This window comes from Mucilaginibacter pedocola, from assembly GCF_002013915.1.
GTDB lineage: Bacteria > Bacteroidota > Bacteroidia > Sphingobacteriales > Sphingobacteriaceae > Mucilaginibacter > Mucilaginibacter pedocola.
Window position 1 is genome coordinate 57,672 of sequence record NZ_MBTF01000011.1, and the last position, 48,412, is coordinate 106,083.

General features: G+C 47.8%; 32 protein-coding genes (1 of these 32 running past the window's edge). 10 read left to right on the top strand and 22 right to left on the bottom strand.

Translation table 11 applies throughout. The features are described from left to right. A protein-coding gene (locus BC343_RS12335; protein ID WP_078348094.1) for a GAF domain-containing protein crosses the window boundary here: on the top strand, nucleotides 1-2,132 show its 3' portion. It extends 289 nt beyond the left edge of the window; the window shows 2,132 of its 2,421 coding nt (coding positions 290-2,421); the start codon falls outside the window, past its left edge; its stop codon occupies nucleotides 2,130-2,132. On the opposite strand, the gene BC343_RS12340 is transcribed toward BC343_RS12335, so the two are convergent. The 5 genes from BC343_RS12340 to BC343_RS12360 all read right to left on the bottom strand — a co-directional run bounded on the left by BC343_RS12340 (nucleotide 2,096) and on the right by BC343_RS12360 (nucleotide 7,585). Further along, the gene (locus BC343_RS12340) at nucleotides 2,096-2,950 is read right to left on the bottom strand and encodes a pirin family protein (RefSeq protein ID WP_078348095.1); all 855 of its coding nucleotides are present in this window, start codon (nucleotides 2,948-2,950) and stop codon (nucleotides 2,096-2,098) included. The two genes, BC343_RS12335 and BC343_RS12340, sit on opposite strands and share 37 nt — an antisense overlap. Before the next feature lie 304 nt (nucleotides 2,951-3,254). Continuing rightward, nucleotides 3,255-3,842, bottom strand: coding sequence for a Crp/Fnr family transcriptional regulator (locus BC343_RS12345; protein WP_078348096.1), 588 nt, complete (start codon nucleotides 3,840-3,842; stop codon nucleotides 3,255-3,257). A gap of 349 nt (nucleotides 3,843-4,191) precedes the next feature. Next, on the bottom strand, nucleotides 4,192-4,665 hold the full coding sequence (locus tag BC343_RS12350) for a MarR family winged helix-turn-helix transcriptional regulator (protein ID WP_078348097.1): 474 nt from the start codon (nucleotides 4,663-4,665) through the stop codon (nucleotides 4,192-4,194). A gap of 44 nt (nucleotides 4,666-4,709) precedes the next feature. Then, nucleotides 4,710-7,217 carry a DUF5686 and carboxypeptidase-like regulatory domain-containing protein gene (locus BC343_RS12355; RefSeq protein ID WP_317043642.1) on the bottom strand — a complete coding sequence of 836 codons (2,508 nt, stop codon included), beginning with the start codon at nucleotides 7,215-7,217 and terminating at the stop codon, nucleotides 4,710-4,712. A 68-nt stretch (nucleotides 7,218-7,285) separates the two neighbouring features. Continuing rightward, nucleotides 7,286-7,585, bottom strand: coding sequence for a hypothetical protein (locus tag BC343_RS12360; RefSeq protein ID WP_078348099.1), 300 nt, complete (start codon nucleotides 7,583-7,585; stop codon nucleotides 7,286-7,288). 275 nt (nucleotides 7,586-7,860) lie between these two features. Here BC343_RS12360 and BC343_RS12370 point away from each other — a divergent pair, with 275 nt between their 5' ends. Further along, nucleotides 7,861-8,055 (top strand): hypothetical protein, encoded by a 195-nt coding sequence (locus BC343_RS12370; RefSeq protein ID WP_078348101.1) that lies wholly within the window; start codon nucleotides 7,861-7,863, stop codon nucleotides 8,053-8,055. Nucleotides 8,056-8,069: 14 nt separating this feature from the next. On the opposite strand, the gene BC343_RS12375 is transcribed toward BC343_RS12370, so the two are convergent. The 12 genes from BC343_RS12375 to BC343_RS12430 all read right to left on the bottom strand — a co-directional run bounded on the left by BC343_RS12375 (nucleotide 8,070) and on the right by BC343_RS12430 (nucleotide 32,606). Continuing rightward, nucleotides 8,070-8,621, bottom strand: a complete 552-nt coding sequence (locus tag BC343_RS12375; protein WP_078348102.1) for a phage tail protein — start codon at nucleotides 8,619-8,621, stop codon at nucleotides 8,070-8,072. Between the two features lie 20 nt (nucleotides 8,622-8,641). Continuing rightward, complete coding sequence (locus tag BC343_RS12380; protein WP_078348103.1) at nucleotides 8,642-9,187, bottom strand: phage tail protein; 546 nt, start codon at nucleotides 9,185-9,187, stop codon at nucleotides 8,642-8,644. 17 nt (nucleotides 9,188-9,204) lie between these two features. Next, nucleotides 9,205-9,768 (bottom strand): phage tail protein, encoded by a 564-nt coding sequence (locus BC343_RS12385; protein WP_078348104.1) that lies wholly within the window; start codon nucleotides 9,766-9,768, stop codon nucleotides 9,205-9,207. An 11-nt stretch (nucleotides 9,769-9,779) separates the two neighbouring features. Next, nucleotides 9,780-11,006 carry a hypothetical protein gene (locus BC343_RS12390; RefSeq protein WP_078348105.1) on the bottom strand — a complete coding sequence of 409 codons (1,227 nt, stop codon included), beginning with the start codon at nucleotides 11,004-11,006 and terminating at the stop codon, nucleotides 9,780-9,782. Between the two features lie 23 nt (nucleotides 11,007-11,029). Continuing rightward, the gene (locus BC343_RS12395) at nucleotides 11,030-15,034 is read right to left on the bottom strand and encodes a hypothetical protein (protein ID WP_078348106.1); all 4,005 of its coding nucleotides are present in this window, start codon (nucleotides 15,032-15,034) and stop codon (nucleotides 11,030-11,032) included. Between the two features lie 8 nt (nucleotides 15,035-15,042). Further along, nucleotides 15,043-15,945 (bottom strand): hypothetical protein, encoded by a 903-nt coding sequence (locus tag BC343_RS12400; protein ID WP_143822165.1) that lies wholly within the window; start codon nucleotides 15,943-15,945, stop codon nucleotides 15,043-15,045. A gap of 35 nt (nucleotides 15,946-15,980) precedes the next feature. Then, nucleotides 15,981-17,621, bottom strand: a complete 1,641-nt coding sequence (locus tag BC343_RS12405; protein WP_078348108.1) for a hypothetical protein — start codon at nucleotides 17,619-17,621, stop codon at nucleotides 15,981-15,983. A 4-nt stretch (nucleotides 17,622-17,625) separates the two neighbouring features. Then, on the bottom strand, nucleotides 17,626-22,410 hold the full coding sequence (locus tag BC343_RS12410) for a DUF6603 domain-containing protein (protein ID WP_078348109.1): 4,785 nt from the start codon (nucleotides 22,408-22,410) through the stop codon (nucleotides 17,626-17,628). Between the two features lie 75 nt (nucleotides 22,411-22,485). After that, nucleotides 22,486-23,433, bottom strand: coding sequence for a PorP/SprF family type IX secretion system membrane protein (locus BC343_RS12415; RefSeq protein ID WP_078348110.1), 948 nt, complete (start codon nucleotides 23,431-23,433; stop codon nucleotides 22,486-22,488). A gap of 65 nt (nucleotides 23,434-23,498) precedes the next feature. Then, nucleotides 23,499-31,145 carry a cadherin-like beta sandwich domain-containing protein gene (locus tag BC343_RS12420; RefSeq protein ID WP_078348111.1) on the bottom strand — a complete coding sequence of 2,549 codons (7,647 nt, stop codon included), beginning with the start codon at nucleotides 31,143-31,145 and terminating at the stop codon, nucleotides 23,499-23,501. 330 nt (nucleotides 31,146-31,475) lie between these two features. After that, nucleotides 31,476-32,024 (bottom strand): phage tail protein, encoded by a 549-nt coding sequence (locus BC343_RS12425; RefSeq protein WP_078348112.1) that lies wholly within the window; start codon nucleotides 32,022-32,024, stop codon nucleotides 31,476-31,478. A 36-nt stretch (nucleotides 32,025-32,060) separates the two neighbouring features. Then, complete coding sequence (locus BC343_RS12430) at nucleotides 32,061-32,606, bottom strand: phage tail protein (RefSeq protein WP_078348113.1); 546 nt, start codon at nucleotides 32,604-32,606, stop codon at nucleotides 32,061-32,063. Between the two features lie 469 nt (nucleotides 32,607-33,075). On the opposite strand from BC343_RS12430, the gene BC343_RS12435 reads away from it, so the two are divergent. The 4 genes from BC343_RS12435 to BC343_RS12450 are packed head-to-tail and all read left to right on the top strand — an operon-like array spanning nucleotide 33,076 to nucleotide 35,758. Further along, nucleotides 33,076-33,654: a hypothetical protein gene (locus BC343_RS12435; RefSeq protein ID WP_078348114.1), complete on the top strand. Its 579-nt coding sequence runs from the start codon at nucleotides 33,076-33,078 to the stop codon at nucleotides 33,652-33,654. 22 nt (nucleotides 33,655-33,676) lie between these two features. Continuing rightward, complete coding sequence (locus BC343_RS12440) at nucleotides 33,677-34,339, top strand: hypothetical protein (RefSeq protein WP_078348115.1); 663 nt, start codon at nucleotides 33,677-33,679, stop codon at nucleotides 34,337-34,339. Continuing rightward, complete coding sequence (locus BC343_RS12445) at nucleotides 34,303-35,091, top strand: sensor histidine kinase (RefSeq protein WP_078348116.1); 789 nt, start codon at nucleotides 34,303-34,305, stop codon at nucleotides 35,089-35,091. Before BC343_RS12440 ends, BC343_RS12445 begins: the two co-directional genes overlap by 37 nt. Before the next feature lie 13 nt (nucleotides 35,092-35,104). Then, nucleotides 35,105-35,758, top strand: coding sequence for a response regulator transcription factor (locus BC343_RS12450; RefSeq protein ID WP_078348117.1), 654 nt, complete (start codon nucleotides 35,105-35,107; stop codon nucleotides 35,756-35,758). Nucleotides 35,759-35,929: 171 nt separating this feature from the next. Here the strand turns inward: BC343_RS12450 and BC343_RS12455 are convergent, their stop codons facing one another. After that, nucleotides 35,930-37,243, bottom strand: coding sequence for a hypothetical protein (locus BC343_RS12455; protein WP_143822166.1), 1,314 nt, complete (start codon nucleotides 37,241-37,243; stop codon nucleotides 35,930-35,932). 173 nt (nucleotides 37,244-37,416) lie between these two features. Between BC343_RS12455 and BC343_RS12460 the strand changes: the two genes are divergently transcribed. After that, nucleotides 37,417-38,157: a DoxX family protein gene (locus BC343_RS12460; protein ID WP_078348119.1), complete on the top strand. Its 741-nt coding sequence runs from the start codon at nucleotides 37,417-37,419 to the stop codon at nucleotides 38,155-38,157. Nucleotides 38,158-38,201: 44 nt separating this feature from the next. After that, the gene (locus tag BC343_RS12465; protein WP_078348120.1) at nucleotides 38,202-39,425 is read left to right on the top strand and encodes an aspartyl protease family protein; all 1,224 of its coding nucleotides are present in this window, start codon (nucleotides 38,202-38,204) and stop codon (nucleotides 39,423-39,425) included. 282 nt (nucleotides 39,426-39,707) lie between these two features. Here BC343_RS12465 and BC343_RS12470 read toward each other — a convergent pair whose 3' ends face one another. The 3 genes from BC343_RS12470 to BC343_RS12480 are packed head-to-tail and all read right to left on the bottom strand — an operon-like array spanning nucleotide 39,708 to nucleotide 44,234. Beyond that, nucleotides 39,708-41,435: an OmpA family protein gene (locus BC343_RS12470; RefSeq protein ID WP_162276862.1), complete on the bottom strand. Its 1,728-nt coding sequence runs from the start codon at nucleotides 41,433-41,435 to the stop codon at nucleotides 39,708-39,710. 8 nt (nucleotides 41,436-41,443) lie between these two features. Next, nucleotides 41,444-42,418: a PorP/SprF family type IX secretion system membrane protein gene (locus BC343_RS12475; protein WP_078348122.1), complete on the bottom strand. Its 975-nt coding sequence runs from the start codon at nucleotides 42,416-42,418 to the stop codon at nucleotides 41,444-41,446. A gap of 1 nt (nucleotide 42,419) precedes the next feature. Beyond that, on the bottom strand, nucleotides 42,420-44,234 hold the full coding sequence (locus BC343_RS12480; protein WP_078348123.1) for a gliding motility-associated C-terminal domain-containing protein: 1,815 nt from the start codon (nucleotides 44,232-44,234) through the stop codon (nucleotides 42,420-42,422). A 229-nt stretch (nucleotides 44,235-44,463) separates the two neighbouring features. Here BC343_RS12480 and BC343_RS12485 point away from each other — a divergent pair, with 229 nt between their 5' ends. Further along, nucleotides 44,464-45,792: a cytochrome ubiquinol oxidase subunit I gene (locus tag BC343_RS12485; RefSeq protein WP_078348124.1), complete on the top strand. Its 1,329-nt coding sequence runs from the start codon at nucleotides 44,464-44,466 to the stop codon at nucleotides 45,790-45,792. Between the two features lie 16 nt (nucleotides 45,793-45,808). Next, entirely contained in the window at nucleotides 45,809-46,831 is a 1,023-nt protein-coding gene (locus BC343_RS12490; protein WP_078348125.1) for a cytochrome d ubiquinol oxidase subunit II, read from the top strand. Nucleotides 46,832-47,206: 375 nt separating this feature from the next. On the opposite strand, the gene BC343_RS12495 is transcribed toward BC343_RS12490, so the two are convergent. Beyond that, complete coding sequence (locus BC343_RS12495; RefSeq protein WP_078347262.1) at nucleotides 47,207-48,172, bottom strand: IS110 family RNA-guided transposase; 966 nt, start codon at nucleotides 48,170-48,172, stop codon at nucleotides 47,207-47,209. Nucleotides 48,173-48,412: the final 240 nt, after the last annotated feature.

Here is a 48,412-nt window from a genome sequence, read left to right on the forward strand (position 1 = left end):
TTTTTAATCAAACAAAACGCTTCCAAAGCATTCTTTCATCAGCCGGCGATGCCTTCAATATTGCCTTCAGGGATTACAACGAGCACCAATTTTACATCATGGCCTGCTGTATCATCCTCGATAGCGAATATGGCACCCATCTTAATTTATCAAAACCGCTGTACTACGATATACCAACAGCTGATGGTATACTGAAACACTACCGCATTTTATACAATGCTGACTTTTTGGACCTAAGCCCTACCGATAAAGCGGTAAAGATAACGCCCGAGGATATCGAACTGCTGCGCGATAATTTCGACAACATAGAGCTTTGGAAAGAGAAATTCCCGGTAGGCAGCTGGAACCTGCGTGGTTTCGGGCTGATATCGCTGTTCGATGCAACAGTAGAAAGCGCCGTATCATCGCTGAAGGGCACCCTGATAGGCCACAGCGAAATGAACAAGGAAACGCACGATGATATCGAATCGGTATTCCGTTCGATATACAAAATACCCGACCTTAAAGTGGGCTTCCTGTCGTTCGATGCGGATGAACAAACGTTCTCGTTACCGCCATTTAAGGATAAGATGCGCAGCTTTCTGCTACCCGAGGATGTGGAGGCCGAACTTTGCTCGGATACGCTGTGCAATAACTCGCTGAACTCGGTAGTGAATGAGGAAGTTTATTACGCTATATCCGATATCGACAAATACATTGCCGAAAACCCGACCAGCGTGATGGGCCCGCGTTTTAAAGAGCAGGGTATTAAAAGCCTTATTCTTTCGCCCGTTGTTAAAAACGGGCAGTTGCTGGGTATAATGGAACTGGTATCGGGCGTAAAAGGCGAACTGAACAGCATTAACGCCAACCAGTTGGAAGTGGTGATGCCTTTCATTACGGATACCATAGACCGTAAAATGACCGATATGCAGAACCGCATACAGGCCGTTATACAGGACGAGTATACCAGCATACACCCAAGCGTTTACTGGAAGTTTAAAAAAGAGGTAAAGAAATACCTGCACCTGAAAGGGCAGCGCCAACGCTACAACCTTAAAGAGATCACCTTTAACAACGTTTACCCGCTATATGGGCAAGTGGATATTAAAGGCTCATCGGAAACGCGCAACCGCAGCCTGCAAACCGATCTGGAGAACCAGTTAGAAGGCGCCATTTCGCTGCTGGAAAAACTGGGGGAATCATCGGGCATCGAATCGATAGAGATGGTGGTGCAAAGGCTTCGCGCTTACGAGATAGAACTTAAAACTGCGCTGAAAGCAGATACCGAGCAACAGATACAGCAGTATCTGGATAACCGCGTGCATCCTATATTGAAGCAAGCGCTTGTTTTAGAAATTAATAATTGCCCCGCCATTGAACGCTACTTTGAGGATGCCGACAAAATGGGCGATTACCACCTGCAGCGCCGCAAGTATGAAACTACGGTGGCCATTATAAACGAGCGGATGGCCGTAATGCTGGATAAATGGCAGGAAGTTGCACAGGCTGCCTACCCGCACTATTATGAGCGTTTTAAAACTGATGGCGTTGAGCATAACCTGTACATTGGCCAGCAGATAGCGCCAACGCAGGAGTTTGATATGGACCATGTGCGCAACCTGCGTTTATGGCAAATACAGGCCTTGTGCGAAATGGAACTGGAGCACCACTTTAACCGCGATATACTCCCCTATCCGCTGGAAGTAACTTCGCTGATACTGGCATTCAGTGCGCCGCTATCTATACGTTTCAGGATGGACGAGAAACGCTTTGATGTAGATGGTACGTATAACGCCAGGTTCGAGATCGTAAAAAAACGTATAGATAAAGCCTGCATAAAAGGTACTACAGAACGCATAACTGCCATTGGTAAGCTTACCATAGTGTATACTAACCACGATGAGGAGTTGGAGTATTTAGCCTACATCCATTACCTGCAAATGAAAGGCTTGCTGGAGCAGGATATAGAGATGCTTGAGGTAGAAGACCTGCAGGGCATATCGGGCCTAAAAGCCATACGCGTAAAGATATTGTACGACAGCAGCCTGCCATCGGGCCAATCTTACACGTACAAAGAACTTTTAGAAGAATTAGACCCGGAAGAATTGCAATATCAAAACGCTAACGAACCGAACGCGCCGTTGGCATAGTCGGCCATGGCCTGGTTTATTTCTTCGGCGGTGTTCATCACAAAGTTGTCTTTAGCCGCAACAGGTTCTTCAATCGGCTCTGCAGATAAAAATAATATTTGAGTATCATCCTCCGCAGTGAGGATGATCTCTTCGTTATCCTTCTCGAAAACGATGAGATTATATTGCGGTATAGTTTCCTGGTTGATGGAGATGCTGCCTTTGGCAATGTAAAGTAAAGTCCAATAACCTGCTGTGGCATTGAACTGTACGGTTTTGCCCATCCCAATTTCACCAACTACGGATATCACCGGGGTAATGCTTTTTATCGGTCCGGTTTTACCATCGAACTCGCCGCTTACCAACCTTAGGTTTACCCCTTCCTGCTCCAAAACCAACGGCTGCTCCGCCTTACGTGCCGATTGATACGTCGGCTCGCCGAACTTATTTACCGCCGGTACATTTACCCAAAGCTGCAATAATTCCTGCGTACCACCATCGCGCAAAAGGCGTTCGCTCGGGCCTTCACTGTGCAACAACCCCTTGCCGGCGAACATCCATTGCGCATCCCCAGCCTGTACGATCTCGTTATGCCCGGCACTGTCTTTATGGTAACCTTCGCCCTGCAACATAAAAGTAACCGGCGCAAAACCACGGTGCGGATGCGGATGTATACGCAATGTTTGCCCCGGCGCAATTGCTTTAGGCGGCATGTGGTGCAACACAATAAAAGGATTAGCGAACCTGAAATCCATATGCGGCAAAGGCTGTTTAACGGTTTCTTCCTTAATTATCTGCTTATCGCGGCCTAACAGGATGTGTTGGATCTTCTTCTTCATGGTTGGAATTGTTTGGTTGGTTATTTCGCGCGGTTATTTTTAACCGCAAAGGACGCAAAGAAAGAAACGCAAAGAGCGCAAAGATTTGAAAGCCCTTTATCATCATATCAAATGTAGCAGGTAATGCATTATGAAAACATAATGTAGATTAAGAAAATCGGCATCTTAATGCGTTCTTCCTCAAATGCGATAATGTTAAATAGCTTATTTCTCTTTGCGGCTTAGCATCTTTGCGTGAAAAATCTTTGTGCTCTTTGCGTTAATGACGCTGCTAATCTCTGCGCACTTTGCGGTTAAATCACCATTACGGCTTATCCAACACCACGGTATTCAACATCTTACTCAAAAACTCGGGCGTTACGCCTATGTATGATGCTACTTGCTTTTGGGGTAGCGAAAGGATGAGCGACGGGTACAGCGTACAGAAATTAAGGTAACGCTCTTTGGCGCTGAGTATCATGTTATCTATCTGCCGGTGCTGGTAGGTGGCCATGGCGTTTTCGGCAAGCATACGGCTAAAGCGTTCGAACTTGGGGTATTTTTGTTGCAGGGCATCCATATCCGGTTTCAGGATGTAGAAGAGTTCGGTTTCTTCAATGGCATCAATGTTCAGACGGGCGGGTTCGCGGGTGAGCATGCTGCGCATGTCTACTATCCACCAGCCCACGGGAGCGAACTGCAGCACGTGTTCGGTGCCGTTCTTGTCCACCGCATAGCTGCGCAGGCAGCCGTTGAATACAAAGGATATTTTAGTGTTAATATCGCCGGCCTCCAGCAAGTATTGTTTGCGTTTTACTTTTTTATAGTGCAGGAAGGAGGTGAAGTATATCTCTTCCTCCTCGGTAAGGGTAACGTATTTGGCGATGTTGTTGAGGATGGGCGTGTATTCCATAGATTGGGCAAAAATAAATACTCTGGAGGTAAAAGTGGTTACCTATGTGGCTATTTAACCGCGGAGGCCGCAGAGGTTACGCGGAGGTTCGCAGAGAGCCTTGCATAATGGCTAAAGAGTTTTTGAGAGTGGCAATAATTTTATGTTTGATCCCTGATCTTCTCTCTTAGCGGCTTGCGCCTTTGCGTGATAAAACTAACCATAATATAAGCTCCGCGAACCTCCGCGTAAACTCCGTGTTCTCTGTGGTTAAATTAACCGCCATACAAAGCCCTCGCAAAAACACAAAAGCCATGAGAAATATCCCACGGCCTTTGTGCTCTTATAATCACTCCTAATTATAATGTTCTTACACGGGCTGCCCGGCGCAGTTATATTCCTCGTGGAATTTTACCAGTTTCAGCATTACATCAATGGCAGCTTCGTAGTTTTTTACGCCTACTACCTTTTTGTACTCGTTCTCCAGGTTCTCTACCTGGTTTTTGAGATGCTGGTAAAATTTTTCGCCCTGCGGGGTGAGGTACAACATTGATGCGCGGGCATCATCGGGGCTTTTCTCGCTGCGCACCATATTGGTGGCTTCCAGTTCTTTCACAATTTTGCTTGCTGCCTGCTTGCTTACGTTCATTTTGGCGGCCAATGCGTTGTTGGTAATGCCCGATGTGCCAATGCTCATAAAAAATGGGATATGTGCATTATTAAAATCGGGGTTATCCATGCGGCAGAGCTTTTTCATGCTCCACTCGTCTATCGAGCGCTTTAGCAAATAAACCAGTTTACAGGTTATCCTCTTCGAATCTTCAATTGTGCTGACCTCTGACATGATATATTAACGATTAAGCTTGTAACTGGTTTAACGAATTTACATTAAAAATCGAACTTAACAAATGCGCGCACGCCGTATTTAGATACACCCGGGTTATCCAAATAAGTAAAACGTTTAACTAAATCTATACGTAACAACTTGAATATGTTGCCCACGGCAACGCTACCCTCAATGTACGGGGTAGAACCCAAAGCGTAAGTACCACCGTTAGCACCCGAAGGGAAACGCAGCAGGTTGGCATTGTTAAGCGGGTTATTCTCGTCGCGCACGCCACCCCAAAGGGCCTTAAAGTCGATTATCTCGCGCAGCTTCAACCTCTTCAACAAAGGCACACGGTTGAACAGGAAGCCGTTGAAGTTATGATCGATAGTGATGCTGGCGTAGTGGTCGCTCACAAACTCCTGGAAGTTCATTAAGTTATAAGAGTACAACTGGAACGCATAAGTTTGGTTAGCGTGGTGAATATCCAGCAACGGGAACGGCACCTGGCCAAACAGGTAACCACCTTCAGTACTTACATCCGTAAAGCCAAATTGCGACAGGTAGAAACGTTTGCTGATACCTGCTGTTAAGTTTTGATAGTTATAATCGCCACCTGCCAGGCCTTTAATACCCTGTGCATAGCTTAAAGTAAATATAGGGTACCTATCAGGTATAGGTGTGCGGTAAAGCTTACCCTGGTAAAATTTCTCATGCGGAGCCCAACGGATAGATGCCGAAAGCTCTGTAGTGTGGATAGTACCTACATCGTTCAGGGTGCCATTTGGCAGCAATTGCTCAAATTTTAAAGCGCCGGCAGCATTTTGGTTCCATTTTTTGAAACCGATGGTATACGACAAGTGGTTTTCAAATTCGTGTACATAATCGAAACGGAAGATATCGTTATACAACCAAATATCGTTAGCGCCACGTTTGAACGATAACAGGAAGTTACTTTCCTGAACGAACTGCAGCTCCTGGCCCGGCACCTTAGTATCATGCTGGAAGCTGGCGCGGATATAGTTCTGCGGGAACGAGTAGATAGATTTATTGTTGAGCGAGTAAGTACTGCTTAAAAAGTATTTCCACTCTTTATCCTTGGTACCGTAAGCGCCATAAGTTTCAAAGTAATAGCGTTTGCTCAGTTGCGGGGTGCTGCGGCCACCTAAGCGCAGGCGCAGGCCTTCAACCGGGTTAAAGCTGTAAAAGGTATTTGCAGGGCCAACTTCAAAGGTGCCGTAGTTTTTGTAACCGGCAAGCACCAGTGTAGCAATATCCATTGTTTTTTTGAACGATGGGATAGTTTGCAGGCTATCGATGTTTTTGTAGATAGCGGCAGATGATGCATCCAGTGTATCGGGGCGGCTCATCAGCCAATATTGGTCGTCTTTATCGCCGGCGTTAGCAACTACTACCTGCTCGGGGCCTTTGTAAGTAGCATCGGTACGGGGCGAATTCACTACAAAGTTATTGATGGTAACCAAACGCTCGCCGTATACACCGCCTCCTTTATTTTTGTTGATACCAAAATCTATCTTCAGGTCGCTTTGGCTCAAGTGGTATTTACCATCGGCATTTTTCTCGAAAGCCAGTTTAGCCTGCATCTGCCTTACAAAGTTAAGGTTGATGTTTTTGTTAACGGTAAGATCCGCAGCTTGCACGGCGTAGTTGCCGTCCATAGTAATGTAAATGCGGCCCTCGAACAGCATCCCGTTGGTATTGCGCGGCGTAAAGCTCAACTCTATCAGGTTAGGCTGCTGATCCTTCAGCGTATCGGTGATGAAGAATTTGTAGAAATCGGGCGAGTGATCCGCGATAGGGCTAAGCAATTGGTTGCTCAGTAAAGATACGTTATTATCATAGATATTAATATCCTGGTACATACGGTTAAAGTATGTAGTTAAGCCCTGGTTATCTACAAAGCTTTCATCGTACTTCACCTGCTTGTTGGCAGATATGATCTGCTTTTTAGCATAAGGCGATTTACGGAAATAGTTATCAGATAATTTTTCTTCCTGGTAAAGCGGCAATAAAGTTTTACCACCTATCAGCGTCGAATCCTGCTCTTTAAATAAGAACTGGTAGTTTTTGAAGATACGTTTGTTTTTGAATTTCTCGCTCAGGTTACTCAGCGAAAAGCTCATGCGCTCGTATTGTTTATACTCGGCAAAGTTGTAGTTCTCTAACTGGTTTTCCTTTTTATGAGCAATAACCTTGCGGATAAGCTCCACAGCGGGGTTATCTTTATTGGTATATTTCTTTTTCTTGCCGGCCCTTACGGTTACTTCGCCAAGCGAGTGGTTATCTTCTACAAGGGCAATGTTCACTTCGTTCTCTTTACCGGCCTCAATAGTGCGGGTAGCGGTTTTGAAGCCAACAAAGGTTACCTGTATTTTGGTGTAGTTGCCGGTGGTGCTAATGCTGTATTTACCCTGCATGTTGGTGCCGCCGCCAATAGTGCTATTGGCAAAAGTTACGGTAACATAAGGCATGGGCTGGTGTGTTTTGGCATCGGTAACGGTACCGCGTACCACCGTGGTTTGAGCCTTGGCGGTAAATACTGCAAACACAAGCAGTAATGTTATGAAGCTTTTAAATAAAAGCGAGGAGTGAGCGCGTTTCATTTTTGTTGAGTGATTTAAGAATGAGATAAGGTAGCTGTACTATTATAATGGAAGCGCTTTTGGGCCATTTGCTTACCCGCAGCACTGTATTTGCTAATTAATTTTTTCATGCCGTTGCCAGATGTTTGTACCAGGCTGCGGGCAGTAAGGGTTAAAAACTCTACGTTGATATCCATACCATTCAGGCTCTGCTTTATACCCTCGCCCAGTGCCTCCACCATGTATTTGGCAGATGCTTTAAACAGCGCGTTGTTGTTGCCCCTGTTGTTGGCAGTGGCGGTGTTATTTTGTGGGTATGTAGATGCAGTTTCCATGACTTGATAAATGATGATACAAAGGTAAACTTAGTTGACCATATTAGTCAACTAAGTTTACGATTATTTTGGCTTTTGGTGTGTTTGTGACACTGTTATGAATTTTGTATGCATTCTGAATATGTAGATGTATAGGGTGTGAGACGACCGAGCCCAAAAAACATTTCATAAATAGTGTGCAAATGACACTAAGATTACACTTAGCGCCTGCGAAATGCACTTTCACAACGAGGAGTTTTTTATAGTTCGATGCTTTCACACTACTGTATATACTCATGATGCCATACAAAACACCAAATGCGCGCCATTACATCAGCATGCTGAAATACAGGCAATTAAATAATAACCAGCAGATCCACCGAAACGATATTTCGTTATTTACCGAAAAAGCTTCGTTAATGCCATTCTTGTGCAGCGCATCAATAAAAACAAAAGCCCCGCTGCGCAAGCACAACGGGGCGGGTAATTAGGGGGAGAGGGGATATTATTGCGGCAGGCCGGCAAATATGATATAGTATGTAGAGATATTTCTTGGCCGTGTCTCGGTACTGTCGCCGGCTTCAGACGATGCTACCGATTTTCTTTCATTTGGCGGATTCCAGTTATCATCGTGGTGGGTTATCCTGAACGATGAGGTATTCCATTCATTGGTATTATGCGTATGTTTTTTGAACGCATCGGCCTGGTAGCTGCCTACAGCATTTCCGGTGTACCCGCCATGGTTTGCGGCGCTGCGGCTTCCCGAATCAGGGTCGCGCGGGTTATGCTGCCTGTCAACGCCTCTCAGAAAAACACCCTGCAGATCCGGCACGTTAAAGTGCGTGTCATTTCCACCATGCGCTTTTTTGATAATGTTGAATAGGGCGGCTTTTTCGGTCTGGCTATACGATTTCCCGTCGCAAAGCAGCCAGCCCTGTGCAGCTAAGCCGGCTATAGTTTCTGATACGCCCATGTATGGCATTACTGTGCCTATAGGTAAATTATTGATCATGGCAGTTGCAGTTGCCTCGTTGGCCTTTAGTTCTTCAGTTTTCATATAGAATATTTTAGGTTTTACTATCGGGGTAGCCCCGCGAAAATAATGTAGTAAGCGCTCACGTTTTTAGGCCGCGTTTCGCTGCCGCCTACATCATTCGAATCAACGGTGCGTTCCTCATTGGCCGGGGTAATGTTCGAGCCATCATCCCTGATAACTTTATTATGGTTTACCCACACTTTGGTGCTATGGTGATGGCTTTTAAATTCGTCGCCCTGCCAGCTTGTGGGCACATCTCCAACAGTATCATTGGTACCCTGCTTACGGCGCGAACCTGCGTCAGTATCCCTTCCCGAACCAGCGCTTACACCGCGGACGAACATGCCGCGCAGATCGGGCAGGTTGAAATTCACACCGCTGCCGCCACAGCTATACTCTATCATATCGAACAGGGCGGCATACTGGTCTTTATTTACCTGGTCGCCATTGCAATGCAGCCATCCGCTGGCTGCCAAACCCGCCATTTTTGTTGAGTTACCCATAAAAGGCATTATAGTACCTACCGGTACGTTGTAAATATTGGCAGTTACCGAAGCCTCGGCGGCATTCATTTCTTCATTCTTCATGGTTGAAATTTATAAGGTTATGAAACGGGCAGGCCCGCAAATATGATGTAGTTTACCGATACGTTTTTAGGGCGTGTTTCATTCCCTCCCTTTTCATCTGAGGTGCCGGCTTTTGGCTCTATGGCGTTAAAATGATAACCACCATCGCCGGGGCTTCTAAAAACGGCATACGCATGTGCGCGCTCAGGAAATCCATGGGTATGTTTTTTAAAATCCTCATCCTGGTAAGTAAGCCTTCCGTTAGGCACGCTTACATCTGTCCCCTGGCGTTTTCGTGAGGCATTATCCGGGTCGCGGCTGGCTGCCCCCTCGCCATCTACGCCGCGTAGAAACACTCCACGCAGGTCGGGCAGGCAAAATTCAGGGTCGGCGCCTCCGCAGGTATTTCCAATAACATCAAAAAGTAAGGGATATTGGGCCTTGTTCAATTTAGCCCCGTTACAGAGCATCCAGCCCTGGCCTTGCATGGTACTAATGCGTTCTGCCGTACCGCCGTAAGGCAAAATGGTGCCCACGGGCAACAGGTTTATTACGGCGGTAACTTCCCTAAGGGGTTCGTTGGTTTGTAATGTAGTTTCCATCTTCTGATAATTTAGGTGGTTATAGGTTGTTCTTCTTTGTCTTTAGCCAGGGCGAATACCGTAATTTTATAATCAGTACGTTCGTGCGAAGGCGTTACGTTGAACGTAGTAGCACCGGTTGGCACAGGCAGTACCGTTACCTGCTGTTGTCCTGCATAATGCTCGGTTATTTCGAAGCGCGCAGCATTTTTGATCACCCAATCTAACTTAAAGGTGCACTTTTGGTTGGGCTGTAAAGGCAGGGCCGTAATATTAAATGAATCTACCCGCGGCGGGTTCATTTTTATTCTGAAAGTATTTTTCTCGCCTTTTACCCCGTTCATCACCGGCCAAATATCTATCTCGCCTGCTGCATCAAAAGGGCCAATACCTACTTTATCACCCGTGGTAGGGTAAGGCGGCTCTATCACTTTCCCATTCAATTCTGCAATAACCGAATCAGCATCTTCGGTGGTCCAGCTTAGCAGAGCATTGGCACCTTTATCTACAGTGAATGAATCAACCGTAAGCATTTTAAATTTAGGTGGGAGTACCGATACCGTTAACTGTGTTTGCAGCCTTATGTCCGCTGTTTTACCTTCCAGTGTATATATGGTGGTTACTGCCGGGTTTTTGATGATTTCGCCATCTTTGGTATCGGTATGTTTCTCTTTTGAAGTGGATTCCGACAGCGTGAAAGTATTTACACCTTTACCTTTGTACTCCAACTTCACCGCCTGTTTTGCAGTAACCACGGTTGTGATAGATGTTAACGCAATTTCGGCTTTAACATCCAATATCTTGGTGATCCTGCCTTTAGCATCCAGTATAGGGGTGTTGCCATCGGGCGGGAAGACCTTCACCCCTACTTCAGCGTCCCCCTGTAAATGGCTCAATGTTATTTGCGAAAAGGTGAAGCCAACGCTCCTACCATTTCCTAAACTAAAAGCGCCATCATTGGGTATTGCCTTAAATTTCCCCGGCACGCCATCAGGCGAGGGCTCTATCTTCCAATCGGGCAACCCCTCTTTTGCAATGATGTTGCCCTCGGTATTAGGCACCACCAGGTCGGCTTGTGTATCGCCGCAGGGCAGCGTGATGTATATACTTCCAATGTCGATGGCTTCGCCGTTGTTGGTAACCGAAACATCCACGTTGCCGATCATTACCTGGCCGGGCTTATCGGTTATCTTTATCTCGGGCGGCAATACGGTGGCGATCAGTTGGCCTTCTGTTAGCCGAGTTTGTTCTGTTTTCATTTTATTAGGGTTAGGTTGGAGGTTTAATAAGCTTTTATGCTGATGGTTTGCTCGCGCGTACCGAGTTTCCCATCGCTGATGGTTAGGGTGATATCGGCAGTTTTGGTGACCTTAAAGTCCACTGAAGCCTGGGTGGCCGGTACATCTGTTGCAGCATCTGCACCAACTTTTAAGGTGGCTGTTGCAGCACCTTGCGATTGCCAGCTTAACTTCACTGTAGTACCGGCTTTGATGTTGTAAGGCGTCTTTTCGTTCAGTACCTCGAATGATAAGATCAGCAGGTCGCCGCCCAATACGCCCGTCAGCCGCAGCCTGCCTTCTACCAGCGTATGCGGGTTACCCGTAAAACGAGGCACGGCATTAGCGGGAACTATCTGTTTTATCTCCGTCCAGTCGGCTTCGTTATCTTGCAGTCCCGGCTCCAGCCAGCTCCAGCTTTGGCCAACGCCTGCGGGTAGCGGCAGCCACCATTCTTTTTTATCTACCAGCAGCGGCCCTGTTTTAAATTCAACCAGCATATCATCCAATACTTTGCCTACGTACAATTCCGGCAGTTCTGTCTTCAATACGGGGAGTATACCGCTGCTGCAATGTATAGCGCCGCGAGGGTCGAGCAGCAGGGTAATGTACGTTGATTCTCCATTAGGTTTAAGGTTGCTGAACGTATTGGTTACGTAAGGCGGCTGCGCCACATCATCTACCACACCATTGTGTACCGAATTGAATTTGCTGTAATCGTTATTGGCGAAGTAGCCCATCACGCCATCCTGCACAAGTTTTATACTCCCTACCTGTACCGGGAACGAGTAGTTCTTGATGCCACCATCGTCGTTCTGCCCTGTTTTTTTCCAGGCGAGGTTGGTACCGGGTTTACCATACATTTCTAAACCTATTGATGCCCGCACTACAGCTATTGGCCTGCCTACCAAAACCGAGAGGCTTTGGTTATTGCGCTCGCCCATAGGATCAACCGCCCAAAGGGTTTCGTCTATCGCCTGCAGCAAGTTTTTCAAAGCTTTGGCGCTTTCGGCAGTACCCCTATCGCCGCTGCGCACGCCCAACAGGCCCATTACAAAGCCCTGCAAATGTCCATTGCTGATGCCCTCGGTGTGTACGCCACCAAGTGGAGCAGGCACCCATTGGGCATGCTGGTTTCCCGTAGCGCCCATAGGCATCAGTTCGCCAAGTAGTTTGCCTGCATTATCATACACCATAGCGCTATGGTTAAGGTGATTGGGCAGCACCCAACCGCATACCGGCGTAGTACCGGACGACTGGTTACTCAGCACCGCATCGTTAGCGGCCGAGAGGAAGTTAAAATTAAGCCTTGCCCCCTGCACCAGCCTTGGCGGCAGTTGAAAGCTTGGCGGCAGATTTGCCTCTATCTCGTATTTGCCCGGCCTAACGCCTATGCCCGGTATAGGGTTTATGCCATGCGTTGTTTTTTCACTGCCGGGGGTAAGGTCGCACACCTGGCCAAAATCGTCAACTATCCAAAGTTTTTTAAGGCTCACAAAGCCCGCCCTTACGGGGAAGAAGTTTTCGGGGTAGCCACCCAACAGCATGCCGTGCGCTTCGTTACCAACGGCTTTTGCATATTCATCCTGAGGCTGGCGGCCAAACTGCTCAATATCCCACTGCATCATTTGCATACTGAAACCCGTAAGCGTTTGCGATAGCACATCCCAGTTGCGCGCATCTTTCAGCACATCGCTCAAGGGCACAAAACTGGCGGGCACATTACCTTCAAACTCGCTCAAAAACTCGCGCAGGCGACTTTGCAGGGTAATAGCCTCTTTTGGCGTTAATAGCGACCGCCCCTGGAATTGCTTATCGTTCACCTGCGGCACGGGCACATCGCCGCTTTTCCAGCTATAATCATCTCCATCAAATTGCCATTTGCTTAAGCTTTCATCAACCGCCGGGGTAAAGCCAACCCTCCATTCCAAATAAATTGGTGTCCAGGGTTGGCGCCATGCCCAAACGCCAATTTTCGACGGGATTCGGAACAGGTCGTCGCCGGGGTTAAAGCCTGCCAGCTCTTCCAGAGTGCGTTGGTCTATGGGGGTATGCGGGCCCTTGTTCCAAACAAGGGTTTGCTGGGTTTTAATGCGGTTTACAAAAGTTTCATCGGGGTCTTTCCCGCCCAAGGCCAATTTTGCAATAGTTGCAGCAAAGCCGGGGTTAAGCAGGTAGGCCTCATCCATCAGGTAATAAACCTCTGATGGCACCAGCGCATTCGCCGGTAATTTCGGGAACATATCTTTAGCATACATTACCACATCACCCGAGCCGGGGTTTACCTTGATGCAGGTGATGAATTGCCCGCTGTAGCGTGTGAACAGAAAATCGTCGTACTCGCTATAGATAATGTCCTCGCCACGTTTAAAGCTGCGTTTGGCGTTGTTGATGAGCACCACAGGGTCGTTTGGGCGGTAAAAATCATTAGCAGGTTTTTCCTTCAGCGTGAAAGCTGTGCCCAGTTTTTCGGCAAGCACCTTTTGGGCGGTATCAATAGCAGCTTCGGCAGCAGGTAAACCATCCATTACTGCCTTCACGGCAGCGGCCGATGCCAGCAACACCTGTTCTACAGTCACACCCGGAGGCAAAGGCGGTTTATCCTGCGCGTTGCGGTAAATATTCGCCTTTAGCCAATCGGCATAAAGCTGGCGTTGCAGGGTGGCCAGTTCGCGGGCCTTGCTGTCGAACTCCGTCCTGAGCTTATTTAAGGCAGCAAGCTCGGTTGCCCTATCGGCCGGGAGTTGTGCCAGGCTGTCTTTATTGCCATCGGCCGGTGTAAGTTCGCCTGCTTTGGGCGGCGCTTCGGCAACCCAAATATACCCTCCCGGCATTTTGCCGAACCATGTTTCGCGGATGGCGTTATCCAGTTCAGGAGTATCATATATACCGCCGGGCTGTACCAGCATTTTGTGGCTAAAGGCCTCCAGCATTTTTTCTACCTGTATATCGTTGGCATTGCGGCCACCCTTCAGCGAGCGTTTGTTGTAATTTATCTGCCATTGCATAAAGGCCGATATACAATCGGTAGCCGAGTTGCCCGCCGCCACATAAGGCACCACGCCCGTTTCGGTATCAAACTTGGGCACGTTGCTTTTCACCATGGTGCCAATACCCGGCCATTTTATATTGAATACCAAACCATGGCAAAGCGACTGCCCCGCATATTTACCCGCGCTGCCTTCAAACGGGGTAATACCTTGTTCTTTCAGGTACTTCTCCCCGGCTTCGGTAGCTTTTGTGAGGTCGTAATCGCCATCGGTTTCCTGCGTACCGGCTGCCCATTGCAAGCGGTTCATGGTGGCTATCCATTCTATGCGGTTGGCCCAGGGCTTGCCTGTTTTTGGGGTTGGGTGCAGTATATCGTAGGTACTGTTGGAGAACCAGCCCGCCACCATATAGCTCAGGTTGCAGGCATTGGTATCAATAAACTTATCGGTAAAGCTGAATATGAAAGTATTGTTACCCGCGTAAACCGTAAACAAAGGGTCCGAGTTGCCAATAGCGGTGAGTATCAGGTCCTCGTTCTCGCTGTCCCCGGTATAGCTGTCCAAATCAATGGCCTTACCAATATACTTGATCTCCGGCGAGCCATTATTATTTTTAATGAACTGCGGGTTTACCTTTTGCCCCTGGGTTTTAGTATCGTAAAGCTCATCGCTTTTCACTATCCAGCTCTTGGTGGCCACGCCCGGGTCAGGGCTAAAGCGGGTTATCATCCAGCGGTTGGGTAGGTATGGGTATTCGGCACGGCCCTGGGCGTTCACCATCCCTTTGGTCATGCCATCGGGCAGTGCCCAGTTCACGTATATGCCAGGGTCGGGTTCGTCCTGCTCCCGCAGCGGTTTAAACAGCGGCGGACTAAGCGGCTCAAAGTTTTTGTACTTCTGCTTCAGGTCGATGGAATATATCGAATAAGGGATAGCATCTTTTTTGCGGGTAATTACCAGCGCATCTATTGTAATGGGGACCAACAGCTTTGGCCCTGCCCATGGTGCTTTATTGCTCATATTACCTTTTATAATTGGGGGTTAGTAAAATTGGCTTCATCGGGTGTGCTCACTATCTGCATGGCAAACTGCGCAGGCGTAATTGGCGTTGCCGGTGTAGGGTAAGCGCCTGCGTTAACTAAACTCTGTTGCACGGCGGCTTTCAGGGTTTCTACATTCAGCACGTATTTTTTGTCGGCACTTGCGTCCGTGCGGAAAAGTTGCGTTGCGGTTATGTTGCCTTCTACAGGTTTACCATCGCGCACAACCTGCCCGCCTGTGTCATCGCCTGTAATGTTGCGCAGCTTTATTTTATACGAACCGCCGGCATCGCTAAAACCAAAGCGCAAGCCCTGTGGCGGCTGTTGTATTTTGATAGACACCGGTATGGCGGGGAATATCACCAGCAGCAAACCATCGCCAATGGTTTCGTAACGCAGGGGCACTTGCTGTTGGCCAGCGGCGTAAGTTGGGATGATCTTTAACCCGGGAAAACCGCTCACCAATTGCGACCGTAGTAACATACCGGCTACCAGTGTGAATGGTGCGGGGTCGGCGGCGTTCATGGCATGCGCTATGCCCAATGCGTTGGCACGGAGTTTATTAGCGCCGATCATTGCCTTATCGCGCACACTGTGGGCTAAAATGCTATTCACTTTCTCTTCCAGCGTTGTATTGGTGCCGATGCTGAGGGCACCATCCAGCAGGGCGCATATCCAGCTTGGGTCGATATAAAAAAAGCGGAGGGCGTTTTGAGGCAGCAGGCGTTCATCGGCCACCAGGTTTTGAAAAGGCACATCGCCCAGCAGGCTTAAACGGCTAAGCCAATTTGTTATGGTTGGGTCAGGAGCGGCGGCATTCTGCAACAGGTTTTGCACTGCACTATGCTCCAGTATGTTTTTCATTTGTAATAACCCTGTTTCCGTATTCATGATGATATGGTGTGTATAGAGGTTAATAGATAGGTTTATTGTTTATCGGCGTAAAGTTTCAGCGCCTCATCCAATTTATTGGCAATGAGCACATGCGGGTCTACCCCGTTTTGCAGGGCTTCCAGTATTTCGGCATTGCTGAGCACGCCCGGCAGATCGTCCAAATGTTCCTGTAAGCCCGTTGGGTCGAGCACACTGATAACAGGCTCTTTCTCTATGCCGAGGATATGCTTACCCAACTCGTTACCCAGGTATTCCATAAATATGTACTTACCGGCCTGGTTGTCCATCAGGTCATCGCTCACCTGCCGCCAGTCGAGGCCATCGAGCAGGGCCGTTAAACCTAATTTTACTTCGGTGCTTTGCAGGTAATGTATCTTCTTTTGCCTGTCGGCCAATATGCGCCACAGGGTTTGCAGCTTTTGCAGGCTGGCCTTTTTCCATTGCCATATTGCTATAGCGGCGGGGCGGTTGCCGAGGGTGAGCATACGGCCAAGCTCCCAGGCCACGGCATAGCTGTGGTTGAAAATACCTGTATCAGCATCGTATATCATGGCCTTATCTGCCGTGCTGATGTATGTTTTATACAGCCCGTCCTCCTCTTTGGGCACCAGCCTGCTTATTACCGAAGGAACAACCGGCACAAAGGGGCCACGGTACCAGGCAAAGCTTTTTTCGCCGGTGCGGGCATCGTAGTTCAGCGCAACATAGCCCTCTTTGTATTTCTTGGTGGTTTCCTTTTGCGCGGGCGTGTACTTACTTTCATCGGCGCCCCAGGCAGCAGGCGGGTTAAAGGGCATCTTCAGGGTGTCAACACTCATGGTATTAATGAGCTGGCCAAAATTCACCCCCGCTTTTTTGTTATTGAACTTCCAACTTAACAGGCTCACCAAGCGCAGTTTGGTAGTATCGGCAACAGGCTGCGGTGGTGTGCCACCGGGCAGGTAATTTGCCCAGCCTTCTAAGGATACGAGGTGCGCTATGTACAGTTCCTCGGTAGCCGGGTTGGCCAAACGGTTGGCCAGTATGGTGGCATAGCTGCGCATATTGGTTTCGCCGTCGGGAGCGTTGGCACCGTTATCGGTGGAACGTACATGGGCAAGGAAAGGTAACTCGGCAGCTTTTGGCGCCAATTGTTTAAAGGTGCCGTAAGTAACATCAATGGTATTGGCCTGTAAGGATAGCAGGCTTTGCTCAATAGCATCCAGCTCGATATCCGGGCCGATGGTATTGTTGGCATTGTACTTAACCACCTCGGTTTTTACCGGTCGGATGGTGGATAGCGTCGGACTGGCATCGGCATTGGCGGGTTTGGTATAGGCTATTTCGTTAACACGGAAAACCATCAGCGCCATCCATGGGGTATCGGCCGGAATGCCGCCTATCTTCCTGCTCCAGGGTAAAAACTCGTTTCGTAATACCACAAATGGCAAGCTGGCATGGAAATCGGTACCGCTCCCCGGCGTAGGGAACTGTGCCTGTACGCTATTTGGCGGCAGTGCAAAACGCGGCCCCTGAACGATGAATTGCTGACCGAGCGCGTAATTGCCTTTAATATCGTGCGATACATCTAAAATATTATGTTCAACCTCTATCTGGTAAGTACCGGCAGCCAGTTGGGGGATACGGTCATCCAAAAACTGCATCTGCGGAACGGTTTCGTTTAATGTGCTCATGGCTTTAAAAGTTTAATGGATGAGATATGCTTATTGATGAAGTAAGTTTTGCGGACGAAGGGCTTAGCCCGGCCGTGTTGGTTTTCAGTTGCGTGCTTAACTCGGCCGTCCAACCTTCCAAAGGTGTTTGGCTGCCTGCCACGCCGGCCAGTTCCAGCCCGCTTGCCGATCTTGCTTCTACCCAAATGCTGAAGTGACTACCCTTTGTAACCTGCGGCACGGTGTAAGCAGCCCATAGCTCGCCACTATTTATGCCACTCATTTCGGGCAATAGCAATTGTGCGGCTTTGTTGCCTTCTTCATCCGTGTATATCAGTTTCACAACGTTATCCGCATCGGGTGCACCAAGGCTTCCATCGGCAGCGGCATGGCTTAACACAAATACTTGCTTTATACCCGGCCAAAAACGGGTTTCTATCCAGCCCTCAGGTTCATCATCGCGTTTACTGAAATTGTTCATCACTACGGCGCGGCCGTTCACCAGGCCCACATCCTGTTTAAATTGCTTAAAGCCGATGGTATGCGGGCGTTTAGGCCGCACCAGGCAGGCTTTGCCTAACAAATACTTGGCGTTCAGCAATGCCAGGCCCGCATCTTCGTGCCAGCCGGCGATATATTCATCGGCCAATACTAAAGCCTGTAAACACATTAGGCTTGCCGATGCGGGTATCTTTTCGGTGCCCGATGTTGAGGCCGGGAGTACTTTATCTGCAACTACCCTCAAATTTTTATCGAACAGTACCATCCGCAGCGGCGACCTGCCCGCATGGCGTAAAAGCCCCTCGCCTGCTGCCGCATCCAGATCCCATACCTGCAGCATCCCCGCACCGAGGTTGAAGGTTTTGAATGAAGCGTTGTAAAGCTCCTTGGATTCAGCCGTGCTATACACGCCTCCGCGCAGTACAACACCGCCGCTACCTTCGTCATCGAACCGGTACCTGATAATGGTGGCTTTTAATTGATGCCCTTTAGCCAGCACCGCATCGCGCCTTAGCGAAGTGCGGGCCGCGGTAAGGGCACGCGCAGGCACTTCCAAAGGTTTAGCTTGTGCATTGGCATCGGCCAGCATAGGCGAACCCTGGAAGATCTCATCGGGCTGAGCGGCCATTACGGCCATATCGCTATTCTCATTTACTAACGAGCCTAATTGCTCCAAAGCAGTGAAGATATCGTCGCGTGTAGTTTTCGCCGTGCCGCTGATACTTGTTTTGATCTTATCGAGCGAGCCGTCCCATTGCAGCGTAACTTGTGTTGCTTTGGCCGATGCATCCAGGCTGTACTCCGGCTTCGGTATCTTAGCATAGGCCAGTTTTTCGGCATCGAATTTAGTAGGGCCGGGTTTTTGTACCGGTGCTGGCGGCGCTACGCTGCCGAGGCCTTTTGTAATACCGCCGATGAGTTTTGCAGCAGGTTTCTCTTTGCCATCGTTTACCGTGCCGTACAAGGCATCAGGAACATTCTGTTTATTAGTAGCTATTTGCCAATCTTTTAGGCTATAAGGCTCAAACTTATCACCGTTCTGCCGTTTAAGGCCCAGCGTAAAATTCGACGAGTTGCCCAAGAAAATAATATTGCCCATCGGTCTTGCGCCAAACTCGGCTCCGAAGCGTGGTTCGGGTGCATCGCCTTCGCCGCCGGGGCCATTGGCAAAACTTATTTTTGATACCCCAAAGACCGACGTGGCATTGAATGCAAAAGTGCCGGGATCCACCACCCAAATCTCTTTGCCATCTTTAGTTATCTTTTCTTTTAAGCCGGCATTGGTATTAATGGTGAGTATTGTACGTGTTTTACCGGGCAGCGGATCGGCGTTAGGCTCCTGCAAAAGTTTACCCTGCTCGCCGGTGAGGAAGTACTCCACAAATTGCTGCCAGCCCACCTGTGTTTCGGCCGGTTGGTTATTGGCACCAAAGCCCACCGTGAAGGATATGATCCATAGCCGAACTTCGGCTTGCCCGCCAAACTCGGGGCCCCATAGTTGCACATCAACGCCAAGTTCGAGGGTGATGGTTTTAGATATAAAGGCAAGGTTTACCTTGTACTCTACGCCTACGCTGATGGCTATGCCAATATCATAATGAAAAGGCTTCCAGGCGATGAGGAAGTCGGCAACGGCTTTGAACCATGCCTTGAGGTCGCCTTCCTGGTATATCAGCGCCAGCTTACCGCCCGCCATTACGCAGCTTGGTGTTAAGGCAAAGTAGGCCTCGCCGCTAAAATTAACCTGCGGCGATACCTTCCACTCGAAAGCCAAACGCGGTACGGTTGGATAGTGGCGGTGCTGTGTAAGGTCGAAGTTTTTGTTGTAGCCACCCAGGCTCACCACAAAATCGCCTTCGTGTTCGCCTTTAAGCCAGCTGTAGTAAGCAAAGCCGCCGGTTATTTTACATTTAGGGTCGATAACATAGGAGTTATTGGTGAGTTGCGCCTGCACAGCAAGCAAACCTTCCTCGGGTTCGAAGGTAGCCTTCAACGCCATTTGCGCATTTACGTAAGGCTTCAGCTTACTGTTGGCATAAGTTTTCGGCAATTGCAGGGCGCTTAAACCCAGCACATCCACCTCGAACTTTTTACCGAATTGCAGGGCAAGCAAGGCAAAGGAATTAAGCAGCTCGAAAGAAGTGAACTTCACCCCTGCCGCGAACCAGTACTGCCCCAATTCGGGCGGAATAACTTTCGACATGCTTTTGAGCACGGCATCGTTATCCTTACCGGCAAACAACTCTGGCTGCACGGCGGCCTTTACAAAGGGGAAATTTTGCACGTCGCCAATGGCAGGCATCACAATTTTGCGGTTGTAGCCAAAGCCCGCTGCCAAGGCCGTTACAAAAAATACCGGCGGGCCACCCAGAGCAGCATTCAACACGCCGAAAATGAACAGCGATGGGTCGCCCTCTACCACGCCGAAAGAACCCAAGGCGGTTATCCCCCACTTAGCTGCCTGTATGGCAACGGCGCCATTATATATTGCAGGCTTATCGTCGTCTGCATCTTCTTTCAGGAAACCGCCTGCCATGCTAACCGGGCCGCTGTTAAATGTAAGATCGAAACCATCCAAACCGAAACTAAAATCACTGATATCGCCGGGGTTGGTTGCCGGTACGCCTACGGTAAGTTTATCGAGGTTGAGTTTCAGTGCGCTCAGGTTCAAGCCGCCGCTGAGTTGGAACAGCAGTAGTTTGCCGTCGCGGCGCCAGCCAATACCCATGTCGTTCACCAACAGCGGGCCGAAAGATCTATCGAGCGGGATGCTTACTATTTCCTGTTCTTCGCCGTTCTCGTCGTACAGTTGCAGGTACAAGTCGGCCACGTAGGCAACCAGTAAAGAGAACTCTGGATTCACGCCGGGCTTTTTATCTCCCTCTGTAGTTTCCTCTTCGGGCTCTTCGCCCGATGCCAGCAGGGTTTGAGGCACGCCTTCGCCGTTACTATCGGGGCCAAGTGGCAGCGATACGCTATCCAATGCAGCGGCCACACCCCAGTTATTGTATACGTTGCCGCCATCGTCTTCTTTGGTAAGGCTGCTGAAATAGCCGCGCAGTTTTGCGCCCTGCAGGCTGTATCCTTTTATATCAAAAAGCGGTTCCTCATCAGTTCCGCTGATGTCTACACCCACACTTATGGCCTCAAATTGCGGGTCGAAGGAAATGCTGTTCGCTTCTTCATCTGTATTCAACAAGTAAAAGTTGATACCCATAGTGCCTGTTTCGGGCCCGCCGGCATTGGCTATCCAGTCAACATCCTCCGCGGTAAAGCTGCCTATCTGCAATTTTACTACAGGGCTGCTCAATACCTGCACATCGGCTACCTGCACGTTTACGCCATAGCGCCCGCCATGTTTTACTAAGGACACCTTCCACGATGGCTCTCCTTCCTCCTCCGCTTCGTGCTCTATCAGCGCCAGCTCGTGGTCGGCAGCCATAAATTCATCAAAGGCGGTATTGATGGTTTTGGTGATGTAGTGCAACACTTTGGTGCCTACCTCGCCCGGCATTAGTATGGTGCCGGCTTTATAATTGCCATCCTCTTCTACCACCCAGCCGAGGGTTTCAAAAAGCGTGGCCCAGGTTATGGTGATGGTTTCATCACCGGGCAGCATCTTTTGTTTCAGGAAGTCCTTCACATCGCCAATGCCCAATATAATATCGATAATTTCTTTGGGCGTATAAGGCAAGTCGGTAGCGGCAAGGCCTGTGCCATCTAACAACCTGTACTCAACAGAGACTTTGTCCTGCTTCAGATCAAAGCTTACCCAAAACAACAATTGCTTGTAAGGCAACACGCTCGACAGCGGGCCATCGTACTTCAGTTTAAAACCTATCTCGATAGGTCCATCCTGATGCGGGGCGAATAATGGTTTCTGCCCGGCTTCGGCAGGCATTTGAAAGATGGGGGCAAATACAAAGGGATCTATGGTGGCTTTGCCCTGCCTGAAGCCGAAGTTACGGTGCATACCCAAACCCAGCAGGGCGAGTTTCTCCACCGTTTTTTGCACCAGGTAAAAACCGGAGTTTTTGGTTTTGCCGGCATCGTCCTCAATGGTTATGGGGAACCAGTTCTCGTTGAAAATATCGCCCTCTGCATCAATGGGGTTTGTTGCTTTGCCCAAAAAATCTTTAACTATCGGTTTTAGGTGGGGCCAGTTAAAACCGTCGTTTAGCCCTTTCTCAGGGTCGGAAAACCAAGCGGTATTCAAGGCCGGGCTGGCTTGAGTACCGGTTAGTAAACCAATTAAAAGGCCAAGGCGTAGCGCCTCCGGGCCTATTTTTTCAAGGTCGGGTGTACTCATGGTAGTAAATAAATTAGGAACTGTGAAGTATATTAAAACACTTATATGGCGAGTAACGGCCCGGTTTAAAAACCGTTACAGTAGTTTCCTTTGCAGATCGGTTCCCCAGCGGTAGCTGATGCTAACCTCGTGGGTGGCGTTGTTGTAACCACCCAAATTTGATGATGATGTACCGAATTGGTAGCTGTAGCCAACTTTAAAGCTGTTGGCATTTACTGATATAATGCCGGCCACCTGTTTATTGGTACGGTAGTTAAGCCCTAAGCCCAATTGTTCTTTCAGGATAACGGTGCCCGAAAAATCGGCAACAACGGGCGAGCCCTGCAGGTACGATACCAGCGAGGCGGGCTTCAGGTGCACATCTTCGTTTAGTTTGAGCAATACCCCGCCGCTAAAATAATAATGGCTGCGCAGGTAGTTGGCCTGTTGTACCGATGCAGTACCCAAGTTGCGGAAGCTAAGCTCGGGTACCGATACGCCGATGTAATAGTTATCACCGTACAACATAACCCCAAAGCCTATGTTCGGCTTAGTCTCGCGCACGTCCTGGCTAAACTGCGGGTCGGATGGGTCTAATATGGAATAGTTAGCTACGTAGCTGCGTATCCCTGCATTTAACGAAACAGATAAGTACGAGGAGCTTGCTAATTGAATAGATTTCGCAAAAAAACCGTTCACTTCGGTTTGGTTCTCTACAGCAAACTTATCGTTCACTAAAAACAGCCCTGCCGATGCACCTATATTCTCTAACGGGACGCTGGCGCTCATCAGCAAACTGGTTGGCGCGCCGTCTATCCCTACAAATTGCCTGCGGCCCAGTATGTTTACGTTGCCCGCTTTATCCAGCAGCGAATAAGCAGGGTTTACGGGCGTCAGGTTATCGGCATACTGGTTGTAGCTGAACAGGTTCTGCTGAGCCATGGCGCTGCTACCCATAAAGAGCAGCAAGCCAAGGCAAAACAGTTGTTTCATTTTTTTAGCCACAGCGGTTCCGGCTATTTGGGTCAATAGTTTTGTTTTCATCAGGGCGCGCTTTTTATGTTATTGTCAACATCAGGCAAGCGCCTGCCATGTAAACCGTATATCAATTAATATTTAAGCACCAGGTAGCCGGTTTTCCGCAGTGTTTCGGCACCTTTTTTATACTCTATCGAGTAAAAATAAGTACCCGGTTGCTGCATAGTGCCTTTGCTGCCATGCCCGTCAAACGCGGTGCCTTGGTTATCGTAGCCTTTGGCTTCGTACACCACATCGCCATTGCGGTTCATTACACGCACCGTATTCTCAGGGAAAGCAGTAATGCCTTCGATAGTAAAGCGGTCGTTTATACCATCGCCGTTTGGCGATACGGCTTGTTTAACCAAGATGGCTTCCGGCAAGGCTTCCGCAGCAGTAGGATCCGGTTTCTGCACCATATCTACCTGGTTGCGGTTTGGCATAGCTGCGGCAATAATTGGTGGCGCAGGCTTGTTAACTATAATGGCCCAGCTATGTGTAGTAGTACCATTTTGTGCGGTTACAACTATATTAATAACATTATCGCCAACAGTTAATGTTACCGGTGCCGAAGCTACGCCACTTGCCGTTATTACGCCATTAACGCGGATGGTGGCAGTGGTATCTGTGGCGACTGCTACTACTTTAATGGTTTTGGTTGTGGCCGATACGCTTGCGGTTGAATTATATTCGGCAGGGCCGGTGCTAACATTAGTTTTTGTAACAGCAGGCGATACCAGGTAAAGCTTACTTAGGTTGGCCATAGAAGACACCGCTTCTTTGGTTACCTTAATAACATAGGTTTTAATAGTGGTATTGTTAGCAGCGGTTACCTGTACGGTAATAAAGGTAGAATCGGCATTAAGCGTTAGCGGGGCGGAGGTTTCGCCGCTTGCCGTTATTACACCGTTTACCCTTATAGTAGCGCTGGTATCGGAAGCTACTGCTACCACCTTGATATTGTTTATGGAGCCCGGAACCGATGCAGTATAATTAAAATCGCCGGCACCGGTGTTTACGCTGGTTTTGGCAACAGATGGCGCAGTAAAATACAGTTGGCTTAAAGTAGCCACTGCTGATACCGGCCTAAGCACTTTAATAACATAGCTTTTAACCGTGAAATTATTTGCGGCAGTTACCTGCACGGTAATAAAAGTAGAATCGGCACCGAGCACTATTGGGGCCGAAGTGGCACCGCTTGTGGTTATTACGCCATTAACTTTTATGGTTGCACCGGCATCTGTAGCTGCAGCAACCACACGTATGGTATGAGTTGACGCCGTTACCGATGCGGTGTAGTTGTAATCGCCGGGGCCGGTAGCCGAATTTGTTTTCGCTACAGACGGTGATACAAGGTAAAGCTGGCTTAAGTTGGCTATTGGCGAAGCCGCGCGTTTAATATTTAAGGTGTAATTTTTAATAGTGGTACCATCATCGGCAGTTACTCTAACAACAATAGTGTTGGTACCCGTAACTACCGGGTAATTAATAACCGGCGTAGCGGAAGTATATACGCTATCGCCTACACTAATTTTAGCATTTGCATCGCTAACAGTTGGGTGTATTTGAACGGTAGAAACTGTACTTGCTACCGGAACATTATAGCTGGTAACAGCTCCCGAAAATGCGGGGCTTAGGGCTCCCTGGTCAACTGTTAATGCCGCTAAGCTTGCGTTGGTGCCATATACACGTGTAACATTTATGGTATAAGTTTTTTCGGCGCCTTCCTGCGGCGTAACCACTACCGATACCAGGTTGCTGCCTAAAGCTAACAGTACTGTAACCTGGCTGTAGCTTTGGGCAGGCGCGCCATTGATTTTTATGCGGGAAATGGTATCGGCAATACCGGCGGTAACTTTTATACTGCTAACATTGCCCGACACTGCCATGCTGTAGTTGAGCACATTTTTATCAAAAGCAGGGTTTAGAGCACCCGCGTTGGTAGTTAAGCTAAACAGGTTGGCGTTGGTAGATGCTTTTTCTACCAATACATTAATGGTATTTACAGTACCATCTTCCGCAGTTACCTGTACAGGGAAGAAGTTAGCCGCTGCGGTAAGCTGCAGGCTTTGCGAACTCATGCCTTTTGCAACGGTTACGCCATTAACTTTAATTGTTGCGAAATTGCTGGTAGCCTCCGGCGATAACATAATGTTAGTAGCATTGCTCGGCACCAGTATTTGGTAAAAAGTACGGCTGCTGCTAAATGGCTGCCTGAATGTACCAATGCTGGCGGTTAGTGCGCTCAAGGTATTATCGGCAGATTGCGGCCTGGTGATGGTTAGGGTGTAAATAGCCTGCGTAGTGCCATCCTGCGCGGTGTTTGTTATAACCAACGTATTGTACAAGGCTGCAAGCGGTACAGTAAGTACACGGCTATCGCCAACGGCCAGGTTATGCCCGTTAAGCCTTGCCTGCAGGGTTGCCGTTGTATCAATAAGCACAGGTGTAATGGTTACCGATTCTACACCGGCAGGCACCGCAATATCGTAGTTAGGGCTTGCCATTGGGTCGAACGCGGGCGACAAAGTTCCGGCGCTCGTCAAGATGTTGGACAGGCCCGGTTCGCTTGATGCAGGTCGGCTTACCGATAGCAGGTAATTTTTTGCAGTAACACCATCGGCTGCGGTTACTGCCATATAGTAGTTGTGTAAACCAACGGTAAGGTTGCTCTCGGTAACAGCATCGCCATGGGCAAGCGGTGCATTGTTAACTGTTACGGTTGCATTTGCATCGGTAGTAGCCGGGGTAAAGCTAAATGCTGTAGTGCTGTTTGGCAGGTAAACATTGTAGGTGAGCGTTGCCGGGTCAAACGCAGGGTCTAAACTGCCGCTGCTTAAGCTAATACCAGCCAACGTAGCATCATTTGATGCATGCTGTACATTAATGCTATAAGTTTTTGATGTTTCGCCATCGCCTGCTACAATTTTTACAGTGATGGTGGTTGAGCCATCGGCATTAATAGTAACCGGAGCCGAGGCATCGCCATAGTTCACATAATCGCCATTTACGTATAAGTTGAAATAGCTTTCTTTACCCTTGGGAGTAACGCTTATGGCCGGAACATCAAAAGGCACTTTGGCTACATAACTGGTAACGTTAGGATCAAAAGCCGGGAATAAATTTCCGGCACTCAAGTCTAAACTTACAAGCCTTATCGGGCGTTTAATTAACAGGGTATAGAAAGTTGTATTGGTGCCATCGGCCGATTTAACAGTAATACTTTTAGGATTTATACCTTCTATCACGCTAACGGTTCTTGCTCCTACACCGCCGCCTTCGCCGTTCACACGTGCAGTGGCATGCGGATCATGCGCGGTTGGTGTAATGGTTACCGATTCGGTTTCGGCACTAACATCAAGCGAGTAGTTCGTCACATTCGGGTTGAACGACGGGGCAATTATGCCCACGCTTGTGGTAAGGTTTGACAACCTGGCATCAGACGGGATGGGGTTTACGTTGAAGTAGTATGATTTAATAGAACCGTCTTCTGCCGTTACGTGCAGGCCAACCTGTTCGCTTTGGTTATTGCTGATTGCTATTACATATGGTGCCCCTGATGCTAAAGGTGTAGCAATTGCCGGGTAAGCACCTACAGATAAAGTTGAAAGCGGATCGGTAACAGTTGCAACCAACGTTGCCGAAGTAGAACCGTTTGGAATGTTAACCGAGTAGAACTCAGTAGCAGGGTCGAAAGCGGTATCGAAACCACCACCATTTAATGTTGCACTGGCAAGGGTATTGATGCTTGATGCAGGAGTTACGGTTAAGATACCCCCATTGATATTTACGTTATAATTAATAGAAGTAGAACTGTTTATATTATAAATATTATAGCTACCGGCACCCGAGTTAATGTTTGCATCGGTTACCAATTGAATTGGGGCAGACAACACACTTTCGGTATCGCCGTTTTTGAAGCCGCTTATACTGTAAGTTAACGGCGGGTTGGGCTTGGTGGCAACTTTGGTTTTGCTATCAATAGCAACCGTAAGTGGTGCGCGGTCTATCTCAAAGTAACCACCCAGGTAAGTCAATTTATAGTTACTGTCATTTATGGCTAAAGTACCCTGGCCTATATTGTAAGGCCCGGCAGTTTCGCCTGCAACACGCTCCAATGCGCCTGTAATTTGCGTACCGGATAATAGCGAGCCCGAATAAATGCTGTAAGTTAAAGCAGGATCCGGATCGCCGTATGTTTTATATATAGGCCCGCCGATAACCTGGATCTCCCTTGGGATGATCTTATATGGCTGGGCGTTCAGGGTAATATCGTAGCTGCCGCTATTGGTAACGGCTAAGGTATTCATGTTTACGGCATAGGTACCAACAGCGCTACCCGGCTCACGGCCAAGCGAACCCGAGAATGAATCGCCTGAAGCTAATGTACCGATATAAGCATACCCAATAGTCTGGTCGGCACTACCATAAGGCACTTCTGCTCCGTAGTAATCAATCCTGATGGGACGTTTACCTATGGCCAAATTTGCACCGATGAAATTAATGGCGTAGTTACTGTTTAGTGCAAGCGTACCCTGGCCAATGGCGTAATTACCAAAGGTTTCGCCCGGTGCGCGGGTTATGGCGCCCGTAAAGGTATCTCCACCAAGCAAAGCGTCAGCAGTGTATGTTAAAGCCGGGTCGGCATCGCCGTAGGTTTTGGTTTGCGCAGCTGCTGTTACGTTAATGGTTTTCTTGTTGATGGTTAAGCTGCCACCTGTAAAGTTTAAGGTATAATTGCTGTTTAGCGCAAGGTTACCCTGGCTTATAGCGTAAGCACCAAAACTTTCGCCTGCGGCACGCGTCAATGCGCCGGTGAAGCTATCGCCGTTTGCCAAGGCATCAGTAGTATAGGTTAAAGCAGGGTCGGCATCGCCGTAGTTTTTGGTTTTGGCATCGGCTGTTACGTTAATGGTTTTCTTGCCGATGGTTAAATTAGAACCTGCAAAATTAAGGTTGTAGTTGGTGGCATTTAAGGCAAGTGTACCCTGGCTTATGGCGTAAGTGCCAACGGTTTCCCCCACAACGCGTGTAAGCGAACCGCTAAAAGTATCGCTAAAACCAAGTGCATCTGTACTATAAGTTAAGTCCGGGTCGGCATCGCCGTAGTTTTTGCTTTGTGTATTCGCAGTTACATTAACCGTTCTTTTGGTAATAGTAAGATTCTCAGGTATAAATGATATGGTATAATATTGGTCTGTAGCTGCTCCGGTTGAAACATTTACCGGCCTTTTGCTACCAAGGGTCAATGCATAAGTGCCCGCATCTTCTCCTGTAGCCCTGCCAAAGGTACCCGTCATGCCTTCACCCGGCGCTACCGAACCAACAACAAATTGGTAAGGGTAGGTTGGGTCGGCGTTACCGTAAACTTTCGTCGCCGGTTGCGGCTTCAGGGTTATTGGTCTTTTAGTAATGGTTAAATTAGTGCTTACAAACGTAACGTTATAGTTTCCGCTTTGCTCGGCACCGTTAGCTATAGCCACCGGGCGCTTGGTGCCTATACTAAAAGGGTACACACCCGGAATTTCTCCCACCGGCCGTGTAAATACCCCCGTCATACCGTCGCCGGTGGCTAATGATGTTCCGCCGGTAAACTGATAGGTGTAAGAAAGCGGTTCGTCATCTCCGTAAGCTTTTGTTTGGGCAGTAGGCGTTAGTTCTAAAGGGCGTTTTGTTATAGCAAAATCATTACTAACAAGTGTTAAGGTGTAATTGCTTGTATTCAGCGCCAAAGTTCCAATGGTGATGGCATAGTTACCCACATTAGTGCCGGCTGCCCTGCTCAGTGTTCCGGAAAAGGTATCGCCGCTTTTAACCGTACCGCCTGTAACTGTGTAAGCAAAAGTCGGGTCGGCATTACCGTAAACTTTGGTTTGACCCGCCGTTGCAGTAACCGTAATGGCATTTTTGTTTACTATAAGCGTTTGTACAACACTTGTTGCCGCCAAAGTATTGGCATCGCCCGCCTGTGAGGCAGTTATATTGGTAGTACCTGCTCCTACTATACGTATTTGCCCGCTAACAATAGTAGCAACCGCGGTATTACTGCTGGCGTAGCTAACTGTTAAACCACTGCTTGCCGTGGCGCCGGGTGCGTAATCGGCATCGCCATAAGTTTTGGTAGCGCTGCCGGCAAACGTAATGGTTTGTGCGGCTTGAGGGCGGTTCACGGTTAAAGTATAAGTTTTGGTGGTGGCGCCATCTCCAGCGGTTACTACCGTTGTGATGGTGTTATTACCAATTGCTAAGTTTAAATTACCCGAAGCCGTGCCTGAGGTAACCGTAGTGCCATTAACCTTTATAGTAGCGTTGGCATTGTTGCGGGTTGGGGTTACAGTGACAGAGGTTGTTGCATTGGTTACCGATGCCGTGTAGCTGGTTGTTGCCGCAGCAAATGTTGGGGTTAAAGTACCGCTGCTGATGGTAAATGCAGAAAGGTTTGCATCGTTAGATGGCGTGCTGAAACTTACCACACTACCATATACCGTACCCGCGCCGTTAACGGCGTAAGCCCGTGCGTAATAAGTAGTAGAGGGATTTAAGCCGGTAACACTTGCCGAATAGGCAGCATTTGAGGTATTGGTAACCATTGATACCTTAGTATCACTTACGGTAGGCGTAGAATTAGACGAACTGTAAACAACACCGCGTTCGGTACTAAGCCCGTAGCCATATACCAATGTACCACCTAAGGTTGCCGACGTGGCTGCTATGGAGTTTGCGCTTGCCGTAGTTACGTTAGGCCGGTCGGGTACTCCAAAATCATTTATCTGTGGCGAATATTGGCCGGTTGTGAAACTGATTACCGTACTGAACGTGTTATCTGTGAGGTTTATGGCAACGATCTTTCCCGTGCCATAGTAAGCATCGCCAACGTAAAGGCGGTTATTGCCCGCATCAAGGCCTAAGCGAAAAGGTGAATTACAAACCGAAGCTGCTATTTGAACATCGTTGGTACCGTCGATATTTTGTCGTCTTACCTGGTCGGTGGCGGAAAGTGCAGCAGCACTCCCCCCTTCGGCACAATAATACAAATACCCGGTAACCTTATCTAAGGCGACATCATAAACCGAGTTCAATGATGTGGCAAAGGAGCGCGAAGTAACGGTGTTATTATTGGCCAGATCGACGGTTTTTATGCTTCTGCCGCTAAAAGATACATCAACTACGTACACTTTATTATTAGCCGCATCCACTTCAAGCCTGTAGGGGTTTTTTGTTATCGATGCAGCCAGGGTTTGCGTACCGGTACCATCCGGGTGTACCCGGTAAAGGGCATCGTTTGCGGTAACTTGCGTAATATCGCCGCCTTCGGTAATATAATACAGCCAGTTACCAACCACATCGTAATTTATATCCTTTATGTAAGCAGAATTGGCGCTGGTAATGGTATTTGTCACCGAGCTACCGGTAATAACTTTAATAACATTACCGCTTAAGTTACCCTCGGATACGAAAATACGGTTGTTATTACCATCCAACGCAACGTTGAGCGGTTGTATCAGCCCGGCGTTGGTACCTGTAATAATGGTACTTACGTTGGTGCCGTCGTAGTTCATTTTTTGGATCAGATCGCCCGCGGTAGCAGCGCTGGTATTACCCGGTTCGGCCATGCTGTAAACAACCTGCGCACGAGAAGTTGTGCTACTGCCCAGCAATACTAATAACAAAAAAGCAGCCGATATGGCACTAAGGCTTTTTATTAAGCTGCTCTTCCATAAGAGTAAATTTCTTTTCATAATGCTTACTTAAGTAGTCCGTTTTTACGGCTGTGCCGCAATATTTAATGGTGAACTTTTGCCCTGTTCTTATGTAGGAACCTATATACCGGGCCGGTGCACAGGTGTTTATTTATGTTGAAAAGCTTATGCCTTGTTGTTGCCTGTAGGGCAAACCGCATAAAACTTGTTTATGTCTATGTAAGTTATTCCCCCTTAGCCTGTTGTGCAGGCCTTACAGGTAAAGTGATTGGGCTAAGCAAAAAGCTTTTGCTTTTGCAACGCAGCATTATTTAAAATACAGCAGCCTCATTACAAAATCTACGCAATAGAGGCTGCTGTTGTGTATTATTATGGCCTGCTCGGATATATTCCGTTCCAGCAGATAATATAATTTATTGCCAATACCGGCGATAGCGTTTGTACCGGCTGGTTACCGCCGGTGAAAGAAATGCTTTTTGGATTCAACGCCGCAAGCGCAAATACAGGGTCGGTACCATCGTTGTAGGTAGAAAGAGGGTTACCACTGGTACCTTCAATAGGCACCGACATAAAATTATTAAGCGGGTCCGACTGGTTGGCTGCGGTAGTTACCCCCTGCAGTGCATGCGTATGAGAGGGTAGCTGCTGTTGTGTTAGGGTTGCGCTTTCTGAACCGGCCATTTGCCCTTCATAGTAATTAGACAAGCCCCTACCCTGCCCAGGGTGTATTGGTGCGCGGCCCCGCAGATCGGGCAGTGCGAAATTAGTAACGCCGTCGCCACCGTAAGTTGTGCCGATCAACGAATATAGCGATGAGTATTGACTGGTTGATAATAAGGTTCCATCGCAAAAAAACCAGCCTTTTGGTGCAAAATTACCCGCAAAAAGGGTAATTGAAGCCATTAATGAATCGTCCATTGTGTAAGTGGTTAAGTGTAGGTTTATATTGGTTAATTATGGGCGTGGCGGATAAATACCTTCTATAGCTATAATAAATGTTACCCCAAGTACCGGCGATACAACATTAAAAGGCTGGTTACCACCTGAAGGCACTACTGTTTTGCCATTGAGGTATGTTTGTGGCAATGTGGTGTCAGAAAAGTCCTGATAGTTACTTTCTGCATTACCGGTCCCGTCGGCTATACCAATTGCCAGGTAATTATTTTCGGGAGAAATTTGATTTGCGCCGGCTGCTATGGTAAGCATTTGGTGGCTGTGCGAAGGCATTTGTGCCTGGCTTAAAGTAACCTGTTCCTGACCGGCTATAGAACCGGGATAATATTGAGACAAACCACGGCCCTGCCCTACGTGAATTGGGGTGCGGCTGCGCAGATCGGGCAATGCAAAAGTTTGCATACCGTCGCCTCCGTAAACGGTACCAAGTAATGAAAACAATGTAGAATAACGGCTTATAGGTAAAATTTGCCCATCGCATGTGAGCCAGCCCTGAGGTGCGTAAGTGCCGGCAAACATTCTGATCTCGCCCATGTAAGGTTCCATAGTTCTGTGTTGGTTTTAGGATTTATAATTTGGTGTGTAAATGTAATATATTTAATTGTTAGTAAACAAGACATTTAATATTTAACAGCAATCTATCGAAGTATTAATTTTCTATAAATCAACACTTTAAATGTATAGTGTAGACACTTTGTATATAGTTTATATAAGGCTTATAATGCAATTAGCTTAATAATAAATTAAATGTTTAACCATGCAATATGCAGCTAATGGCAGAGTTTTATACTCAACCAAAATATAACCGGCGGTTCACGTGCCGGCTATATGTTTGGTTGCTTTCCCTTAAACAATAATTATTTATTATTCCCCAAATCTCTATTAAATTTAAAAGCTGCAACAGGGTGTAAACAGCTTTTTTAAGGGGGCAATTAAGGGTGAAAAAAGGCGCTATACCAATGGCATAATGCGGGCGTAAATAACCATCTTCGATAACCTTAAATTAACACATATCATGACGATCAAAAAAACACTTTTACTGTTGGCTATTGCCGGTTTCGGCCTTGCCTCTTGCGACACAAAAACGGCCACTCCCCCGGCCGCAGAAGTATCTTCGGCAGAAACACCCGACTCGAACGTTATAAGCCTGGCGGCTGCGAAGAAGTACGTAGCACAGTACAAACAACACGCAGGCACGGTAGATTCTATAACCCCCGAGCGTAAGATCATTCAAGTGGAAAATACCCGCGCCATTTGGCTGGACAGTGCACGGCTTATTAAGATGTTGGGCACGCTGCGAAAAGAAAAAGGCGACGGCGTGCGCGTTTACCTTGCAACTTACGATATCAAAGTTGAGGAAAACGCTAACGGCACATTCGACAAAAAGTATGCAGGCTACAATACACTGGTGCTGGTATCTACAAAAGATAGCGTTAATAAGAAAAACCAACATTTTCACCGCGACTATTATTCCGACAAAACCGCAAATGGCCCGGCAACCGGCTTTATTGTAGGCAACCCTCCAACAAACCGCGGCGAAATGTGCCCGCCGCCCCGCGATTGCCCAAGCATTGGCGCTACGCTGATAGAATAAGCTAATACACAGTAATAGATAAATGAAATTTATAAGCCTAAACACAGCAGCCGAACTTATTTGCTTCCTGGCCGCGCTCATATTCTTGTACAGGGATAAAAGCGCGGCCTGGCGGCTGTTTATTTTGTATATGCTGATAGTGGTTTCGACAGAAACTACCGCCATACTTACACGCCGTATTATACCCAACCAACATTTGTACAATGCTTTTTTATTGGCCGAGTGCGGCTTTGTGAGCTACTTTCTCTACAACATGTTTAGGCCATTTGGCTATACTAAAAAATGGCTTTTTGCCTGGTGGGGTATTTTTGCTGTTGTGTATTTAGGCGAATTATATTACTTCCGTGGTGGCGAGTACCCGCATTTTGTGGCATTTACGGTTAACATTATGTCGGTTGCCTTTGTGCTGGGCTGCCTTTGGTTCTATTATGTAAAACTGGTAGATGAGCAATATGAACCGCTCATGACATCAGCACAATTTTGGTGGGTGAGCGGCGCGCTGTTCTTTTACTTCGGCAGCACGGCCTGTAATGTTTTCTTTGATTACCTCGCAGAATACGACCATGCTTCGTATTACAGCTCTACCCGGTATGTAATTTACAATATCCTGAATATAATACTATATTCACTCTGGACTTACTCAATAGTATGCAGGTATCGCCAAAGGAAATTATCTCGCTCATAGCGCTCACATCGTTCGTTTTCCTTATTGCCCCCATCTTCTTGATAAGGTACGTACTACTTTATAACCGTAAAAAGAAAAAACACGAAGAAGAAAAAAAGGCCATGGTAAAAACGTTAGAAACCGAATTACTGCGTACGCAGATGGAAGTGCAGGAGCAAACCCTAAAAACCATTGCTTACGACCTGCACGATAATATTGGCCAATTGCTTAGCCTCACCACTATCACCCTAAGCTCGATAGACCTGGACGACCGCAGCAAAGCCGCCGAAAAGATCGCGCTGATAGAGGATTTAACCGCCCGATCTACCAAAGAGGTAAAAGCATTATCGCGGATGCTGCATAGCGAAGAACTGCTCAGCCGGGGGCTGTTCTCGGCCATTGAGTTTGAACTGGAGTGGATGAAAAGGAGCGACAGGTTTAGGATAAACTTTGTAAAACCCACTTTCGAATCGTTCAATAACGATAGTGGTAAAGAAACTATCATGTTCCGCCTTTTCCAGGAGATCATAAATAATATCATACAGCATTCCAAGGCGACAGAAATATTTGTTAATTTGGAACAGATAGACGGCACACTGAAAATGGACATACGCGATAACGGCGTTGGCTTTGATGTGGCCGAAACCTTGCAACGCAAAAACGGAATGGGGCTGCACAACATTAAAAAACGTGCTGCCATTATTAACGGCACCGCTGCTATCGAAAGCAGGCGCGGCACCGGGTCTTCCGTTTCTATTACAGTACCTTATTGAAAAAAATTTGAGCATGTCCCCCGACAAAATTGATATCGCTATAGTTGACGACCATACCCTTTTCAGGCAGGGTTTAATGAGCCTGCTTACCGAAAGCGGCCGTGTAAACATTGTATTTGACGCCAGCAACGGTGCCGATATGATACAGAAGATCGGCAAACACCCCCTTCCCTCGGTTATCCTAATGGATATTACCATGCCGGTAATGGATGGTTACGAAAGCACCAAATGGGTAAAGCAAAACCACCCCGACGTAAACGTACTGGCGCTAAGCATGTTTGAAGAAGATAAACCAATTATTGAGATGCTGAAAAACGGCGCAGGTGGCTACATGCTGAAACAGAGCAAAGTGGCCGACCTGGTGAACGCCATTGCCGGCATAAACGAACATGGCTTTTACATAAACGAGCTGGTATCGGGCAAGCTATTGCGTAATATCCAAAACAAACAAGCCGAAAAAAACGATTACTCGGACCTAAACGCCAACGAACTCCGTTTTCTGGAGCTATGCTGCTCAGACCTTACCTACAAACAAATTGCCGACCAAATGTGCCTTAGCCCGCACACCATCGATAATTACCGCGAGGCGTTGTTTCAAAAATTCGAAACCAAATCGCGCACGGCATTGGTTATATCGGCCTTGAAAAATGGGTTAATAAAGATATAGCTTATAAAGCTGGTGCGCGCCTGTGGCGCGTTCCTATTAAGCTCTATAAGCCGTATCGCTAAGCACATGCCACATTGCTGGTGCGCGCCTGCGGCACGTTCCTTTGCAAGCTATATTAGTAAACGTAACAGGAACACGCCACAGGCGTGCGCAAGCGATAAGGGCAATAGACTAAAACTCATCCACGTAATTTACCTTCCCATTGCTCAGCTTCACATAATCAACCGAACCGGTACCTTGAAAGCTATAATCGATGCCTATAATTTTTGAGCGCACTACGCCGCTGCTTGCTGTGTAAACCAGTTTATCATCCAGGTAAACCTTGCCTATTTTGTTGTGCGCCTCTACCCTAACCTTTACAAATTTGCTAAGATCTGTACCGAACATAGACAGGTCTGTTTTTTTGCCCGAGCGGTAATGGTCGGTGAATATCAGATCTACATCTGATACGCAGCCCTTGGCACACAGCGGAATGGCGATGGCAGTTCCCTCGCATAAAATATACAGGTGGGTTTGCTGGCAAACGGCGCTGCCTTCCTTATAATCGTTACGGATGGAGGTTTCGAACACGAAATCATCGCTGTATATCGGCCCAAAATCCTGCACATTACTATAAAGCATAAAGGGCGGCGAGGGCTGCATTTTTATGTTGTGCGCGGCTATTGACGCTGCCGAAACGCCCATTTTTCCATTCCGCATTACCTCGGTATTATCAAAATAAACAGGCACCGGGCTTAGCGTTGCAGCGGCTACCCATCCGTTAGATTTGATGAGCAGATCGTGCTGCTTTACGATCTTATTATTTACGATGAGTTTGGCGCGGTAATAATCGGGATAGTAATAAATGGAGGTATGTTGCTTATCCCATTTAGAAACCTTCTGCCGCAACTTAGTATCCCACGATTGCTGGATGATAACCGAATCGCCGGGGGCCTTGGCCGCACCATAATCAAATATCACCGAGTTGGGTACCCCCTGCGTTACCACCTTTTTGCTGCTGAAGGTATAATCGGCATCCACAACCGGCGCCGGGTTTTTATTGATGCTTAAATAGGTAATAACAATACCTGTTAAAAGCGCCACCCCGGCCGTTATTTGCCATATGCGTTTATTATCGGGCTTACCTGTAAGCGCTGGCTTAGGTGCGGTTACAGGCTCTTTCGCTACAACGTCGGTCCTGCTTATATCATCGGCATCATTTTTCTGGTGTGCCGATGCAAAGCTTCGCCAGTCTTCAAAACCAAGAAAATGAACCAGTGTATCTAATGTATATGTGTTTGGCAGGCTGTCGTATTTCACTTTGCCCCATATGCGTTTTAAGGTTACGTGGCTTAAGGTAACGCCGGTGCGTTGCTGTATTAATGCACTCAGCTTAATAAAGTCCTGGTTCGCCCATGTGCGGCTATCGCCCCAGCCTGTATGGGTTTCATACTGCTGCTTCAGCGTTTCTATGAGTTGGTTAAAAGGCATGGGCGGTGTTCTCATGGCAAAATTAACAGTGCGGCGCTGTTTGCACAGGCTTGTATAAACTTGTACCAACTTGTACAAGCCGGGGCATAGGCAAACCGCTGCATGCGCATCTACATTTGTATAGGGCAATTGGTAATGCAAGTTATTGATAATGCCCCGCTAATTAACCAAACAACACCTATATTTTTATGGATAAGCTTACAGCATTGGGCAAATGGCTATATGCCGCCGCATTTTTTGTTTTTGGCATACAGCATTTTATGTACGCCAACTTTGTGGCAACGCTGATACCGGGCTGGCTGCCATGGCATTTGTTTTGGGCTGTATTTGTGGGTATTGCCTTTATATTGGCTGCAGTAAGCATTGTTATAAATAAATACACACGTTTAAGCAGTTTGTTGTTGGCCACATTGCTGGCGCTGTTTATCCTGCTCATTCATATTCCCAACCTTAGCGCCAAACTGCAAAACGCACAAAGCTGGGCGCGCGCACTGCAAGATTTAACTATAATGGGTACGGCTCTGCTCATAAGCGGCCAGGCAAACCTGCAATTGCCCGGTAAATACCTGTTTGCTATACCGCTGGTGTTTTTAGCCATGCAACACTTCACTCACGCAGCATTTGTAACTGCCAAAGTGCCTGCATGGTTCCCGGCTGTTGAAGTGTGGGATTATATTATCGGGCTGGTAATTATTGTAATGGTTGCAGGCATTATCAGCAACCGGTATTTGGGTGCACCTGCCTTAATGCTGGCTGTTTTGCTGCTGGCTTTTGCGCTATTGTACCATGTACCGCTATTGGCAGCAAACCTATACAACGGGCAGCAATGGACTGCGGCAATGTTGGATGCCGCCATTGCCGGAGGGGCCTTTGTAGTAGCGGGCCTGCCTGCCATTTATTATAAAAATTTAAACATGGCAACTAAATAATTTTAGTTGCCGTATATTTATATAACCATTTGTAAACCTGCGCCATGGCGCCCCGCTTGCTATATTACCCTTTGTTACTGCTGCTTGCTGTTACCGGCATTTGCAGGCAGAGCCGTGCGCAATTTTTTCAGCTGGCAGATGGGCGCAAACAGGCAACCGTACCTTTTAAAGTGATACGCAACATGGTTATTATTAAACTGAAAATTAATAATAACGGCCCCTATAACTTTATTTTGGATACGGGCGTGGGCTTTATGATTATTACCGACCCGACAATGGTTGATAGCCTGCACATACCCGACCGCCGCACACTGAAACTTGGCGGGCTTGGCCAGGGCGACGACTACGATGCTTATTACACTAATCCGCTCAACATAGAAATTCCCGGGATAAACAGCGTAGGCGTTAGTGCTGCTATATTTAAAAAAGACCATTTCGGGCTATCCAACTATGCAGGTATGCCTATACATGGCTTATTGGGGTACGAGTTTTTTAACAGGCTTATTGTTAAGATGAACTTTAATGATAGCACACTAACCGCCTACCGCCCGGGCAAAATAAAAGGGCTGAAAAAATACGAAGCCCTTCCCCTTACAATTGAAGGCAACAAGCCCTATGTGAACACCTGCGTTAGTTTTTGCGATAAAAGCGAGCGCGAGTGTAAACTGATAGTTGATATTGGCGCAGGGCATCCGCTATCGCTGGAGGATAACCCCGCCAAACCATGGCCTACACAAAAAGCCATTGCCGCTAACCTTGGCATGGGCTTAACCGGCCCCATATACGGCGAAATTGGGCGGATAAACCAACTAAGCCTCGGTAAATACCAGCTTACCAATGTGCTCTCTTCTTTCCCCGAAAGAAACGATAACACCGTTTTGGGCGAGCGCGACGGCAACCTGGGCATGGATGTATTGAAGCGCTTTGTGCTGGTATTTGATTACGCCAATAAAATGCTTTACCTAAAGCCCCGCACCAACTTAAAAGAAGCCTTTGAGCGCGACATGAGCGGCACCGAATACTATGCCGGCGGCGAAAACCTCGACCGTGTGGTAATAAGCCGTGTAGAACCCGGATCGGCAGGCGACGACGTGGGGCTGCTGAAAGATGATGAAATAGTATCGATAAATTTTAAGCCTGTTGCCAATATGCACTTAGAGGATATTGACAGGCTATTCCGCTCGGGCGATGGGCGCGGCGTTCTACTGGAAATTTACCGCGATAAAAAAATAAACAGGTTAGTATTAACGCTGAAACGGCGGATATAAAGTTTATTGAGGGTTAGCATTTAGGAATTCTCCTTGGGGGGTAGCTGTGGCACCTACGGATCCATCAATTTTCTTCCGATTTGCCTATAAACAGATAGTCTCTTAAAGGAGGCTCCTCTGGAGCCGTATTGTCTTGTTATGGATTTCTACAAACACGATGCTCCTACCGGAGCATTAGATCAAATCGGGTTAGACACTCCGGAGGAGTATCGTGTTTATAGCACGTAAACACAAAAGAATTAGGCTCCGTAGGTGCCTCCCTAATAAGCATTCACGCCAACCTTACTCCAACACCCCATCATAAAATATCTCCGTCCTTCGATTTAGCTGATGCTGGCTTTCGGGGCAGCCGGGCTGGCCGGGGCAATCGGCAACGGGATTTTCTTTACCGTACCAGGCAATAGTAAGCCTTTTTTCGTCAATACCATGCTCAATTAAATAAACCTTTGCCGCTTCGGACCGGCGTTTGGATAAACCGATATTATAACTCCCCGACGCACGCACATCGGTATACGATGCCAGTTTAACTTTTACCGTTGGGTTAGCCTTTAGTATATCTACCAAACTATCCAGCGTAGCGGCGGCATCCGTGCGGATAGCGCTCTTGTCCAAATCATAATAAATAATGCCGCGCAAAGCCGAAATATCGGCAGGAGGTGCATCTGGCGTTTTCGGCACAAGGGGCTTGTGCGGTTCCGGCGTTAGCGGTGTATATACAAAACTGTAAATATCATCGCTGCCTGAGCCGCCATCTCTGTTGGATGATATATAGCCGGTACGTCCGTCCTGCGTTGTATAATAAAAGTCGTCGGCAGTGCTGTTAGCTGGATAGCCGGGGTTTACAGGCGTACTCCAGTTACTCTGCGCCCCTTTACTTATAAAAATATCCAGTCCGCCCATGCCGGGTAAACCGTCGGAAGCAAAAGCAAGCCCATCAGGTATTACCGTAGGAAATCCCTCGTTGCCTTTGGTGTTGATAGCGCTGCCGCAATTAACAGGTTGAGCCCAATTACCGTCGGCTTGTTTTTGGCAATACCAAATATCGGTACCGCCCTGCCCGCCCGGCCTATCCGATGCAAAATAAAGCACGCTCCCATCGGCAGACAATGCCGCATGCCCAGTCGAAAATTCCTTGATATTATTGTAAGCAAAGTTCTTAAAATCGCCCCATACACCGTTTTGCTTAACGGCCATCACCAACATCAGCCTGCGGGTAAACAGGCGTTGGTGCATACTATTGCCCCCGCGTTTATCAACAGGCAATGCGTTTTTGGCTTGTGTTGTAGTTATGGTTATCCATGCCGTGTCTCCCCCTTTGTTGAATGCAACAGGGCCGGCATGATAATCGCCATTGAAGGTTTTCTTCCCTTCCTTGCTGATGGGCAACAGCACTACGCTATCGCTGTTGGCTATGTAAAGTTTGTAGAAACCGCTTCCGGTACGTTCGTCGGTTTGCTTTGCGCTTTCGGTGCCGTCTGCCCGGTTAGATGTAAAAACTAAGCTGCCCGCGCCGTAATGAGCGACTCCCCAATCAGAATAAGGGCCATTCAGTTTCTTCTCTGCCTGCACGGTGTAGGCCTTTTGTTTTGCCGCTATCCATGCGGCGGCACTATCGCACATAGCCAATTTTGCGCGTAATTGTTCGGGCTCGTTTACGCGTTTATAATATTCCTCGTATTGCGTTTTGGCTTCTTTTAGTTTATTGTTCCGCAACAGGGTTTCGGCATAATAATAAAAACCAATGGCTGCAGCATTATCATAACCTAAGGCACCCGCGTACCAGCTTTCGGCATTTTTGTTGTCACCCATCAGCCGGTAGCAATCGGCTATGCGTTCGGCCACTTGTGCAGCATTATTGCTGCCCGAAATGGAAAGGTATAGGTTGAGGGCTTTAAAATACTCGTAACGCTCAAATGCTTTATCTGCCAACTGCTTTTTGCTCAATTGCTCCTGCGCACCTGCAAACAGGCACCAGAAAACTAAAAAGGCTATGGGCAGTATCTTTTTCATATTACACATTAAAAAAACCTCGGGCTTATTACACGTGGCTGCTTCCTGCGGAACGACAGGCTTAACGATACCTCGTGTGTACCGCTTTGGTAAGTAGCCAGCGCACTGGTGCTAAAATCGTACGAGTACCCAAAACGCATGTATGGACTGATGTTGAACTGCGCCATGCCCGTAACCGTATTGCTTTTATCGAGCCCCTTATACTGATCCGACCGGCGTAAATTCACCCCGGTATTGTAGGATGCACCCAGCCATAGTTTTTTTGCGAAGAGCAGGTATGCAGTAAGGTCTAAGCCCGCCGGGCTTTTCAGGTCAGTCTTCAGCATCATCGATGGTTTTATGTCGATATCGTTACTCAACGGTATAACCGCCCCCGTAGTTAAATACATATGCGGAACCGGGTTTATGGCCAGCGTATTACTGCCCGATAGTACCTCGCTGAATAAATTGAGTACAGAGCCGCCCGCATAAAATGATGGCGTAGTATAATAAACACCCACCCTAAAATCAGACCGCAACATATTTTCGTTGCCCGCAATGGTGCCGTCGGTAGGGTCGTTGGGGTTAAAGGCCGAAGCATCTAAACGGTATTGCACCAGTCCTGCACCAAAACCAAGGCTAAGGCGTTTGGTATCTTCGTCATCAAGCCTTAAACGATAAGCGTAATTGCCATAAAAGGCGAGGTTATTTTCAGGGCCGAGCCTGTCGTTAGTGGCCAAAAAGCCGATGGCCGCATTTTTCTTATCGGGGTCCAGCACCCCATCTATCGATACGGTATGTGTGCGCGGAGCACCATCTATACCCGCCCATTGCAGGCGGCTGGCCAGGTTCAGCGTCCAATCTTCTTTATAGCCGGCATAGGCAGGGTTCACCACAAGTCCGTTGAACATGTACTGGCTAAACTGCACGGTTTGCTGCGCCCGGGCGTTTTGGAACATCGCCCAAAACGCCAATAACAGGATATAGTTTTTAAGCTGCCTCATGTTATTGCTTCCTGATATATATCCAACCTTTATAGATCTTCGGCTTTACCGCGCCTGTATTTAACTCCAACAAATAATAATATGTACCATCGGTAAGGCCCTGCCCATCCCAGGTGTTTTTATAATCTTCCGATTTATACACCTGGTTGCCCCAGCGGTTATACACCATCAAGCGGCTGCCGGGGTAATTGGCTATGCCTTGCACCTCGAATACATCGTTCTTGCCATCGCCATTGGGCGTAAAAATATTAGGCGGTTTGATGTTTGATGGGTCGGGGCTTTGCACCAAAATATCTACGCCTGCAGTTAAAACCGGGTTTATCACATATGCCCAGGTATCAATGCTGCGTTCGTTGCCAAAATCGTTGGCATCGTTAGCGTTTGCGGCTGTAGCGCCCCACTTGTGGCCGTTGGTGATACTGCTTAGGCCCGTGGTATTTTTTAAAGGGTTTGAGGGCAACCCTATTTTATCGATATCGCTATCGTCCCAATAAATAGTATTATCAGGCGAGTTCACGCCGTTTATGCGCGTAAGCAATATGCCATTGATATTGCGCTCCACATCAAAAAACGGGAAGTGTACTTCGGCAGCGAAAAGGGTTACCGCTACATTAACCGGGTAACTATCGGGGCTGGGTAATAATGTTTTGCCCATACCGTCCATTCCGTCCCAGTTTACCTCGTTAGCTCCCGGTTTTACCGTGCCGTTAAATTGCCTGTCAATGGCATCGGTAAAGGTGCCGTTGCGGTCTATATCTATACCAATAACATAAGTGCCGTTTGCGGTAGCCGTAAAATTTATTTTACCGCCGGGTATAGCGGTAGTGGCGGTGCCGTTTTGCCCGTCGCCCCCGGTAAACTTAACGTTGGTTATAGCGGGAGGCACAGGTATGGTAAGCAGCCAGGTTGTGCCTGTCTGTGTAGTGGCAAACGCAGGTAAATCGGCTGCAGGCTCGTTAAAAAATATTTTGTGCGTAATGTCTGACGGAGTATCGCCGCTAACCGGGTTTTGTACGTTCGGCGTATTGGTGGTGTTAACGCTTTTGTACAGCGGGGTGCCGTCGGTATTGCGCAGGCCTTTATTGTTCACAAAAAAAGTGAAGCCATTACCAGCCTGCCCGTTATTATCAAGCGTGTAGCGGTAGCCATCTTTGGTGAGGATGTGCAGCACTGCGTTGAAACCTACATTAAAGGTACCTAATATGCCCGAAAGCACATTGGTAAACACCCTGCCGGTGAGGAAGGCACTATTTTCGGCATTGCGTACCGATACGTCAAAAGCAGCCACATAGCGGTTATTGGGCTGTACCCATTGTGCGCTAACCGCAATGGCGGGCGGGTTGCCGCCCAAATCGGTACCGTTGGTTGGCGATACAAAATCAACCTCCCAAATCCCCTCCTGCCCTGCCTGTACGGTTTGTGTGAATGGCTGGTAACCACCTGCATTGGGCAGCGGGCCTGCCAGTTCCTGTGCGAGGGTGCTTAAACGCCCTGTAATTGTTGAATTTCCGCTGGTGTAGGTGCTGCCATCAGGCGCACGCAGATTAATAGTGCCCGAACTTACACCCTGGGCACTGCTACCAAGATAAATAGTTTCGCCAACCTTTACGTACACCTTCATGGTGCCAACAGTAGGGAAAGGATACGATGGGTTTGCGGTGAGCGAGGAAAGCAGGTAAGCTCGGTTCCCCCCGTTGGAACAAAGTTCTTTACTGCCTTCGGCTACAGCTATTAAAGCAGGGCACAGCAGCAGGGCTACCGCAAAGCCTTTACTCAACCATCTGTTCACCTTGATTTTTAATAAAGTTAGCCCCATAGCATTCAACTAATACCCCACCGGCCAATAAATGCCGCCTTTAAAAGTAGCAGAATTTCGGGTTAAAACAATGAGATAGCGAATTACAAATAGCATGCGATGGTGCATCCTTGGCAATTACTTCAAAAGCGCTACAAAAGCAATTATTTTGCTAATACATAATCAATTTAAATTACGCTAAAAGCTTGATAAATATATAGTTGATAAACATAGTGCGTAAATTTACGGCATGGATAATTTTATGGCCGCGCGCTCGCAGATGGCATTGTCCCTCGGCTTTCACATTATATTTTCGTGCATAGGTATGGTGATGCCCTTTTTTATGGCGGTATCGCACTTTATGTACCTTAAAACCAACAATATTAATTACCAGCATGTAACCAAGGCCTGGAGTAAGGGCGTGGCTATCTTCTTCGCCACGGGTGCGGTGTCGGGCACGGTGCTATCCTTCGAGCTGGGCTTGCTTTGGCCTACTTTTATGAAACATGCAGGGCCTATATTCGGCATGCCTTTTTCGCTGGAGGGTACGGCCTTTTTTATCGAGGCAATAGCTCTGGGGTTCTTCCTGTATGGATGGGGCCGCTTTAACAAATGGTTCCATTGGTTTACCGGGGTAATAGTAGGTGTAAGCGGTTTAGCTTCGGGCATATTGGTGGTAGCCGCCAACGCGTGGATGAACAGCCCCACGGGTTTCAAACTGGTTGATGGCAAGTATACCGACATAGACCCCATAAAAGCCATGTTTAACCCTGCATGGTTTTCGCAAGCCTTGCACATGTGCGTAGCTGCCTTTGCGGCAACGGGGTTTGCGGTGGCCGGCGTGCATGCATTAATGATATTACGTAAGCGGAATGTTGGTTTCCACATGCGCTCGTTCCGCATTGCGGCCATATTTGGGGTGGTAGCAGCTATTTTGCAGCCCTTAAGCGGCGATATATCTGCCAAGATGGTGGCCAAACGCCAACCGGCCAAACTCGCTGCCATGGAAGCGCATTTTAAAACGGAGCCATACTCGCCTCTAATTATTGGCGGTATACCCGATGTTAAAAACCAAAAGGTCGATTACGCCATCGAAATTCCCGGTATGCTCAGCTTTATGGCGCATGATGATTTTAAAACACCGGTGAAAGGCCTCGACCAAATACCCCTTGCCGACCAGCCACCCGTTGCCGTAACGCACTACGCCTTCCAGTTCATGGTTGGGCTGGGTATGGCCATGATGGCATTGGGTGTTATTTACCTCATCGCCTTAGCAAAAAAGAAAAGCTGGTTCACCAAACAATGGTTTTTAACACTGTTTATAGCCGCCACGCCGCTTGGCTTTATTGCCGTTGAGGCCGGCTGGACGGTTACCGAAGTTGGCCGCCAACCCTGGATAATACAAGGTGTTATGCGCACTAAGGATGCCGTTACGCCTATGCCGGGCATCGGGTACTCGTTCTACCTGTTCACGGCAGTTTATTTTACGCTGAGCATAGCGGTTATATTTTTACTTTACCGGCAAATAAAAATGGTGCCGGTGCTTTACGATACTACTGCCGAGTCATCGGCACACTAAAAGCTTTTTTATTATGATGATATACGTGGTTATGGGTTTCCTGTGGATGGCGCTGCTGCTGTACCTGGTAATGGGCGGTGCCGATTTTGGCGCGGGCATTATAGAGATGTTCACTTCGGATGCCAACAAATCGCGCACGCGCAAAACGATGTACAATGCTATTGGCCCCATTTGGGAAGCCAACCACATGTGGCTCATTATTGCCATTGTGATACTCTTCGTGGGATTCCCGGTGATATATACCACCATGAGTACTTACCTGCATATACCGCTCACCATTATGCTGATGGGCATTATTGCGCGCGGCACGGCCCTCACCTTCCGCAGTTACGATGCCGTTACCGATAATATGCAGCTGGTATACAATAAGATCTTCGTGTACTCCAGTTTTATCACCCCGCTGTTCCTGGGTATAATAGCGGGCAGCGCGGTAAGCGGGCGGATAGATACCGAGGCCGCCGACTTTCTTTCGGCCTACATTTACAGCTGGTTCAATCTGTTCTCGATAGCTATCGGCTTTTTCACCGTCGCGCTTTGCGGCTTTTTGGCGGCCATATACCTCATTGGCGAAACCACCGAAGAAAGCGAAACCAAACGCTTTATCCGCAAGGCACGGTTCATGAATATTGCAGCGGTAGTTGCAGGCGGCTTGGTGTTTATTGCCTCGGTAGAAGAAAACATACCGCTGGTGCAGTGGGTGTTCGGTAATATTATTGGCGTGCTGGCAGTTAGCTTTGCCAGTATTTCGCTCATTGTAATGTGGTACCTTATTAGCAAAGGCAAGCGTTACATCATCCGCGTGTTGGCGGGCTTCCAAATGACCATGATATTGCTGACCACCACCTACAAGCATTACCCCAACATCGTTATCCTGAAAAACGGCGGCTACCTTTCGTTAATAGAAAACCGCGGTGCCGATAAAGCCATTGAAGGGCTGGGAATTGCGCTGCTGGTGGGCAGTTTGTTTATTTTGCCTGCGCTGGGGTATTTGGTATATAGTTTTCAGCGGAAGGATAAAGGGGATGTGGTGGGGCATTGATCAACTACAAACGGCATCCGAATAGATTTGACAACTTTTAAAAAGTTGTCAAATCTTCGCCCTCATTGTCATTCCGAGGGAAGCGAAGCGACGAGGAATCTTGTTCGACTTAGCATGAACGCTTTGCATGATGGCTTTGCAAGGAGGCTTTGCATTATGAACAAGATTTCTCTTCGCCCTCCCGCTCGTTTCCCCGCCCTCGTACTCATCGAAATGACAAAATTATTTCTCTGTCATTCCGAGGGAAGCGAAGCGACGAGGAATCTTGTTCGACTTAGCATGAACGCCTTGCATAGTGGCTTTGCATCATGAACAAGTTTTCTCTTCGCCCTCCCGCTCGTTTCCCGCCCTCGTGCTCATCGAAATGAACTGTGTTTAAAAGCAAATAATATTTGAATAATTTTCCTGATATGTTGAGTTAGTTTTAGCTATTGCAAAAGCTTGCTTTAGCAACTTATTTACGACTGCGATCAAAGCAACTTTTTTGGCTTTTCCTTTTGCCAGCAAGCGTTCATAAAGCTCCCGGCAGGCTTTATTGCAGCGTTTTGCGCTCCATGAGCATACATACAATGAGGCCCTGATCGCAGACATGCCCATTTTACATATTCTTGGCCTGCCTTTTACACTGCTGCCCGATTCGAACAGGCGCGGGCATGTCCCAATGTAAGAGCTTAATTTACTGCAATCGCCGAAACGCTCGAAACCACCGCTTACCAGGATGAGCATTATCGCTGTTTTTTTGCCAATGCCAGGTATGCTTTTCAGTCCTGATAGCATTTGCCCATAATGTTCAAGAACGATCTTTTCCATGTTAGCTGAAAGCCGTGATATAAGTTGTTTAAGGTGGCATAGCTCTTTTTGTATCGTCTGCCTCAGTGCTTTTTGCATCATTCCTGTAGCTGTAAAGCTTTCAAGCTGGTTGCTTAACACAGTATGCTGCTTGCTCAATCCTGATAAAATGGCTTCTGTTTGCTGTAATTCTACCACATGCTGCTGTGGTGGGGCCCATTGCTCCGGCTTAGCCATGGCACCATACTCTGCGATCAGGAGTGCGTCTTTCTTATCTGTTTTAGCCCGGGACATACGCATTTGGCTGTAGCGGCGAATCACCAAAGGATTTACCACACTTACCTTAATGCCCTTCGTATGCAGGAAGCAAGCAAGCCTTAAATAATATGGGCCGGATGCTTCCATCACGATATGGCTATCTGTATCCAATAGCTTTAAGAAGCCGTCGAAGCCTGTAGTTTCGTTGCTGAACTGATAATGGCGTCGGCCGGCTGATACGTCAAAGGACGCTTTTGAAATGTCTACACCAATGTAATTTGCATGAGTTTCCATAACTTTGTTTTGAGATAAATACTGTAGAAGAACCTGCTTTACTGCTTATCAATCCTACATACAGGCTCTTGTGGCCTAATGAACTGTTCAAGCTTGTAAGCAAAGGGGTAAAGTGATCTGCATTTCGAACGGCTTCCTACAGCCAATGACAACTCGTGATCTTTCTCTTTACCCTTTTTCTTCTACTTTAAATTTACTCTAAACACTTAACTTTTTCCTATAAGCAAACATAGGATGACA

Bases quoted from the DNA above. Each gene is read 5' to 3' on its own strand.
- BC343_RS12340 (WP_078348095.1), bottom strand. From the start codon at position 2,950: ATGAAGAAGAAGATCCAACACATCCTGTTAGGCCGCGATAAGCAGATA.
- BC343_RS12345 (WP_078348096.1), bottom strand. From the start codon at position 3,842: ATGGAATACACGCCCATCCTCAACAACATCGCCAAATACGTTACCCTT.
- BC343_RS12350 (WP_078348097.1), bottom strand. From the start codon at position 4,665: ATGTCAGAGGTCAGCACAATTGAAGATTCGAAGAGGATAACCTGTAAA.
- BC343_RS12360 (WP_078348099.1), bottom strand. From the start codon at position 7,585: ATGGAAACTGCATCTACATACCCACAAAATAACACCGCCACTGCCAAC.
- BC343_RS12370 (WP_078348101.1), top strand. From the start codon at position 7,861: ATGATGCCATACAAAACACCAAATGCGCGCCATTACATCAGCATGCTG.
- BC343_RS12375 (WP_078348102.1), bottom strand. From the start codon at position 8,621: ATGAAAACTGAAGAACTAAAGGCCAACGAGGCAACTGCAACTGCCATG.
- BC343_RS12380 (WP_078348103.1), bottom strand. From the start codon at position 9,187: ATGAAGAATGAAGAAATGAATGCCGCCGAGGCTTCGGTAACTGCCAAT.
- BC343_RS12385 (WP_078348104.1), bottom strand. From the start codon at position 9,768: ATGGAAACTACATTACAAACCAACGAACCCCTTAGGGAAGTTACCGCC.
- BC343_RS12390 (WP_078348105.1), bottom strand. From the start codon at position 11,006: ATGAAAACAGAACAAACTCGGCTAACAGAAGGCCAACTGATCGCCACC.
- BC343_RS12395 (WP_078348106.1), bottom strand. From the start codon at position 15,034: ATGAGCAATAAAGCACCATGGGCAGGGCCAAAGCTGTTGGTCCCCATT.
- BC343_RS12400 (WP_143822165.1), bottom strand. From the start codon at position 15,945: ATGAATACGGAAACAGGGTTATTACAAATGAAAAACATACTGGAGCAT.
- BC343_RS12405 (WP_078348108.1), bottom strand. From the start codon at position 17,621: ATGAGCACATTAAACGAAACCGTTCCGCAGATGCAGTTTTTGGATGAC.
- BC343_RS12410 (WP_078348109.1), bottom strand. From the start codon at position 22,410: ATGAGTACACCCGACCTTGAAAAAATAGGCCCGGAGGCGCTACGCCTT.
- BC343_RS12415 (WP_078348110.1), bottom strand. From the start codon at position 23,433: ATGAAAACAAAACTATTGACCCAAATAGCCGGAACCGCTGTGGCTAAA.
- BC343_RS12420 (WP_078348111.1), bottom strand. From the start codon at position 31,145: ATGAAAAGAAATTTACTCTTATGGAAGAGCAGCTTAATAAAAAGCCTT.
- BC343_RS12425 (WP_078348112.1), bottom strand. From the start codon at position 32,024: ATGGACGATTCATTAATGGCTTCAATTACCCTTTTTGCGGGTAATTTT.
- BC343_RS12430 (WP_078348113.1), bottom strand. From the start codon at position 32,606: ATGGAACCTTACATGGGCGAGATCAGAATGTTTGCCGGCACTTACGCA.
- BC343_RS12435 (WP_078348114.1), top strand. From the start codon at position 33,076: ATGACGATCAAAAAAACACTTTTACTGTTGGCTATTGCCGGTTTCGGC.
- BC343_RS12440 (WP_078348115.1), top strand. From the start codon at position 33,677: ATGAAATTTATAAGCCTAAACACAGCAGCCGAACTTATTTGCTTCCTG.
- BC343_RS12445 (WP_078348116.1), top strand. From the start codon at position 34,303: ATGCAGGTATCGCCAAAGGAAATTATCTCGCTCATAGCGCTCACATCG.
- BC343_RS12450 (WP_078348117.1), top strand. From the start codon at position 35,105: ATGTCCCCCGACAAAATTGATATCGCTATAGTTGACGACCATACCCTT.
- BC343_RS12455 (WP_143822166.1), bottom strand. From the start codon at position 37,243: ATGAGAACACCGCCCATGCCTTTTAACCAACTCATAGAAACGCTGAAG.
- BC343_RS12460 (WP_078348119.1), top strand. From the start codon at position 37,417: ATGGATAAGCTTACAGCATTGGGCAAATGGCTATATGCCGCCGCATTT.
- BC343_RS12465 (WP_078348120.1), top strand. From the start codon at position 38,202: ATGGCGCCCCGCTTGCTATATTACCCTTTGTTACTGCTGCTTGCTGTT.
- BC343_RS12470 (WP_162276862.1), bottom strand. From the start codon at position 41,435: ATGAAAAAGATACTGCCCATAGCCTTTTTAGTTTTCTGGTGCCTGTTT.
- BC343_RS12475 (WP_078348122.1), bottom strand. From the start codon at position 42,418: ATGAGGCAGCTTAAAAACTATATCCTGTTATTGGCGTTTTGGGCGATG.
- BC343_RS12480 (WP_078348123.1), bottom strand. From the start codon at position 44,234: ATGGGGCTAACTTTATTAAAAATCAAGGTGAACAGATGGTTGAGTAAA.
- BC343_RS12485 (WP_078348124.1), top strand. From the start codon at position 44,464: ATGGATAATTTTATGGCCGCGCGCTCGCAGATGGCATTGTCCCTCGGC.
- BC343_RS12490 (WP_078348125.1), top strand. From the start codon at position 45,809: ATGATATACGTGGTTATGGGTTTCCTGTGGATGGCGCTGCTGCTGTAC.
- BC343_RS12495 (WP_078347262.1), bottom strand. From the start codon at position 48,172: ATGGAAACTCATGCAAATTACATTGGTGTAGACATTTCAAAAGCGTCC.